The organism is Streptococcus sp. HF-1907, assembly GCF_015594605.1.
Lineage (GTDB): Bacteria > Bacillota > Bacilli > Lactobacillales > Streptococcaceae > Streptococcus.
In genome coordinates this window covers 114,484-172,154 of the sequence record NZ_JADNQT010000002.1, presented here as the reverse complement: position 1 = coordinate 172,154, position 57,671 = coordinate 114,484, and the positions used below count along the sequence as shown (strand labels likewise).

The 57,671-nt window shown below is 41.9% G+C and carries 52 protein-coding genes, 3 tRNA genes, 5 pseudogenes and 1 other annotated feature (2 of these 61 only partly in view); of the genes and pseudogenes, 53 read left to right on the top strand and 7 right to left on the bottom strand.

From position 1 onward, the window contains the following. The 32 genes and pseudogenes from IYQ92_RS02705 to IYQ92_RS10180 all read left to right on the top strand — a co-directional run. Positions 1-721, top strand: the 3' portion of a protein-coding gene (locus IYQ92_RS02705; RefSeq protein ID WP_195675218.1) for a CapA family protein. The gene continues 458 nt to the left of window position 1, outside the view; only the last 721 of its 1,179 coding nucleotides appear in the window; its start codon lies off the left edge, out of view; its stop codon occupies positions 719-721. A 67-nt stretch (positions 722-788) separates the two neighbouring features. Then, positions 789-863: a sequence feature (ribosomal protein L21 leader region), on the top strand. A 35-nt stretch (positions 864-898) separates the two neighbouring features. Then, positions 899-1,213 carry a 50S ribosomal protein L21 gene (gene rplU / locus IYQ92_RS02700; protein WP_000109135.1) on the top strand — a complete coding sequence of 105 codons (315 nt, stop codon included), beginning with the start codon at positions 899-901 and terminating at the stop codon, positions 1,211-1,213. A 12-nt stretch (positions 1,214-1,225) separates the two neighbouring features. After that, positions 1,226-1,564, top strand: a complete 339-nt coding sequence (locus IYQ92_RS02695) for a ribosomal-processing cysteine protease Prp (protein ID WP_195675217.1) — start codon at positions 1,226-1,228, stop codon at positions 1,562-1,564. 21 nt (positions 1,565-1,585) lie between these two features. After that, the gene (gene rpmA, locus IYQ92_RS02690) at positions 1,586-1,879 is read left to right on the top strand and encodes a 50S ribosomal protein L27 (RefSeq protein WP_003065365.1); all 294 of its coding nucleotides are present in this window, start codon (positions 1,586-1,588) and stop codon (positions 1,877-1,879) included. A 143-nt stretch (positions 1,880-2,022) separates the two neighbouring features. Beyond that, positions 2,023-2,572 (top strand): annotated as a pseudogene (locus tag IYQ92_RS02685) (MptD family putative ECF transporter S component). A gap of 104 nt (positions 2,573-2,676) precedes the next feature. After that, entirely contained in the window at positions 2,677-3,594 is a 918-nt protein-coding gene (locus IYQ92_RS02680; protein ID WP_195675216.1) for a LysR family transcriptional regulator, read from the top strand. After that, on the top strand, positions 3,591-4,037 hold the full coding sequence (gene lspA / locus IYQ92_RS02675) for a signal peptidase II (RefSeq protein WP_195675215.1): 447 nt from the start codon (positions 3,591-3,593) through the stop codon (positions 4,035-4,037). The genes IYQ92_RS02680 and lspA overlap by 4 nt, the downstream gene beginning before the upstream one ends. Position 4,038: 1 nt before the next feature. Beyond that, positions 4,039-4,935 (top strand): RluA family pseudouridine synthase, encoded by an 897-nt coding sequence (locus tag IYQ92_RS02670; RefSeq protein WP_195675214.1) that lies wholly within the window; start codon positions 4,039-4,041, stop codon positions 4,933-4,935. Positions 4,936-5,591: 656 nt separating this feature from the next. Then, positions 5,592-6,113 carry a bifunctional pyr operon transcriptional regulator/uracil phosphoribosyltransferase PyrR gene (gene pyrR, locus IYQ92_RS02665; protein WP_195675213.1) on the top strand — a complete coding sequence of 174 codons (522 nt, stop codon included), beginning with the start codon at positions 5,592-5,594 and terminating at the stop codon, positions 6,111-6,113. Between the two features lie 54 nt (positions 6,114-6,167). After that, positions 6,168-7,400 carry a solute carrier family 23 protein gene (locus tag IYQ92_RS02660; RefSeq protein WP_195675235.1) on the top strand — a complete coding sequence of 411 codons (1,233 nt, stop codon included), beginning with the start codon at positions 6,168-6,170 and terminating at the stop codon, positions 7,398-7,400. A 3-nt stretch (positions 7,401-7,403) separates the two neighbouring features. Continuing rightward, on the top strand, positions 7,404-8,330 hold the full coding sequence (locus IYQ92_RS02655; protein WP_195675212.1) for an aspartate carbamoyltransferase catalytic subunit: 927 nt from the start codon (positions 7,404-7,406) through the stop codon (positions 8,328-8,330). 63 nt (positions 8,331-8,393) lie between these two features. Then, the gene (locus IYQ92_RS02650) at positions 8,394-9,473 is read left to right on the top strand and encodes a carbamoyl phosphate synthase small subunit (RefSeq protein ID WP_195675211.1); all 1,080 of its coding nucleotides are present in this window, start codon (positions 8,394-8,396) and stop codon (positions 9,471-9,473) included. 68 nt (positions 9,474-9,541) lie between these two features. Then, a complete protein-coding gene (carB, locus tag IYQ92_RS02645) occupies positions 9,542-12,721 on the top strand; it encodes a carbamoyl-phosphate synthase large subunit (protein WP_195675210.1) in 3,180 nt (1,059 codons plus the stop codon). Between the two features lie 190 nt (positions 12,722-12,911). After that, entirely contained in the window at positions 12,912-14,102 is a 1,191-nt protein-coding gene (locus IYQ92_RS02640) for an efflux RND transporter periplasmic adaptor subunit (RefSeq protein ID WP_195675209.1), read from the top strand. A gap of 12 nt (positions 14,103-14,114) precedes the next feature. Beyond that, positions 14,115-14,825 (top strand): ABC transporter ATP-binding protein, encoded by a 711-nt coding sequence (locus IYQ92_RS02635; RefSeq protein WP_195675208.1) that lies wholly within the window; start codon positions 14,115-14,117, stop codon positions 14,823-14,825. Between the two features lie 10 nt (positions 14,826-14,835). Then, positions 14,836-16,080 carry an ABC transporter permease gene (locus IYQ92_RS02630; RefSeq protein ID WP_195675207.1) on the top strand — a complete coding sequence of 415 codons (1,245 nt, stop codon included), beginning with the start codon at positions 14,836-14,838 and terminating at the stop codon, positions 16,078-16,080. A 131-nt stretch (positions 16,081-16,211) separates the two neighbouring features. Then, complete coding sequence (gene rpsP, locus IYQ92_RS02625) at positions 16,212-16,484, top strand: 30S ribosomal protein S16 (protein ID WP_195675206.1); 273 nt, start codon at positions 16,212-16,214, stop codon at positions 16,482-16,484. 9 nt (positions 16,485-16,493) lie between these two features. Beyond that, a complete protein-coding gene (locus IYQ92_RS02620; protein WP_195675205.1) occupies positions 16,494-16,736 on the top strand; it encodes a KH domain-containing protein in 243 nt (80 codons plus the stop codon). A 228-nt stretch (positions 16,737-16,964) separates the two neighbouring features. Further along, on the top strand, positions 16,965-19,571 hold the full coding sequence (locus IYQ92_RS02615; protein WP_195675204.1) for a cation-translocating P-type ATPase: 2,607 nt from the start codon (positions 16,965-16,967) through the stop codon (positions 19,569-19,571). Between the two features lie 193 nt (positions 19,572-19,764). Beyond that, positions 19,765-19,836, top strand: a tRNA-Gln gene (locus IYQ92_RS02610). 26 nt (positions 19,837-19,862) lie between these two features. After that, positions 19,863-19,934, top strand: a tRNA-Glu gene (locus tag IYQ92_RS02605). Between the two features lie 39 nt (positions 19,935-19,973). Continuing rightward, positions 19,974-20,045 (top strand) — tRNA-Glu (locus tag IYQ92_RS02600). Between the two features lie 58 nt (positions 20,046-20,103). Further along, positions 20,104-20,622: a ribosome maturation factor RimM gene (gene rimM, locus IYQ92_RS02595; protein ID WP_195675203.1), complete on the top strand. Its 519-nt coding sequence runs from the start codon at positions 20,104-20,106 to the stop codon at positions 20,620-20,622. Continuing rightward, positions 20,612-21,343 (top strand): tRNA (guanosine(37)-N1)-methyltransferase TrmD, encoded by a 732-nt coding sequence (gene trmD, locus IYQ92_RS02590; protein ID WP_195675202.1) that lies wholly within the window; start codon positions 20,612-20,614, stop codon positions 21,341-21,343. The genes rimM and trmD overlap by 11 nt, the downstream gene beginning before the upstream one ends. Then, a complete protein-coding gene (locus tag IYQ92_RS02585; RefSeq protein WP_195675201.1) occupies positions 21,336-22,334 on the top strand; it encodes an NAD(P)/FAD-dependent oxidoreductase in 999 nt (332 codons plus the stop codon). Before trmD ends, IYQ92_RS02585 begins: the two co-directional genes overlap by 8 nt. A gap of 11 nt (positions 22,335-22,345) precedes the next feature. After that, positions 22,346-23,047 (top strand): GNAT family N-acetyltransferase, encoded by a 702-nt coding sequence (locus IYQ92_RS02580; RefSeq protein WP_195675200.1) that lies wholly within the window; start codon positions 22,346-22,348, stop codon positions 23,045-23,047. Positions 23,048-23,208: 161 nt separating this feature from the next. After that, positions 23,209-23,952 (top strand): DeoR/GlpR family DNA-binding transcription regulator, encoded by a 744-nt coding sequence (locus IYQ92_RS02575; RefSeq protein WP_195675199.1) that lies wholly within the window; start codon positions 23,209-23,211, stop codon positions 23,950-23,952. Beyond that, on the top strand, positions 23,949-24,860 hold the full coding sequence (gene pfkB / locus IYQ92_RS02570) for a 1-phosphofructokinase (RefSeq protein WP_195675198.1): 912 nt from the start codon (positions 23,949-23,951) through the stop codon (positions 24,858-24,860). Before IYQ92_RS02575 ends, pfkB begins: the two co-directional genes overlap by 4 nt. Further along, positions 24,857-26,830 carry a PTS fructose transporter subunit IIABC gene (locus IYQ92_RS02565; RefSeq protein WP_195675197.1) on the top strand — a complete coding sequence of 658 codons (1,974 nt, stop codon included), beginning with the start codon at positions 24,857-24,859 and terminating at the stop codon, positions 26,828-26,830. The genes pfkB and IYQ92_RS02565 overlap by 4 nt, the downstream gene beginning before the upstream one ends. Before the next feature lie 106 nt (positions 26,831-26,936). Then, positions 26,937-27,858, top strand: a pseudogene (locus tag IYQ92_RS02560) (amidohydrolase family protein). Beyond that, a complete protein-coding gene (locus IYQ92_RS10185; protein WP_229311272.1) occupies positions 27,858-28,142 on the top strand; it encodes a putative quinol monooxygenase in 285 nt (94 codons plus the stop codon). Before IYQ92_RS02560 ends, IYQ92_RS10185 begins: the two are co-directional and overlap by 1 nt. Continuing rightward, on the top strand, positions 28,143-28,535 hold the full coding sequence (locus tag IYQ92_RS10180; protein ID WP_324253044.1) for a putative quinol monooxygenase: 393 nt from the start codon (positions 28,143-28,145) through the stop codon (positions 28,533-28,535). Positions 28,536-28,743: 208 nt separating this feature from the next. Here the strand turns inward: IYQ92_RS10180 and IYQ92_RS02550 are convergent. Beyond that, a pseudogene (locus tag IYQ92_RS02550) lies at positions 28,744-29,127 on the bottom strand (transposase); the annotation flags it as partial. 174 nt (positions 29,128-29,301) lie between these two features. On the opposite strand from IYQ92_RS02550, the pseudogene IYQ92_RS02545 reads away from it, so the two are divergent. The 9 genes and pseudogenes from IYQ92_RS02545 to IYQ92_RS02505 form a co-directional block, all read left to right on the top strand. Further along, positions 29,302-30,504 (top strand): annotated as a pseudogene (locus IYQ92_RS02545) (transketolase C-terminal domain-containing protein); the annotation flags it as partial. A gap of 148 nt (positions 30,505-30,652) precedes the next feature. After that, a pseudogene (locus IYQ92_RS02540) lies at positions 30,653-31,184 on the top strand (hypothetical protein). Between the two features lie 69 nt (positions 31,185-31,253). Next, positions 31,254-31,634: a DUF1149 family protein gene (locus IYQ92_RS02535; protein WP_195675196.1), complete on the top strand. Its 381-nt coding sequence runs from the start codon at positions 31,254-31,256 to the stop codon at positions 31,632-31,634. Beyond that, entirely contained in the window at positions 31,634-32,485 is an 852-nt protein-coding gene (locus IYQ92_RS02530) for a DegV family protein (RefSeq protein ID WP_195675195.1), read from the top strand. The genes IYQ92_RS02535 and IYQ92_RS02530 overlap by 1 nt, the downstream gene beginning before the upstream one ends. Before the next feature lie 22 nt (positions 32,486-32,507). Beyond that, a complete protein-coding gene (dapB, locus tag IYQ92_RS02525; RefSeq protein ID WP_195675194.1) occupies positions 32,508-33,275 on the top strand; it encodes a 4-hydroxy-tetrahydrodipicolinate reductase in 768 nt (255 codons plus the stop codon). Beyond that, positions 33,272-34,492 (top strand): CCA tRNA nucleotidyltransferase, encoded by a 1,221-nt coding sequence (locus tag IYQ92_RS02520; RefSeq protein ID WP_195675193.1) that lies wholly within the window; start codon positions 33,272-33,274, stop codon positions 34,490-34,492. Before dapB ends, IYQ92_RS02520 begins: the two co-directional genes overlap by 4 nt. Before the next feature lies 1 nt (position 34,493). Continuing rightward, positions 34,494-36,362: an ABC-F family ATP-binding cassette domain-containing protein gene (locus IYQ92_RS02515; RefSeq protein WP_195675192.1), complete on the top strand. Its 1,869-nt coding sequence runs from the start codon at positions 34,494-34,496 to the stop codon at positions 36,360-36,362. Between the two features lie 470 nt (positions 36,363-36,832). Beyond that, complete coding sequence (locus IYQ92_RS02510; protein ID WP_195675191.1) at positions 36,833-38,572, top strand: ABC transporter ATP-binding protein; 1,740 nt, start codon at positions 36,833-36,835, stop codon at positions 38,570-38,572. Continuing rightward, positions 38,573-40,342 (top strand): ABC transporter ATP-binding protein, encoded by a 1,770-nt coding sequence (locus IYQ92_RS02505; protein WP_195675190.1) that lies wholly within the window; start codon positions 38,573-38,575, stop codon positions 40,340-40,342. Between the two features lie 29 nt (positions 40,343-40,371). On the opposite strand, the gene IYQ92_RS02500 is transcribed toward IYQ92_RS02505, so the two are convergent. Further along, a complete protein-coding gene (locus IYQ92_RS02500; protein WP_195675189.1) occupies positions 40,372-40,881 on the bottom strand; it encodes an HdeD family acid-resistance protein in 510 nt (169 codons plus the stop codon). Between the two features lie 203 nt (positions 40,882-41,084). Between IYQ92_RS02500 and IYQ92_RS02495 the strand changes: the two genes are divergently transcribed. From IYQ92_RS02495 to IYQ92_RS02455, 9 genes are all read left to right on the top strand, one after another. Beyond that, positions 41,085-42,932 (top strand): APC family permease, encoded by a 1,848-nt coding sequence (locus IYQ92_RS02495; RefSeq protein WP_195675188.1) that lies wholly within the window; start codon positions 41,085-41,087, stop codon positions 42,930-42,932. 193 nt (positions 42,933-43,125) lie between these two features. Beyond that, entirely contained in the window at positions 43,126-44,478 is a 1,353-nt protein-coding gene (gdhA, locus tag IYQ92_RS02490; RefSeq protein WP_195675187.1) for an NADP-specific glutamate dehydrogenase, read from the top strand. A 129-nt stretch (positions 44,479-44,607) separates the two neighbouring features. Beyond that, positions 44,608-45,018 (top strand): GNAT family N-acetyltransferase, encoded by a 411-nt coding sequence (locus tag IYQ92_RS02485; RefSeq protein WP_324253042.1) that lies wholly within the window; start codon positions 44,608-44,610, stop codon positions 45,016-45,018. A gap of 6 nt (positions 45,019-45,024) precedes the next feature. Next, positions 45,025-45,435, top strand: coding sequence for a peptide deformylase (locus IYQ92_RS02480; protein ID WP_195675186.1), 411 nt, complete (start codon positions 45,025-45,027; stop codon positions 45,433-45,435). Between the two features lie 218 nt (positions 45,436-45,653). Then, the gene (locus IYQ92_RS02475; protein ID WP_195675185.1) at positions 45,654-46,127 is read left to right on the top strand and encodes a MarR family winged helix-turn-helix transcriptional regulator; all 474 of its coding nucleotides are present in this window, start codon (positions 45,654-45,656) and stop codon (positions 46,125-46,127) included. Positions 46,128-46,130: 3 nt separating this feature from the next. After that, positions 46,131-47,963: an ABC transporter ATP-binding protein gene (locus tag IYQ92_RS02470; RefSeq protein ID WP_195675184.1), complete on the top strand. Its 1,833-nt coding sequence runs from the start codon at positions 46,131-46,133 to the stop codon at positions 47,961-47,963. Continuing rightward, positions 47,953-49,722: an ABC transporter ATP-binding protein gene (locus IYQ92_RS02465; RefSeq protein WP_195675183.1), complete on the top strand. Its 1,770-nt coding sequence runs from the start codon at positions 47,953-47,955 to the stop codon at positions 49,720-49,722. Before IYQ92_RS02470 ends, IYQ92_RS02465 begins: the two co-directional genes overlap by 11 nt. Before the next feature lie 415 nt (positions 49,723-50,137). Beyond that, positions 50,138-51,460 (top strand): FAD-containing oxidoreductase, encoded by a 1,323-nt coding sequence (locus IYQ92_RS02460; RefSeq protein ID WP_195675182.1) that lies wholly within the window; start codon positions 50,138-50,140, stop codon positions 51,458-51,460. A gap of 75 nt (positions 51,461-51,535) precedes the next feature. After that, on the top strand, positions 51,536-51,853 hold the full coding sequence (locus tag IYQ92_RS02455) for a DUF3784 domain-containing protein (RefSeq protein ID WP_195675181.1): 318 nt from the start codon (positions 51,536-51,538) through the stop codon (positions 51,851-51,853). Positions 51,854-52,171: 318 nt separating this feature from the next. Here the strand turns inward: IYQ92_RS02455 and IYQ92_RS02450 are convergent, their stop codons facing one another. From IYQ92_RS02450 to IYQ92_RS02435, 4 genes are all read right to left on the bottom strand, one after another. Continuing rightward, complete coding sequence (locus IYQ92_RS02450) at positions 52,172-52,387, bottom strand: KTSC domain-containing protein (RefSeq protein ID WP_195675180.1); 216 nt, start codon at positions 52,385-52,387, stop codon at positions 52,172-52,174. Positions 52,388-52,743: 356 nt separating this feature from the next. Further along, positions 52,744-53,199: a hypothetical protein gene (locus IYQ92_RS02445; RefSeq protein WP_195675179.1), complete on the bottom strand. Its 456-nt coding sequence runs from the start codon at positions 53,197-53,199 to the stop codon at positions 52,744-52,746. Further along, entirely contained in the window at positions 53,186-53,758 is a 573-nt protein-coding gene (locus IYQ92_RS02440) for an IS982 family transposase (RefSeq protein WP_195675178.1), read from the bottom strand. Before IYQ92_RS02440 ends, IYQ92_RS02445 begins: the two co-directional genes overlap by 14 nt. A 98-nt stretch (positions 53,759-53,856) precedes the next feature. After that, complete coding sequence (locus IYQ92_RS02435) at positions 53,857-54,375, bottom strand: Mbeg1-like protein (protein ID WP_195675177.1); 519 nt, start codon at positions 54,373-54,375, stop codon at positions 53,857-53,859. Positions 54,376-54,581: 206 nt separating this feature from the next. Here IYQ92_RS02435 and IYQ92_RS02430 point away from each other — a divergent pair, with 206 nt between their 5' ends. Genes IYQ92_RS02430 through IYQ92_RS02420 form a run of 3 tightly spaced genes read left to right on the top strand, consistent with a single transcriptional unit; the run spans position 54,582 to position 57,126 of the window. After that, positions 54,582-55,214, top strand: a complete 633-nt coding sequence (locus IYQ92_RS02430; RefSeq protein ID WP_195675176.1) for a GTP pyrophosphokinase — start codon at positions 54,582-54,584, stop codon at positions 55,212-55,214. Continuing rightward, entirely contained in the window at positions 55,211-55,900 is a 690-nt protein-coding gene (locus IYQ92_RS02425) for a response regulator transcription factor (protein ID WP_195675175.1), read from the top strand. Before IYQ92_RS02430 ends, IYQ92_RS02425 begins: the two co-directional genes overlap by 4 nt. Next, on the top strand, positions 55,900-57,126 hold the full coding sequence (locus tag IYQ92_RS02420; RefSeq protein WP_195675174.1) for a sensor histidine kinase: 1,227 nt from the start codon (positions 55,900-55,902) through the stop codon (positions 57,124-57,126). Before IYQ92_RS02425 ends, IYQ92_RS02420 begins: the two co-directional genes overlap by 1 nt. Before the next feature lie 51 nt (positions 57,127-57,177). Here IYQ92_RS02420 and IYQ92_RS02415 read toward each other — a convergent pair whose 3' ends face one another. Beyond that, positions 57,178-57,671, bottom strand: the 3' portion of a protein-coding gene (locus IYQ92_RS02415; protein ID WP_195675173.1) for a LysR family transcriptional regulator. Its footprint extends 406 nt past the window's final position; the window shows 494 of its 900 coding nt (coding positions 407-900); its start codon lies beyond the right edge, outside the window; its stop codon occupies positions 57,178-57,180.

The window sequence follows — 57,671 nt, the reverse complement described above, 5'->3', positions numbered from 1 at the left end:
AGGGATTGACACTATAGGTATTTACACCGATAAACGGTCAACGAACAAGATTTTAGTTAAAAATATAAACGGTATTAAAATTGCGATTTTAGGCTATTCTTATGGCTATAACGGCATGGAAGCTAACTTGAGCAAAGAAGATTATGCCAATCATATGTCTGATTTGAATGAAACCAAAATTAAAGCTGACCTTAAGAAAGCAGAACAAGTCGCTGATGTCACAATTGTTATGCCACAAATGGGAGTTGAGTACCAAAAAGAACCTACAGCGGAACAAAAAACGCTTTACCATAAGATGATTAAATGGGGAGCAGATGTTGTCTTTGGAGGACACCCCCATGTTATCGAACCAGCAGAAGTTGTCAAAAAAGATGGCGAAAAGAAATTTATCATCTATTCAATGGGTAACTTCATTTCTAATCAACGCTTGGAGACAGTTGATGATATTTGGACTGAACGTGGTCTCTTGATGGAAGTCAATTTTGAAAAGACAGGTAGCAAGACCAAAATTAAGACGGTCAAAGCGCATCCAACTATGGTTTGGGCACAGGATGCAGGTCGTCTAGTTTCAGAAGGCTATGAGGCTTACAATTATAAAACATTAGTTTTGGAAGATTTCATTAAAGGTGGTCGTTATCGTGATCGTATTGACCAAACCATGCAAGAAAAAGTTGACACTGCCTACAAAGAAACTAATGATTTGGTTAATTTGAAATGGTAAAAAATTAAAAGTTATCTCTTGCATTCAAAAAGAGACTGTGGTAAAATCATGACGTTGACTAAATGCACGTCCTGTGCAACCGCACGACCATCGTTACTAAGTAGTTTCGTACTCACGATGCAAGGCGAGTCTTCACAGAGGGAAACCTCAGAACAAAAAATAAATAGGAGGTGCATCATGAGCACATACGCAATCATCAAAACTGGTGGTAAACAAGTTAAAGTTGAAGTAGGACAAGCAATCTACGTTGAAAAACTTGACGTTGAAGCAGGAGCAGAAGTAACTTTTAACGAAGTTGTTCTTGTTGGTGGTGAAACAACTAAAGTTGGTACTCCAGTTGTTGAAGGGGCTACTGTTGTTGGTACTGTTGAAAAACAAGGAAAACAAAAGAAAGTTGTATCATACAAATACAAACCTAAAAAAGGTAGCCACCGTAAACAAGGTCATCGTCAACCTTATACAAAAGTTGTTATCAACGCAATCAACGCTTAATTTTAAGATTGCATGATTAAAGCAGTTTTTACTCGCAACCAATCAGGCTATCTTGATAGTGCTGAAATCAGCGGTCATGCTGGTAGTGGCGAGTATGGCTTTGATGTGATTTGTGCAGCGGTTAGCACACTTTCCATTAATTTTGTTAATTCTTTGGAAGCACTAGCTGATTGCCAAGCGCAGTTGATTATCAATGACGTTGAAGGTGGATATATGAAGATTGATTTATCTTCATTGCCACAACATGAAGAAGATAACGTTCAATTATTATTTGAATCCTATCTTCTTGGCTTAACTAATCTTGCGACAGATTCATCTGAATTTGTTGAAACGATAGTTAAGACCCATTAATTTAAGAGAGGACACATCATTATGTTAAAAATGAATCTTGCTAACTTGCAACTTTTCGCCCACAAAAAAGGTGGAGGTTCTACATCAAACGGACGTGATTCACAAGCTAAACGTCTTGGAGCTAAAGCAGCTGATGGACAAACTGTTTCAGGTGGATCAATTCTTTACCGTCAACGTGGTACACACATCTACCCAGGTGTAAACGTAGGTCGTGGTGGAGATGATACACTTTTCGCTAAAGTTGAAGGTGTTGTACGTTTCGAACGTAAAGGACGCGATAAAAAACAAGTTTCTGTTTACCCTATCGCTAAATAATATGGCTCATTATCAACTGTAGTGGGTGACTTATCACTAACATCTAGAGAGAGCCAATAATATCACTGAGAAGCTGAGCGTAAGCCCAGCTTCTTTTTTGGAAAAATCATTTAGGAGTTTTGTGTGAAAAGTCATCAGAAAATATTTGTGAAAAATTGTTGTTACAGGCTTTGGCTTATTTTTTGTGCTTGGGGCTGGGAGTTTTATTAAATGCTTTATTTGATAAGCAAGGAAACATGTTTTATGCGCCAGCTTTTTCAGCTATCTTTTCAGGGATAGTCTACTATCGATGGATGCTTAAAGAAAAACGGTTTGGTAGCGATACTAGTTTCACTTTTCTTTTTAGGAAGTCGTCATTTCTGGGGAGCGCCGTTGACCTACATCGTTTGCGGGATTTTAGCAGACAGTGTTGCTCTTTTAGGAAAATACAAGAATTCGCTGCTGAATAGTCTATCATTCTTGATTTTTTCATTGACGACATCGGGACCGATTATTTTTATGTGGTTAACTCCTGTTGCTTATAGAGAAGCTCTGTTAGCGCGTGGGAAATCATTAGCCTATGTCAATAAGGTCATGCTAGCAAGTGATTGGAAAACGGTGTTCAACTTCTTTTCTTTGCTTTTGGGATCTGCTTTGATCGGTATCCTTTTAGGACATTGCTTTTCTAAAAAAGCAGAGTCTATTGAAAAATAGTCATTAAGAGGGATAGAATCAGAGATGGCTCTTGCTGTTTTCTTTCCCTCTTCTTTTTTGTTATAATGTAATAACGAGTCGAGGAAAGAGGTTGAGAGTAGAAGATGAACATTCAACAATTACGCTATGTTGTAGCCATTGCCAATAGCGGTACTTTTCGTGAAGCAGCTGCTAAATTATTTGTTAGTCAACCTAGTCTTTCGGTAGCTGTTCGTGATTTGGAGGCTGAATTAGGTTTTCAAGTTTTTACAAGAACGACAACGGGAGCTGTTTTGACCAGTCACGGACTGACCTTTTATGAAAAAGCTTTGGAGGTTGTTAAAAGTTTTGATTCCTTTGAAAAGCAATTCTCCCAAAGCAATGGTGACGAGACGGAATTTTCAATCGCAAGCCAGCACTATGATTTTCTTCCTCCCTTGGTGACGCAGTTTGTAAATACTCACAGTGAATATCGTGATATCAGAGTCTTTGAATCAACGACTATCCAAATTTTGGACGAGGTTGCCCAGGGTGATAGTGAGATTGGTATCATTTACATCAACAATCAGAATCGTAAGGGGCTCTTGCAACGGATGGACAAACTTGGTTTGGAGTTCGTTGAGTTAATTCCCTTCCAGACACACATTTATCTTGGTAAGCAGCATCCTTTGGCAGATAAGGAGAGTCTTGTGGCTGAAGATATTCTTGCGCTTCCGACCGTACGTTTTACCCAGGAAAAGGATGAGTACCTCTATTACTCTGAGAATTTCATGGACACGACAGATAGTGCAGCAACCTTTAATGTGACTGACCGCGCAACCTTGAACGGTATTTTAGAGCGAACCAATGCCTACGCAACGGGGTCAGGTTTCTTAGATAGCCGAAGCGTTAATGGCATCACAGTCATTCCGCTAGAAGATAATTTAGATAATAAAATGATTTATGTCAAACGACGTGACCGTAATTTATCAGCTTGCGCTCTGAAATTCGTAGCCGTCATGAAGGATTACTTTGCAAAATTCAGTCCTAAGGAGATCAAATGAGAAAAGTACTAATTCCAATCATCACCTTGGGCTTGATTGTTCTGGACCAACTATCCAAACACTGGATTGTGTCTCATATCACCTTGGGTGAGGTGAAATCAGTCATCCCTGGCATAGTTAGTCTGACCTACCTTCAAAATAATGGCGCAGCTTTTTCAAGTCTCCAAAACCAGCAGTGGCTATTTGCCATCATTACGGTGGTTGTCGTTGGGGCTGCTATCTATTATATGGTGAAGAACATCAAGGGGAGTTTCTGGCTCGTGAGTGGCTTGACTTTGATTATTGCTGGCGGACTCGGAAACTTCATTGACCGTATGATGCAAGGTTATGTTGTCGATATGGTTCATCTAGATTTTGTGAATTTTGCCATTTTTAACGTGGCAGATTCTTATTTAACAGTCGGAGTGGTCCTCTTGATGACTGCTCTATGGCGAGAGGAGTAAAATGGAAGTTATTGTAAATGAGGCTGGCGCGCGCCTTGACAAGGCTATGGCAGATTTGACCGAGCTGTCGCGTAGCCAAGCCAATGAGGAAATCAAAAAAGGTGCTGTCCTAGTCAATGGACAAGCAAAGAAAGCTAAATACACCGTTCAGGAAGGGGATGTCATCACTTATGAAGTCCCCCAAGAAGAAATCCTAGATTATCAAGCAGAAGATATCCCTTTGGAGATTGTCTATGAAGATGATGTTGTTGCGGTGGTCAATAAACCCCAAGGCATGGTCGTCCATCCATCTGCAGGTCACGCTTCTGGAACCTTGGTTAATGCACTTATGTACCATGTCAAGAACTTGTCGTCTATCAACGGAGTTGTGCGTCCCGGAATTGTACACCGTATCGACAAGGATACATCTGGACTTTTGATGGTTGCCAAAAATGACCAAGCCCACCAGGCTTTGGCAGAAGAATTAAAAGATAAAAAATCGCTTCGCAAGTATATTGCCATTGTTCATGGCAATCTGCCAAATGACCGTGGCATGATTGAAGCGCCGATTGGTCGTTCTGAAAAGGACCGTAAAAAGCAAGCGGTCACTGCCAAGGGCAAACCTGCTGTAACACGATTCCAAGTTTTGGAACGTCTTGGAGATTACAGCTTGGTTGAATTGACTTTGGAGACAGGGCGCACCCATCAGATTCGTGTTCATATGGCCTACATCGGACATCCTGTTGCTGGCGATCCTCTCTATGGACCTCGTAAGACCTTAAAAGGCCATGGTCAATTTCTCCATGCCCAAACCCTTGGTTTTACCCATCCTAAAACAGGTGAGACAATGATCTTTACAGCTGAAGCGCCAGCTATTTTCCAAGAGACACTGGAAAAACTAAGACAAAAACAGCAATAAAGCAAGTAGAGGGGGTGGGTTCTCCCTTTTCTCATGTCCAGCTGGAGTTAAGTCTTTTCGCAGCTTGCGAAGAAGCTCCTTATAGTTGAAATCCCCCTTCGCAGCTTGCGAGAGACTTGGTTAACTTTGAAATCAGCATTGGCGGTTTGCGAGGGAGTCTATCCGATCGGAAAAATCCTTTCGCAGCGTGCGAGAAACTTCATCGAGGGTGAAAATCTTTTTCGCAGCTTGCGAAAGAGATTGTCTGTGCTGGGGTAATTTTTCTCAGCATGCGAGGGATTTTATCAGAGTTGAGTCTATCATTTGCAGTCTGCGAAGGGAGTTATCAGATGAGAAACTATCCGTTGCACGGTGGGGGTGACTTTATTGGTGGGAAATTGATTTCTCATCGCTGTTTTGTCCATTGACCACAGCCTTGGTTTAAGGACCTTCTTCATCAAATCTTTGAGGATGAGATAGATTTAAAAAAATACTGCGGGTGCTTGAAAATTCACGGCGGTATGTTATAATAAGTGAAGTAGATATATCCTTTAACACTGTCCCGTGAGGCAGGCAAGGAGAGACCGATGAAAGAGTGCAGTTGTCGGACTGTACCCATATTTTGTGCAATCTCCTTGTAAACAAGGAGATTTTTTGTATTTTAGAAAGGTTCTTTTATGAAAACAAAAGAAATCGTTGATGATGTTACGATGAAACGTGCCATCACGCGTATCACTTATGAAATTATCGAGCGTAATAAAAATCTTGATAACCTTGTTTTAGCAGGGATTAAAACACGCGGTGTTTATATTGCTAAACGTATTCAAGAACGTTTGAAACAGCTAGAAGGACTTGATATTCCAGTTGGCGCTTTGGATACAAAACCTTTCCGTGACGATGTTAAGGTTGAAGAAGATACGACAGACATGCCAGTTGATATCAATGGACGTGATATTATTCTGGTTGATGATGTGCTTTATACAGGACGTACTATTCGCGCTGCTATTGATAATTTGGTCAGCCTTGGTCGTCCAGGTCGTGTCAGTCTTGCGGTTCTCGTTGACCGTGGTCACCGTGAACTTCCTATTCGTGCAGATTATGTTGGTAAAAATATTCCAACAAGTAGCGTTGAAGAAATCGTTGTTGAAGTTGCTGAACATGATGGACAAGACCGTGTCATCATTGTGGACCCAAGTTAGGATAGGAGAAAGACAAACGTCGTGGATAATAATGTAAAATATGATGTTAATGATATGCCAAAACCAGGCATGCTGTTTGGTCTATCATTCCAGCACCTTTTTGCTATGTTCGGGTCAACAGTCCTTGTTCCCATCCTAGTTGGGATAAACCCAGCCATCGCTCTCTTCTCATCGGGTTTAGGAACCTTGGCTCACTTGACAGTGACCAAATACAAGATTCCAGCCTATATGGGTTCTAGCTTTGCTTATATTGCAACTATGCAGATGCTCATGAAGTCAGATGGAATCGCAGCAGTTGCTCAAGGGGCGATTGCTGGAGGGCTGGTTTACTTAATCGTTGCTTTGATTGTTAAGTTTGCAGGGAATACTTGGATTGATAAGGTCTTACCTCCTGTGGTTGTTGGTCCGATTATTATTGTTATCGGTCTCAGCCTTGCAACGACAGCTGTTAACGATGTCATGTTGAAAAATGGGACTTACAATTTTACCTACCTCTTGATTGGTTTGGTCACGCTCTTTGCGGTTGTCCTTTTCAATATGTACGGTAAAGGTATGGTTGCGGTAATTCCAATTCTTCTTGGCTTGATTGTTGGTTATATTTTTGCAGTTGTGACTGGTCTAGTGACTGGACAAGAAATTGTTAACTTTTCTACTCTTGCTAAGAGTCATTGGTTCCAAGTTCCAGACTTTGATATTCTCTTTGTTGATTATAAATTTAAACTTTATCCAAGTGCTATTTTGACAATGGCTCCTATTGCCTTTGTTACCATGACTGAACACTTCGGACACATCATGGTGCTTAATAGTTTGACTAACCGTGATTACTTTAAGGACCCAGGACTTGATCGCACCTTGACTGGTGATGGTCTTGCTCAAATTATCGCAGGGTTCTTCGGAGCTCCTCCGGTAACCTCATACGGTGAAAACATCGGTGTGATGGCTCTTAATAAAATCTATTCTGTTTATGTGATTGCTGGCGCAGCGGTGATTGCAGTGGTCATGAGTTTCATCGGAAAAGTCTCAGCCTTGCTACAATCCATTCCAACACCAGTTATCGGTGGGATTTCAATTGCCCTCTTCGGTGTTATCGCCTCTAGCGGTTTGAAAATTTTGATTGAAAATAAAATCGACTTTGACAATAAGAAAAATCTTTTGATTGCCAGTGTCATTTTGGTTTCAGGAATCGGCGGCTTGATGCTTCAAATCGGTGGTCTACAAATTACTAGCGTTGCCTTCTCAACATTGCTAGGAATTATTCTTTATCAAATTCTTCCAGAAAAGGATTAAGTTATGACAGTTACAGATGGTGTCGTGTCACTAAAACATCTAGTGACAATGGAAACTCTTACGAATGAAGATGTCCTTGGTATAATCAAACGCGGGATTGCTTTCAAAAATGGCGCAGCTGATTTTCAACTGAGTCGTCAATACTTTGCAGCCAATCTCTTTTTTGAATCGTCAACGCGGACACACAAGTCATTTGAGGTAGCAGAGAAAAAATTGGGCTTAGATGTCATTGAATTTGATGCTAAAACAAGTTCTGTCAATAAAGGCGAGACGCTCTATGATACCATTTTAACCATGAGTGCTCTAGGAGTTGATATTTGTGTTATTCGCCATTCAGAAGATGAGTACTATCAGGAATTGATTGATAGCCGTACTATTCAGACCTCCATTGTTAATGGGGGCGATGGTTCTGGTCAACACCCTAGCCAGTCCTTGCTGGATTTGATGACCATTTATCAAGAATTTGGTCGCTTTGATGGCTTGAAGATTGCCATTTCTGGTGACATCACCCATTCACGTGTGGCAAAATCCAATATGCAAATTTTAAAACGATTGGGAGCGGAGCTGTATTTCACCGGACCTGAAGAATGGTATGACTCAGCTTTCGATGTCTATGGTCATCATGTTGCCATTGATGACATCATTGATCAGGTTGATGTTTTGATGCTCTTGCGCGTGCAACATGAGCGTCATCACAGTGAAAAGAGTTTTTCAAAAGAAGCTTATCATGAGCAGTTTGGTCTCGACCAAGAGCGCTACAATAAGCTGAAAAGCTCTGCGATTATCATGCACCCCGCACCGGTCAATCGTGATGTGGAAATTGCCGACCAATTAGTAGAAGCACCCAAGTCACGAATTGTTGCCCAAATGCAAAATGGTGTTTTTGTCCGAATGGCTATTCTAGAGGCTATTCTAAATGGAAAAGCTTAGTTGAATCACGAACAAACATGTTCACGTTAAAGAACTCCAGAGAGGGTTTACGAAAGGATTACAATGACAAAACGTTTATTAATTTTAGAAGATGGTACGATTTTTGAAGGTCAGGCCTTTGGTGCTGACATTGATGTAACTGGTGAAATCGTCTTTAATACAGGGATGACTGGTTACCAAGAATCAATCACTGACCAATCTTATAATGGTCAAATCTTAACTTTTACCTATCCTTTGGTTGGAAACTACGGGATTAACCGTGATGACTATGAATCAATCACGCCAACTTGTAAGGGAGTAGTTGTTGCTGAAAATGCGCGTCGCGCTAGTAACTGGCGTAATCAAATGTCACTAGATGAATTTTTAAAGGCTAAAAACATCCCAGGTATTTCTGGCGTTGATACACGTGCCTTGACTAAAATCATTCGTCAGCACGGCACCATGAAAGCGACAATGGCTGACGCTGGTGATGAATTGAAGCATCTCCAAGACCAGCTTCGTGCAACAGTGCTTCCAACAAATAATATCGAACAAGTTTCGACAAAAACAGCCTACCCAGCACCTGGTATTGGTAAGAATATTGTTTTAGTCGATTTTGGACTTAAACATTCTATTCTCCGTGAATTTTCAAAGCGTGAGTGTAATGTGACTGTCGTTCCTTACAACACAACAGCGGAAGAGATTTTGAATTTGAATCCTGACGGTGTTATGTTATCAAATGGTCCAGGGAACCCAGAAGATGTGCCTGAAGCACTTGATATGATTCGTGGTGTTCAAGGAAAAATTCCAATTTTCGGAATCTGTATGGGACACCAATTATTTAGCCTTGCCAATGGTGCAACAACTTACAAAATGAAATTTGGTCACCGTGGCTTTAACCATGCTGTTCGTGAAATAGCGACTGGACGCATTGACTTTACCAGTCAGAACCATGGTTACGCTGTTGACCGAGAAACTTTGCCAAATAGCTTGATTGTCACTCATGAAGAAATCAATGATAAATCAGTTGAAGGTGTTCGTCACCGTCATTATCCAGCTTTCTCAGTTCAATTTCACCCAGATGCAGCACCTGGTCCACATGATGCTTCATACCTATTTGATGAGTTCCTTGAAATGATTGATGCCTTTCAATTGAATTTGTAATTGTACCTTGTAGTAAAAAGTTGAATAGTATTTAAAGCTGTTCTGAGAGACAGCAAATAGGAGAAAATATGCCAAAACGTACTGATATTAAAAAAATTATGGTTATTGGGTCTGGTCCGATTATTATTGGGCAGGCTGCTGAATTTGACTATGCGGGGACACAGGCCTGTCTTGCTTTGAAAGAAGAGGGGTACAGTGTTGTTCTTGTCAATTCAAACCCAGCGACTATCATGACGGATAAAGAAATTGCTGACAAGGTTTACATCGAGCCAATTACGATTGAGTTTGTGGAACGTATCTTGCGTAAGGAGCGTCCAGATGCTCTTCTACCGACTCTTGGTGGACAAACTGGTCTCAATATGGCCATGGAATTGTCAAAGGCAGGTATTCTTGATGAACTTGGGGTTGAACTTTTAGGGACAAAATTGTCAGCCATTGACCAAGCCGAAGACCGTGACCTTTTCAAACAATTGATGGAAGAGCTTAATCAACCCATTCCTGAATCTGAAATTGTCAATACAGTTGAAGAAGCGGTTGCTTTTGCTAAAACAATCGGTTATCCTGTCATCGTCCGCCCTGCCTTTACCCTCGGAGGAACTGGTGGTGGTATGTGTGCCAACGAAGAGGAGCTACGCGAAATTGCTGAAAATGGACTTAAGCTGTCGCCAGTTACTCAATGTTTGATTGAACGCTCAATCGCTGGTTTCAAGGAAATTGAATACGAAGTTATGCGTGATGCAGCTGACAATGCCCTTGTCGTTTGTAACATGGAAAACTTTGACCCAGTTGGTATCCACACGGGAGATTCAATCGTATTTGCACCAACGCAAACTCTCTCAGATATTGAGAACCAAATGTTGCGTGATGCCAGTCTTAAAATTATCCGCGCACTAAAAATCGAAGGTGGTTGTAACGTTCAACTTGCCCTTGACCCACACAGCTTCAAATACTATGTTATCGAAGTAAACCCACGTGTGTCTCGTTCATCAGCCCTTGCTTCAAAAGCTACAGGTTATCCAATTGCTAAATTAGCTGCCAAAATCGCTGTTGGCTTGACGCTTGACGAGATGATTAACCCAGTTACTGGCACAACTTACGCTATGTTCGAGCCAGCCCTTGACTATGTGGTTGCTAAAATCCCACGTTTCCCATTTGATAAATTTGAGAATGGTGAACGTCGTCTTGGTACGCAGATGAAGGCTACTGGTGAAGTCATGGCTATCGGTCGAAACATCGAGGAAAGTCTTCTTAAGGCCTGTCGTTCTCTTGAAATTGGTGTTCACCACAATGAAATGCCTGAATTGGCTGAAGCGACTGACGACGCCCTTGTTGAAAAGATTGTCAAAGCGCAAGATGACCGTCTCTTCTACCTTTCAGAAGCTATCCGTCGCGGTTATACCATTGAAGAATTGGCAGAGCTGACTAAGATTGATATCTTCTTCTTGGATAAATTGCTTCACATTTTTGAAATTGAGCAAGCTCTCGCTACAAATATTAAAGACACTGCTGTTTTGAAAGAGGCTAAACGAAATGGATTCGCGGACCGTAAAATCGCAGAGCTGTGGAATATGACAAGCGATGAGGTGCGTGCCTTTCGTCTAGAAAATAAGATTGTTCCAGTCTATAAGATGGTCGATACCTGCGCAGCCGAATTTGACTCAGCAACACCATACTTCTACTCTACCTACGAATGGGAGAATGAGTCTATCAAGTCAGACAAAGAATCTGTAATGGTACTTGGCTCTGGCCCAATCCGTATCGGACAAGGGGTAGAGTTTGATTATGCAACGGTTCACTCAGTTAAAGCTATCCAAGCAGCAGGCTATGAAGCTATCATCATGAACTCAAATCCTGAGACAGTATCAACAGACTTCTCAGTGTCAGACAAACTTTACTTCGAGCCACTAACTTTTGAAGACGTTATGAACGTCATTGAATTGGAACAACCAAAAGGTGTGGTGGTGCAATTTGGAGGTCAAACAGCTATCAACTTGGCTGAAAGTCTGTCAAATGCAGGTGTTCAAATCTTGGGAACTCAGGTTGCTGACCTTGACCGTGCCGAAGACCGTGACCTCTTTGAACAAGCTCTTAAAGCATTGAATATTCCACAACCGCCAGGACACACAGCAACTAACGAAGAAGAAGCCGTTGAAGCTGCGCGTAAGGTTGGCTTCCCAGTGCTTGTCCGTCCGTCTTATGTCTTAGGTGGTCGTGCCATGGAAATCGTTGAGAATGAAGAAGACCTCCGTTCTTACATGCGCACAGCGGTTAAGGCTAGCCCAGACCATCCAGTCTTGGTTGACTCTTACATCGTTGGGCGTGAGTGTGAAGTTGACGCTATTTCAGATGGTAAAGATGTCCTCATTCCTGGTATTATGGAACATATTGAACGTGCAGGGGTTCACTCAGGTGACTCTATGGCTGTTTACCCACCGCAAGGGATGTCGCAAAAAGTTCAAGATACAATTGCTGACTATACCAAACGTTTAGCCCTTGGGCTCAACTGTATCGGTATGATGAACATCCAATTTGTCATCAAAGATGAAACAGTTTACGTTATCGAGGTTAACCCGCGTGCCAGCCGTACGGTACCATTCTTGTCTAAAGTAACTAATATCCCAATGGCACAAGTAGCAACGAAATTGATTTTGGGCGAAAGCTTGGCAGAACAAGGTTACGAAGACGGCTTGTATCCTGAAAGTCCAAATGTCCATGTCAAAGCGCCAGTCTTCTCATTCACTAAATTGGCTAAAGTCGATAGTCTCTTGGGTCCTGAAATGAAGTCAACTGGTGAAGTTATGGGAACGGATACGACGCTTGAAAAAGCACTCTATAAAGCTTTTGAAGCAACTTACTTCCATTTGCCAGCCTTCGGTAATGTTATTTTCACCATTGCTGATGAAACCAAGGAAGAAGCTCTTGGCTTGGCTAAACGCTTTGCTAATATTGGTTACAGCATTCTAGCGACAGAAGGAACCGCCAAATTCTTTAAAGAACACGGTTTGAATCCAATTTTGGTTGATAAGTTGGGAGACAATGATGACAATGATATTCCAGCTCTAGTTCGCCAAGGTAAGGTTCAGGCGATTATCAATACTGTCGGTACCAAACGTACCTTTGATGAGGACGGTGCAACCATTCGTAGCTCAGCTATTGAACACGGTGTGCCTCTATTCACTGCCCTTGATACAGCGGATGCTATGGTTCGCGTTCTTGAAAGCAGAAGCTTTTTGACACAATCTATTTAATCTAATTAGGCAGCTATCTTTTGATAGCTGTTTTTTTATGTGGGCTCATATAATTCTTTTCTTACATCATTGTAAGAGTGGGGACTGAGAAATGGGGTATACTAGAGATAGATTAAGAAGTTTCTTGACAAATATAAATGAAAGCGTTACACTTGTTCTAGATAAACAATACAAAAAAGGAGATGGATTTATGGCAAAAAGAAAAAAAGGAAAATTGACTAACAAAAGAAAATGGCTCATTGGTAGTTTATCTGCCCTTGCTCTTGTAGCTATAGCTGGTGGTTTATGGTTGCAACAAAAGAACAGTTCAAAAAATGAAGTCACTAGTTACAAGTCAGTCAATGTCATTGAAGGGAATGTCGCGTCTTCCATAATCTTGTCTGGGCGCTTAAAGGCTAATCAGGAGCAGTATGTCTATTTTGATGCCAGCAAGGGGACTGATGCCAAGGTGACGGTTAACGTAGGAGACCAGGTGACAGCTGGACAACAATTAGTGCAGTACGATACAACGACAGCTCAAGCAAGTTATGATACAGCTGTCCGTAATTTAAACAAGATTGGACGTCAAATTACTTATCTGAAAACTTATGGCAACTTACCGACAACGACTACAAGTACCGATGAGGAGACTGGTCAGGAGACAAGTGTAACAACCCCTCCGACAGCGCAAGCCAATGCTTCCTACAACCAACAACTCCAAGATTTAAATGACACCTATGCTAATGCTCAGACGGAGGTCGATAAAGCGCAACAAGCTCTCAATGCAACTGTTATTGTTAGTGATGTCTCAGGAACTGTGGTAGAAACTAATACATCAATTGACCCATCATCAAAAACGAGTCAGACTTTGGTTCATGTTGCGACGGAAGGACAACTTCAAGTTCAAGGAACCTTGGGTGAATACGATTTGGCTAATGTTAAGGTAGGGCAAGAAGTTAAAATAAAATCCAAGGTTTACCCTGATCAAGAGTGGACTGGCAAGATTGCCTATATCTCCAACTATCCAGAGACAAATACCTCAGGGTCAAGCGAAAGTTCAAGTAGCAGTCCGACCTACAAGTACAAAATTGATTTTACAAGTCCTTTGAATGATTTAAAACAAGGTTTCACTGTTTCAGTTGAAGTGCAGGCGACGGAAAAACATGCACTTGTTCCAACAACTGCTGTGCAAAAGAAAAATGGGAAACGATTTGTTTGGGTTTATGACGATTCAACTGGAAAAATCACCAAGACGGAAGTTTCACTTGGTCAAGCAGATGCTAAATCACAAGAAATTTTGACAGGTTTAAATGTGGGTCAAATTGTCATTTCAAACCCAGATAAATCCTTTAAAAACGGTGATAAATTGGATAATGTAAGCTCTGATGATACGACAAAATAAGGGGGACATCGGATGTCTAATGAGAAGAAAGAATTGATGACCCTGCATCATATTATCAAGTCTTATCAGAATGGTGACCAAGAACTCCAAGTTTTGAAGGGGATTGATCTGACTGTTTACGAAGGTGAATTTTTAGCCATCATGGGACCTTCTGGTTCTGGAAAATCAACCTTGATGAACATTATTGGTCTCCTAGATTCGCCGACAGATGGGGATTATCTTTTAAATGGCAATCAAGTGGAAGAATTGGGCGAGAAGGAGCTTGCCAAAGTTAGAAATGAAGAAATTGGTTTTGTTTTTCAACAGTTTTTTCTCTTGTCAAAACTAAATGCCTTGCAAAATGTCGAGTTACCGCTGATTTATGCGGGTATTTCTTCAGGAAAACGTAAGAAATTGGCGGAGCAATTTTTAGAAAAAGTCGAGTTGCATGAGCGAATGCATCACTTGCCTTCAGAACTTTCTGGCGGTCAGAAACAGCGTGTCGCCATAGCGCGAGCCTTGGTCAATAATCCATCCATTATTCTGGCTGATGAGCCAACCGGTGCCTTGGATACCAAGACTGGTGAACAGATTATGGAGCTTTTGACGGAACTTAATCGCGAAGGAAAAACGATTATTATGGTGACGCATGAGCCAGAGATTGCTGACTATGCAACGCGAAAAATTGTTATCCGTGATGGTGAGATTACGGCTGATACGACTGAAAGTGTCCGAATTGATTAGGGAGATGTGAATGGAAAATTGGAAATTTGCCCTAAGCTCAATTATGGGGCATAAAATGCGGGCCTTTTTGACCATGCTAGGAATTATTATTGGTGTGGCTTCGGTTGTTTTAATCATGGCGCTTGGTCGTGGAATGAAAGATTCGGTTGTTGCCGATATTACCAAGTCCCAGAAGAATTTGCAGATTTACTATAAAACAAAGGCGGACCAAAAATTGGAAGATGACCTTGCTGCTGATGGTGGGATGTTCATGTCAACTGGAGATAGTGATAGCTCTGAAGATAAGGTTCAGGAATCTTGGCTAGAGCAAATTAGCCAAGAAGTAGATGGCGTTGATGGCTACTATGTCACCAATCAGACCAGCACTTCAGTGTCTTATCTGAAGAAAAAAGCTAAAACGGTCACTGTGACAGGTATCAACAAAACCTATTTGGGCATAAAAGGGTTTAAAATTCTTGCAGGTCGTCCTTTTGAAACGACCGATTACACAACCTTTTCGAGAGTTATTATGCTAGATAGTAATTTGGCCAATAAATTGTTCGGCTCTCCTGAAGATGCTCTAAATCAAGTGGTCAGTCTCAAAGATAAATCTTATCGTGTCGTTGGTGTTTACAAAGACCCAGATACCAGCGTTTATAATTTACCAACAGATGGTAATGCCATTATGACAAATACGCAATTATCGCTGGAATTTGGTGTCAAGGAAGTTCAAAATATGTACTTCAATATCCATGATGTCACGCAATCCAATCGCCTTGGCAAGGTAATCGGGAAACGCCTGACGCAGATGAGTCATGTCAAAGAAGGTTTCTACGCGAGTTATGATATGACCTCAATCATCAAATCAGTCAATAGCCAAGTTGCTATAATGACTGGAGTGATTGGAGCTATTGCTGCTATTTCACTCCTGGTTGGCGGCATTGGGGTCATGAATATCATGCTGGTATCTGTGACAGAGCGGACGCGTGAAATTGGTCTGCGTAAGGCACTCGGAGCTACCCGGCGAAAGATTTTAGCACAATTTTTGATTGAATCGATGGTTTTGACTATCATTGGTGGTTTAATTGGGATTGTTCTAGCCTATGCTAGTTCAGCCATTATTGCTAAGGTACAAACACAAATCACACCTACGGTGTCTTTGAATGTCGCTATTTCTAGCCTAATTTTTTCAGCGGTCATTGGTATTCTATTTGGCTTATTACCAGCTAATAAAGCAAGTAAATTAAATCCAATTGATGCTTTGCGATATGAATAAAATAATTTTAACGGTGTCAAGTTTTTTTCTTGACACTCTGTTTTTTTATGCTATAATAATTAAGGTAAGGTTACTAGCTCAACTATTGACCACCAAAAAATAATTAAAAAACAGAAAAGAGACTTTACAAAATGGCAGTAAAAATCCGTTTGACTCGTATGGGTTCTAAGAAAAAACCTTTCTACCGTATTAACGTTGCAGATTCACGTGCACCACGTGATGGTCGTTTCATCGAAACAGTTGGAACTTACAATCCACTTGTAGCTGAAAACCAAGTAACACTTAAAGAAGAACGTGTTCTTGAATGGTTGTCTAAAGGTGCACAGCCTTCAGATACAGTTCGTAACATCCTTTCAAAAGCTGGTGTTATGGCTAAATTCCACGACCAAAAATTCTCGAAATAATAAAAGCCTATGGATACCATTGAAAATCTCATTATCGCTATTGTGAAACCTTTGATTTCACAACCTGATCACTTAACGATTAAAATTAAAGATGGTTCTGAATTTTTGGAGTATCATCTTAATTTGGATGCTCAAGACATCGGTCGTGTAATCGGAAAAAAAGGTCGCACAATCACAGCCATAAGATCGATTGTCTATTCGGTACCAACGCAAGGTAAAAAGGTTCGACTCGTTATTGATGAGGAAAACTAGAGAGACTGAACTTCGGTTCGGTCTTTTTACATTTTTCTAAAACGTTCTCATTTGAATTTTTCCCCATTTATGCTATAATAGTGGTAATTCGAGGGAGTAGCTAGCGAACTAGGTTCGTGATATTGTCGTCAATACGAAAGAAATTTCCGGCAATATATGAAATAGCGAGACTTGTTTTAGTAAAACAGGTCTCTTTTTTGTTGCAAAAGAGACCAGAAGGAGGATGCTATGTCTTTTTATCGAAAGTCTTCTGATGAGACAATGGAAGAGTTGAATACTTCCTTGAACGGATTGTCGTCGCAAGAAGCAGCTAAACGCAAAGAGCGCTACGGGGCTAATGAGCTCAAGGAAGCTGATCGACCTAGTGCATTGCAAATTTTTATTGACCAATTCAAGGATTTGATTGTCATTATTTTGATTATTGCAGCCTTGATTTCTGGTGCGACTGGTGATTTAGAGTCAACGATTGTTATTATTGCGGTATTGATTTTGAATGCGATTTTGGGTACCACTCAGACGCTCAATGCACAAAAATCAGTTGATTCTTTGAAGTCTTTGTCTGTCCCTAAGGTCAAGGTTATTCGTGACGGTCAGAAGCAAGAAATTGATTCTACGGATGTGACTATTGGTGACTTGGTTGTCTTTGAAGCAGGTGATATGATTGTCGCTGACGCTCGTATTGTTGATGCGCGTTCGCTTCAGGTTAACGAATCAGCTCTGACAGGTGAAAGCCATGCGGTTGATAAGACGGTTGACCCGATTGCAGGAGAAGTGGTTATCGGTGACCAGACCAATATGGTCTTCACTAGTTCTCAAGTTACTTATGGTAATGGCTCTGCTATTGTCACAGACATCGGTGAAAATACTGAAATCGGTAAGATTTCATCACTAATCAAGGGAGCTACTAGCTGTAAATCACCCCTTCAACGTTCTATTGACGAATTTTCAAAACATTTGTCAATGGGAATCATGATTATCTGTGTGATTGTCTTCGGTTTGGTTTATTGGAATTCTGGGAATTTCATGTCAGCGGCCATGTTTGCAATTGCCCTTGCAGTAGCAGCGGTTCCAGAAGCGCTAGCTTCTATTATTACGATCGTGGAATCTCTCGGTTCTCAAAAATTGGCTAAAGAAAATGCCATTATGAAGAGTCTTAATTCTGTTGAAACTTTGGGTTCAGTCTCAGTGATTGCCTCAGATAAGACAGGAACGTTGACTCAAAATAAGATGACGGTCAATGACATTTACCTCAACGAAACATTGGTAAAACCTGACCAGCTTGATTTGACTGACAAAGCAGCTCAATTCTTGATGAACACTATGGTTTTGACTAATGATTCGTTTATCAATGGTGATCAAAAAGTTGGTGACCCAACGGAGCTTGCGTTGATTGAACTAGGTCGTAAGTACGATATTACCGAACAAAATCATCGTGAAAAATACCCACGTGTTGCCGAATTACCATTCGACTCTGTCCGTAAATACATGTCAACTCTTCATGATATTGATGGACACCGTGTCCTCCTTGTCAAAGGTGCAACGGATGAATTGCTTCGCCAGACAACTCACATCTTGATTAATGGTGAGGTTCGCGAAATCACATCTGATGACCAGGTTAATATCCTTAATCAAAATAATAAGTTTGCTGAAGAAGGACTTCGCGTACTTGGCTACGCCTTCCGTTATTTTGACGATGATGAACTTGATTTTAAACATGAGGATCATTTGACTTTCGTTGGGTTGACGTCGATGATTGACCCACCGCGTGAAGAATCAAAAGAAGCAGTTGCTAAGGCTATCCGTGCCGGTATCAAACCGATTATGATTACAGGTGACCATGTCGTGACTGGTCGTTCTATCGCCCGTAAGATTGGTATTTTCCAAGAAGGTGATATGGTTCTTGACGGGGCTACTCTTGAAAAAATGTCCGACGAAGAATTGGCACGCGATCTTGAGAAGATTTCAGTTTATGCGCGTGTTGCGCCTGAGCATAAAATTCGTATTGTCAACGCTTGGCAAGCCAAAGGTAAGGTCGTTGGGATGTCCGGTGATGGTGTCAACGATGCGCCAGCCCTTAAACAAGCTGATATCGGTATCGCTATGGGGATTACTGGTTCAGAGGTTTCAAAAGACGCTTCAGACATGATTTTGACGGATGACAACTTTGCAACTATCATTAAAGCAGTTACTGTTGGACGTAACCTATTTGCTAACATTAAGAATGCCATCAAGTATCTTTTGACTGGTAATAGCTCAGCTATTATCGTAGTTATTCTAACAACCTTTATGGCTTTCTTTGATAGTAAGTTTGTCGTGCCTTTCTTAGCGATTCAGTTGCTCTTCATCAACTTGGTGACGGATTCACTTCCAGCCATTGCCATCGGTATGGAGGAAGGAACGGAAGCTGTTCTTGATGATGCGCCACGTGATCCAAATGAATCTATTCTCACAGCCAAGACCTTCAAAGAAGTTATTAGCGAAGCAATTCTTATTGCCATCGCCGTTATGGTTGCTTATCTCATCGGTGTTAATACTGGTAAGGGCTACGCAACAACCTATGCATTCTTGGTGCTCTGTCTTGGACGTCTTTTCCATGGATTCAGTTGTCGTAGTGACCTTCCATTAAGTAAAATTGGTGTTTTCTCTAATAAGAATACTGTCTATGCATTCTTGGTTGGTCTTGCTCTTGTTGCTCTTATTGTCTTTGTTCCAGCCATCGGTGGCATGTTCGGTGTTGTAAGTCTATCACTAAGTCAAATTTTGACAATTTTAGGCCTAGCGTTTGCTCCTACATTGGTTGTTCAAGCCATTAAAATGATTCGTTACAGCAAATAATAAGACAAAGTTGCGAATGTTATTTAGTTGAAGGATTGAGCTCTGCTGTATAATGCGGAGCTCAATCCTTTTAGTTTGTTTTAGTTAGTTTTGTCAAATAATTAGCCCAAAATTATGGGAATATTTCTTTCTAATTTTTTCAGAAAATAGGTTGACAGTGACTCCTATTTTCGATATACTAGTAGTTGTCTTTTGGGGTATAGCCAAGCGGTAAGGCAAGGGACTTTGACTCCCTCATGCGTTGGTTCGAATCCAGCTACCCCAGTCAAAGTTAGATAAATTTTGTGTCATGGTCCGTTGGTCAAGGGGTTAAGACACCGCCTTTTCACGGCGGTAACACGGGTTCGAATCCCGTACGGACTATTGAGAAGTTAGTCTTCTCATCAATTTTATATTTCACATGGTCCGTTGGTCAAGGGGTTAAGACACCGCCTTTTCACGGCGGTAACACGGGTTCGAATCCCGTACGGACTATCGTGGCCAGTTGCAGTGAGCGGCTGGTTTTTTTATTATTTTGAATGATGGGGGCGTTATGGAATACTTTAACGTTGGTAAAATTGTAAATACGCAAGGGTTGCAAGGGGAAATGCGCGTGCTTTCTGTCAGTGACTTTACAGAAGATCGATTCAAAAAAGGAAAGACTCTTGCCTTGTTTGATGATAAAGACCGATTTGTGATGGATGTTGAGATTGCAAGCCATCGTAAGCAGAAGAATTTTGATATTATCAAATTTAAGGGTATGTATCATATCAACGATATTGAAAAATACAAAGGTTTTTCTCTGAAAGTAGCGGAAGAAAATCTAACTGATCTTGAAGATGGCGAATTTTATTACCATGAAATCATCGGTCTTGATGTTTATGAGGGAGATGAGCTGATTGGTCAGGTCAAAGAAATCCTACAACCTGGTGCTAATGATGTTTGGGTTGTCAAACGAAAAGGGAAGCGTGACCTCTTGCTCCCTTATATTCCACCAGTTGTTTTAGATGTTGATGTGGAAAATGGGCGTATTCAAGTGGAGTTGATGGAAGGTCTTGACGATGAAGATTGATATCTTAACGCTCTTTCCAGAAATGTTTGCGCCACTTGAGCACTCAATTGTCGGGAAGGCACAAGAAAAAGGCTTGCTCGAAATCAATTACCATAACTTTCGAGAAAATGCTGAAAAAGCGCGTCATGTAGATGATGAACCTTACGGCGGGGGGCAGGGTATGCTGCTTCGTGCACAGCCGATTTTTGACACCATTGATAAAATTGATGCTAAAAACCCACGTGTGATTTTGTTGGATCCAGCTGGTCGTACTTTTGACCAAAGCTTTGCTGAAGAATTGGCTCAGGAGGATGAATTGATTTTCATTTGCGGTCACTATGAAGGATATGATGAGCGGATCAAGACTTTGGTGACAGACGAAGTCTCTCTCGGGGATTTTGTATTGACGGGGGGGGAACTTGCTGCCATGACTATGGTGGATGCGACGGTGCGCCTGATTCCAGAAGTGCTAGGCAAGGAAGCTAGTCATCAAGATGACTCTTTCTCATCTGGGCTTCTAGAATATCCCCAATATACGCGTCCTTACGACTATCGTGGCATGAAGGTGCCTGATGTGCTCATGAGTGGGCATCATGAAAATATTCGCAAGTGGCGGTTGGAGCAAAGCTTGCGCAAGACCTTGGAGCGTCGTCCTGACCTGTTCAATGACTACGACTTATCGGACGAAGAGGCTGAGATGCTCCGAACAATAAAAGTTGAAAAGGAAGAAAATAATGACTGAAACTAATATTGTCGATATTACTATTGTTGGTGGTGGGCCTGTTGGACTTTGGGCTGCCTTTTATGCTGGTTTGCGTGGTGCAACTGTTAAGGTAATTGAAAGTTTGTCGGAACTTGGCGGTCAACCGACCGTTTTATATCCGGAAAAGAAGATTTATGATATTCCGGCTTTCCCAGTAATTACGGGTGCTGAATTGGTTGAGCAACAACTTGAACAATTGAAGCGTTTTGAGGATACTACAGAAATTTGTTTGAAAGAAGAAGTGCTCTCTTTTGAAAAGGTGAACGGTATCTTCCATATCAAGACAACTAAGGGTGAACATTTGTCACGCTCAATCGTGATTGCTTGCGGAAATGGTGCCTTTGCTCCGCGTCCACTTGGCTTGGACAATGAAGCTGAATTTGCAGATAAGAATCTTTTCTATAATGTTCATAAATTAGACCAATTTGCTGGCAAGGATGTGGTTATCTGTGGTGGTGGTGATTCCGCTGTGGATTGGGCCAATGCCTTGGATGGCTTGGCTAAATCAGTAACGCTGGTTCACCGCCGCGATGCTTTTCGTGCTCACGAACATAGCGTTGAAGTTTTGAAGGCTTCTGGGGTTAATATTTTGACGCCTTATGTGCCTCTTGAACTTAAGGGCGAAAATGGTTTGGCAACAAGTTTGACCATTCAAAAGGTTAAGGAGGAAGAAACGATTAAATTGCCTTTGGATGCCCTAATTGTCAGCTTTGGTTTCTCTACTAATAATAAAAATCTCAAAAACTGGAATATTGACTACAAACGTTCAAGCATCAATGTTTCTCCTAAATTCGAAACAAGTCTTGAAGGAGTTTATGCTATCGGTGATGCAGCTGAATATGATGGCAAGGTTGATTTGATTGCGACTGGTTTTGGTGAAGCACCGATTGCTGTCGCGCAAGCTATGCACTATGCTTATCCAGACCGCGATAATCGCTTTGTTCATTCAACATCTCTTATTACTGAATAAGGAGAATTGCCATGCCTACTAATCTATTTGGACAAATTATCGGAGAACCAGTTGACGATTTTCTTGGAGATAAACCTAGCATTGACTTGCTAGAAGGCGTTTATTGCCAAGTTGAAAAATTGGATGTTGCTAAACATTTTGAAGACCTTTTTGACTTTTTCGGTGACGGTCCTAATGCTCTTCCTGAGGATTGGACTTATCTTTCTTTAGAGGGGAATATGAGTCGTGAGGAGCTTTCAACCTTGTTAAGAGCATGGGAGGTTTCGGAGGACCCCTATTACCTTGTCATTAAGGATAAGGTCAGCCAAAGGGCGCTTGGAATCTTTTCTCTCATGCGAATCAACCAATCCGCTCGTTCGATTGAAATGGGCTGGGTTATCTATTCTTGCTTATTGCAGAAAAGTCGTATCGCTACGGAAGCACAATATCTAGTCATGAAGTACGTCTTTGAAGTTCTTAATTATCGACGTTATGAATGGAAATGCGACCATCTCAACACGCGTTCTCATAATGCAGCCCTAAGACTGGGGTTCACCTTTGAAGGAACTTTCCGACAAGCAACAATTTATAAAGGTCGTACTCGTGATACAGATTGGCATTCGATTTTAGATAAAGAATGGCCGGCTAACAAGCTTGCCTTGGAGTCTTGGTTATCCGCAGATAATTTTACCGCAGAAGGTAGGCAATTGAAATCTTTATCAGATTTTAGATAAGAAAATTAATGATAAGAGGCTTTCGTTGAAAAACGGAGGTCTTTTAGCTTGCAAAAATACTAAAAAGATAGATTTTGAAAGTTTTTGATAGATTATGCTTGACAATGATAGAAAATGGGCTATAATAGATTGCGTAAACGTTTGCAGAAAAGGAGGTAGCCATGCTAAAATCAGAGCGAAAACAAGTGATTATGTCAAAACTTGACGAAAGTCAATTTGTTACTTTGGACAGTTTGGTGACTGAGCTAGAGATTTCTGAATCAACGGTTAGACGAGATTTGGATGAGCTAGAAGAAGAAGGAAAACTTCGCCGTGTTCATGGTGGGGCAGAACTAACTCACTCTTTGCAGGAGGAATTGAGCAATCAAGAAAAAGCTATCAAAAACATTCAAGAAAAGTCAGCGATAGCACAAGTTGCTGCCGACTTGATTGGGTCAAATGAAGTTATTTTCATTGATGCGGGGACAACGACAGAATTATTGCTGGAGCATCTGAATCAGAGTAATTTGACTGTTGTGACTAATTCTATTCACCATGCTACCAAGTTGGTTGATCGTAATATTAAGACGATTGTTATCGGTGGTTTTGTTAAGCACTCGACGGATGCAAGTATCGGTCAGATTGCTTTAAATCAGATTAAGCAGATGACAGTTGATAAGGCTTTTATCGGGATGAATGGAATTGATGAAGCTTATTTGACCACTCCAGATTTGGAGGAGGCGGCCATCAAAAAAGCTATCATTGATAACAGCAGGCAGACGATTGTCTTGGCAGATTCTTCCAAAATCGGTCAGGTTGCATTTGCAAAGGTGGTGCCAATTGAAAGGGCTACCTTAGTGACCACTCGATCTAGCGCCAGCCTATTGCAAAAAATAAAAAGAAAAACGAAGGTGATTGAGGTATGATTTATACGGTAACGCTGAATCCATCCATCGACTTCATCGTTCGCTTGGACCATTTGGCACTTGGTAGTGTCAATCGTATGGATAGCGACGATAAGTTTGCTGGTGGTAAAGGGATTAATGTTAGTCGTGTGCTAAAACGTCTTGACATTGATAACACAGCAACTGGTTTTATTGGTGGCTTTACAGGACGTTTTGTGGAAGAGGGGCTTGTTGAGGAAGGTATTACTACCAACTTTGTGTCAGTTAACGAAGATACACGTATCAACGTTAAAATCAAGGCTGGTGAAGAAACTGAAATTAATGGTGCAGGTCCAACGATTACAGATGAACAGTTGGCTGAACTTGAGACTATTCTCGCTAGCTTGACAGCAGATGATACTGTTGTTTTCGCAGGGTCTGCTCCGGCTAATCTTGGAAACAAGGTTTACAATACGTTGATTCCTTTGGCAAAAAAAGCTGGCGCTGAAGTCATTTGCGACTTTGAAGGTCAAACCCTCCTAGACAGCTTGGACCATCAACCACTTTTGGTTAAACCAAATAATCATGAGTTGGCAGCTATCTTCGGTGTTGAGTTGAATGGACTAGCTGATATTGAAAAATATGCGCGTGAGATTCTTGCTAAAGGTGCTAAAAACGTTATCATCTCAATGGCTGGTGACGGTGCTTTACTTGTCACTCCAGAAGCTGCATACTTTGCTAAACCAATCAAAGGAACTGTTAAAAATTCTGTGGGCGCAGGCGATTCAATGGTAGCCGGTTTCACTGGTGAATACGTGAAATCTGGTGACCCAGTTGAAGCTCTCAAATGGGGAGTGGCATGTGGCACAGCTACAACCTTCTCTGATGACTTGGCGACAGCTGATTTTATTAAAGAAACTTATAAAAAAGTAGAGGTAGAAAAACTATGAAAATTCAGGACTTGCTTAAAAAAGAAGTCATGATTATGGATTTGAAGGCAACTTCTAAAGAAGCTGCTATCGATGAAATGATCACAAATCTTGTGGACAAGGGGATTGTAACTGATTTCGACACTTTCAAAGCAGGAATCATGAACCGTGAAGCGCAAACATCAACAGGTCTTGGCGAAGGTATCGCGATGCCACACAGCAAAAATGCTGCGGTTAAAGATGCTACTGTATTGTTTGCTAAATCAGCTAACGGTCTTGATTATGAAGCACTTGATGGTCAACCTACCAACTTGTTCTTTATGATTGCTGCGCCAGACGGCGCCAACGATACTCACTTGGCTGCGCTAGCAGAATTGTCTAAATACCTCTTGAAACCAGGTTTTGCTGAACAATTGCGTCAAGCAACATCACCTGACCAAGTGATTGCAGCTTTTGACGCTGTCTCTGATGAAGCAGCTGCAGAAGAAGCTAAGAAACAAGAAGCTGTTAAAGCTGCGGCGTCATCTGACAAACCACTTATCGTTGCTGTAACAGCATGTACAACAGGTATTGCCCACACTTACATGGCAGAAGAAGCTCTCATCAAACAAGGTGAAGAAATGGGTGTCAACGTTCGTGTTGAAACCAACGGAGCTTCTGGTGTCGGTAATCGCTTGACTGCTGAAGAAATCTCAAAAGCAGTTGGTGTTATCGTTGCCGCTGACAAGGCTGTTGAAACAGACCGTTTTGATGGTAAAAAATTGATTTCTAAACCAGTTGCAGCTGGTATTCGTCAACCAAAAGAATTGATTCAAAATATTCTTGATGGTAAGGCTGAAGTCTTCCACGCAGCTAACGCTGGTAATGCAGCTACTACCTCATCTGAAAAATCAGGTCTTGGTGCTGCCTTCTACAAACACTTGATGAGCGGTGTTTCTCAAATGCTTCCATTCGTTATCGGTGGCGGTATTATGATTGCCCTTGCCTTCTTGATTGATAATGCTATGGGTGTGCCCAAAGATCAATTGTCTAACCTTGGTACTTACCACGAAATTGCATCACTTTTCAAAAATATCGGTGGTGTTGCCTTTAACTTCATGCTTCCAGTGCTTGCTGGTTACATCGCTTATTCAATCGCTGAAAAACCAGGTTTGGTAGCAGGTTTCGTTGCTGGTTCTATCGCATCAAGTGGTCTTGCTTGGGGTAAAGTTCCATTTGCAGCTGGTGGTAAAGCATCTCTTGCCCTTGCTGGTATCCCTTCAGGTTTCCTTGGAGCTCTTGTAGGTGGTTTCCTTGCTGGTGGTGTGATTCTTGTGATTAAGAAAGTCCTTAATGGTCTTCCTCGTTCACTTGAAGGTATCAAATCTATCCTTCTTTACCCATTACTTGGTGTATTGGTGACAGGATTTTTGATGCTCTTTGTCAACATTCCAATGGCTGCTATCAATACTGGTTTAAATAACTTCCTTGAAGGATTGTCAGGTAGCTCTGCTGTTCTTATGGGACTTATCCTCGGTGGTATGATGGCTATCGATATGGGTGGACCTTTCAACAAAGCAGCTTATGTTTTTGGTACAGGTACTCTTGCTGCAACCGTAGCTGATGGTGGTTCAGTTGTTATGGCTGCTGTTATGGCTGGTGGTATGGTTCCACCACTTGCAATCTTCGTTGCAACACTCTTGTTCAAGAATAAATTCTCTGAAGAAGAACGTAACTCAGGTTTGACAAATATTATCATGGGTCTCTCATTCATCACTGAAGGTGCGATTCCATTTGCCGCTGCTGACCCAGCGCGCGCTATTCCAAGCTTCGTGGCAGGTTCTGCTCTTGCAGGTGCTCTCGTTGGTTTGGCGGGCATTAAATTGATGGCTCCTCACGGTGGTATCTTCGTTATCGCCCTTACAAGTAACCCACTTCTATACATCGTTTTCGTTCTTATCGGAGCAATTGTATCAGGTATCTTGTACGGTGCCCTTCGTAAAGCTAAATAAGCTAATAACAGAATTTGAAACCAAGGTCTGCGGACTTTGGCTTTTTTGTCTCTTGCTAATTATGTTATAATAAATGTAAATTTTTAATGACTGATGGAGGTCGCTCATGACTAAAATAGATGTATTTGCCCACGTCTTACTACCCGAATTAAAAAAAACACATGCTCATGTTGGATGAGAAACTTCCTGAGAAGATGCCCTTTATTCAGCATCCGCATTTGACTGACATGGATGAGCGTTGTAAGCATCACATTGCTACTACCAAGCAAGTCATTTCCTACGTCAATACCAACCCTGAGGATTATATGGCAGGGAAAATGGCTGTGCTCTTGGTTCGCAAGGCAAACCAAGAATTGATTGAAGCCGTGCGTGCGCATTCAGACTTATTTGCTGGTGGTGTTGCCATGCTGGCACTGAATAATATTGAAGAGAGCCTAGCTATCCTTGATGATACGATTCTAGCCAATGATGAGAGCTTCGGTGTGCAACTGTTTAGTCGTCATCTTGGCAAGTCTTGGGCTGACTCAGACTTTAAACCAATCTTTGAAGCTTGTGCTGAGAAAAATATTCCCATCTGGTTGCATCCAGTCTTTGATGACCGTAAGCCTGATAACAATATTATTTTCTCTTGGGAGTATGAGCAGACGCAAGCTATATTGGACTTAGTGCAGGCTGGTTATTTTCAAGAAATGCCCAATTTGAAAATTATTGTTCATCATGCAGGAGCTATGGTTCCTTATTTTGTAGGGCGGATTGAGCATATTCTTCCTACGCATTTAGCAGCTGACTTTAAGAAGTTTTATGTTGATACAGCGCTTCTTGGAAACAGTAAAGCTTTAGAGCTTGCTGTCGATTATTTTGGTGTGGACCATGTCCTCTTCGGAACAGATGCTCCACTCGGGATTGCGCCAGCTGGGGCTACGCAAGAAATTATTGATGCTATTGAAGCCATACCTTTGTCAGAAAAAGACAGCGCAGCGATTTTCCAAAAGAATTTTGAGCAATTAGTGGGAAGAGAGTTTGATTGATGTTAGTGATGCGATTGTTTGAATTGACGGCTTTGCCTGAAAAATTAGAGAAATTCTCAGCGGTGGGAGTGCACAATCTTATGTCTTCCTTGGAGAAAGAAGCGGGAACGTTTTTCATGGCCTCGACTTACGAAGCTGGACAACCAAGCAAAAAAGTTGTTTTTGAGATTTATCAAGACGATGAGGCTTATCAAGTCCACATGGCGTCAGAGCATTTTGGGCAATTTGCAGCTTTTGCCAAGGACAGTTTTTCAGAACGTTTGGTGCATACCTTGGTTCCATAAGTGACGGTTGAAAAGGCAGAGCAAAAGGCGTTCTCAGATGCCAGTGGCTTGCATTTACGCTTGGCGCGAGTACGTGTTGCCCAAGAAAATGCAGCGGCTTTTAAAGCGATTATTGCTGAAGAAATGGCAACATCAGTTGAAGTGGAGGCTGGGGTCTTGGCCTTACTTGCGGGACGAGATAGCGAGGATTTGTCGCAGTGGTATTTCTTTGAAGTCTATGCGGACGAGTCAGCTTACGAGAAGCACTGTCAGTCGCCACATTTTAAGAAATATATTAAACAGTCAGCTGACCTTGTTTTGGAGAAAACCTTACAAGTCTTAACTGGCGAAACTTGGTTTCTACGAAGGAGCAGCTTCAACTCTCCTCCAACTCTATTTAGCCCTCAAAGGTGACTTCAAGGTGTCACGCATTATCGACGACCTATGCCCATCTACTTACTAAGAAAATACCAAGTTAAGAAAAAACAAGCAAAGTCTAGTGGTAAAAAGTCAAGAGAAAGCTGATTAACTTTTAACTGATTTTTGAGAAAACAGAGCGCACTAAAAACACCTAGTGAAAATCGCTTTTTTCACTAGCTCATCCAAGGATTTGTGCAGATAATCACTTATCTTCCATAAACCTCCTTGGTGGCGTATAGAGTTGGCGGTTGCATAGTAGCACATCCACCAGACGCACGAATTTTCTAACGGTTAAGACGATGCTCGTTTGTGTTGATCTTGATACTTCTTCTTGTAAAAGTCTTGATACTCGCTATCATAGCGTCTCACCGAGTTGGCGGCTTCAACTAAGTAATAACAGAGATAGCGATTGCCTCGTTTGACAAGGTCAGTATTTTGAGAATTAGTGTTCCCAGATTGCTTCTGTTTTCCAATTCAAGCCCGTATATTTAGCGACTTGAGGATGGTCTTTAAAGCGTTCAGTCTGTCCGATTTCAGCGATAATCCCTGCAGCGTAAACTTTACCAACGCCAGGTACTGAAGTTAATCTTGATAAGATTGAGCATGCTGTAATTTTTGTGAACTTCTACAACGCAGATAGATAATATGCAATTAGGATTAGCATATCTTATCGAAAACGACTTAATAAAAGTTTTGTCCGTAAAGCTTAAGGCGGGGAATTGGCGAGGACGAGTACTAGAAAAGGCATTGTAGCAAGCTTTTATTTATTGTTAATGATAACGACCAATCCATTGCTGTAAACCCTCACGGCGGTATTTATACAGCTCTTCGCAGTCTCCGAAACAGCAAAGGTCAAGCTACTGACAATGTGTTCAAGGCGCTTGGTTTTGATTACCATTATCTGAAGCAAGGAAATGATCTGGAGACCTTGATTGCACTCTTCCAGGAAGTCAAAGATGCTGACCATCCTGTTCTTTTGCACATTCATACACAAAAAGGTCACGGCATTCCTTTTATGGAAGAAAATCGCGAAGCTTTCCATGCGGGTGGCCCTTACGATGCCCAGACAGGTCAATACTTGGGTAGCAATGCTGGAGCAAGTTACAATTCTGTCGCAGCTGATTTGTTGTTAGAAAAAATGGCTAAAGACCCAACCGTTATCGTTGTAAACGCTGAAACGCCAATGTTCCTCTTCAATCAGGAACAGCGCAAACAAGCTGGTAAACAATTTGTCGATGTTGGTATTGCTGAAGAACAGGCAGCCACCATGTCAACAGGACTTGCCAAAAACGGTGTCAAACCCGTTTGGTCTGTTGCCTCAACCTTTATGCAACGGACTTACGACCAATGGTCTCACGACATTGCGCTTAACAATCAACTTGTGACAGTTCTCGTTCACTCTGCCTCGGTCAATGCCATGAACGATGAAAGTCACCTTGGTTTCTTCGATATTCCATTTCTCAGTCACATTCCAAATGTTGTCTATCTTGCACCGACCAACAAAGAAGAGCTAGCTATGTTGGATTGGGCAATTGAACAAAAAGACCACCCAGTAGCTATTCGCGTTCCTGTTGGTCCATTGAAGGAAACAGGCATCCCAGACACAACAGATTATTCTCAACTCAATAAAAATCAAGTCTTTCAAAAAGGTTCGGAAGTGGTCCTCTTTGGGCTTGGTAATTTCTTCAGTCTTACTGAAGCAGTAGCCAAAGAATTGCAAGAAAAATACAATATCACAGCAACGCTAGTCAATCCAAAATTCATTACTGGTCTTGATACTGAATTGCTCGATTCACTGAAAGCCAACCACAAACTTGTTGTAACCCTTGAAGACGGATTGCTTGAAGGTGGCTATGGTCAAACCATTGCTAGCTATCTTGGTGATTCAAACCTCAAAGTGAAAAACTACGGCATCGACAAAGCTTTCCACGACCGATATGACCACCAAGAACTGATGGCATAAAACGGTTTAACCGTGGATAATATTGTGACTAATATTTTTAAAATTATTTATAAATAAGATTAGATCTAGGTTTCGTGCACAGCACAGCCTAGTTTTTTTATTGAGCCTCAAACTTTTTCGATGCTCCCATTTTTGTTAAAATAGAACCATGAAAACAATTCAAGAACTTTACGCAGATTATCCTAAAATACCCTGCATTTCACCCGGATGTGACTTGGCTGAGACTAACTTTACCAAGCCTGTTCCTAAGCGCAATATGGTGCGGACAGCCGAAGGGCTTTTACCTGGTCACATCATCCTCTTGTGGCGTATCAATTTTGGGACTTTTACGACTGAGACGACTTTTTCAAAGTATTTTGAGTACACCTACGGTGTCAATGGCAGAGCTGCACTTAACGACTTGATTGCAGGTGGTCGTGCTGTGATTGAGAGAGCTTTTGAAATCCCTTGACCATTTGTCAGCGCAGCTTTTAAAGGTGTTCTTGAAAGAAAAGGGTGTCAAAGGTCTATCAAAAATGAAGCGAGCAGATGTTGACGAAGCCCTAGCGCAGCATTTTTCAGAGGAAAAATTAGGAACTTACTTCAGCTTACGAGGTATCAAACTCACAGACAAAGGACGGCTAGCTCTAGCCAATAATCAAGCAGTTATTGACAAACATCCCAAGAAAAAATTGGGCTAGCCAGGTTCTTTAATAATGCTTAAAATTGTGGTATAATAGCCCTAAAATGTCTATCAAGGAGAAATGAAAATGGAAGTCCTACGCGAACAAGAATTCGTCAACCAATATCATTACAACGCTCGTAATCTAGAGTGGGAAAAAGAAAACGGAACGCCGGAAACAAATTTTGAAGTGACTTTCCAATTATCAAATAAGGATACGGTTAATAAAGTAACCAGTATCGTTGCAGTACTTCAATTTATCGTTGTGCGTGACGAGTTTGTGATCAGTGGTGTGGTGTCGCAATTGGTTCACGTTCAAGATCGTCTCATTAACGAACCAAGCGAATTTAGCCAAGAAGAAATCGAAAATTTGGCAGCACCCTTGCTTCAGATTGTCAAACGCTTGACTTTTGAAGTAACAGAAATTGCTTTGGATCGTCCAGGAATTACATTGGAGTTTAATAGTTAATGAAGTTAGCAGTTATTACGGACACCTCGGCAGCTTTATCAGATGAGCTGATTGCTAGGGATGATTTATATATTTTAGATATTCCTATCGCTATCGATGGTCAAACTTATGTGGAAGGTCAAAACCTGACTATTGATGAGTTTTACGATAAAATGGCAGCCTCAGCAGAGCTTCCAAAAACTAGCCAACCGATCTTAGCGGCTTTGGATGATCTCTTGATAAGACTAAAATCAGAAGGTTATAGCCATGTTATTGGTCTGTTCTTGTCGTCAGGTATCTCAGGCTTTTGGTCAAATATTCAATTTTTAGTTGACGAACATCAAGATTTGACCATTGCTTTCCCAGATACAAAAATCACCTCTGCACCCCAAGGAAATCTTGTTCGCAATGCCTTGATATGGTCAGAAGCTGGCATGGATTTTGAAACTATTGTTACAAAACTTCAAGAGCAGATTGATAAAATTACAGCTTTCATCATGGTTGACGATCTTAATCACTTGGTTAAGGGCGGGCGTCTTTCAAATGGCTCTGCCTTGCTTGGCAATCTGCTGAGCATCAAGCCAATTCTTCGTTTTGATGAAGAAGGAAAAATCGTTGTTTACGAGAAAATTCGTACAGAGAAGAAGGCTATCAAGCGTTTGATTACCATTTTGGAAGAAGTGACTTCAGATGGTCGTTATGAGATTGCTGTCATTCATTCGCGCGCTCAGGAAAAAGCAGACCAGTTTTACAATTTACTTGTAGAGTCAGGCTATCCTGAGGAAGATTTGACCATCGTGCCATTTGGTGGTGTCATCGCTACTCACCTGGGAGCAGGAGCGGTTGCCTTTGGCATTACCCCACGAGACTAGTTAGGAATCAAAGGAGTATAGGATGAGTATTAAGGTTATTATTGCAGGATTTAAAGGACGTATGGGCTCAACAGCCCTTGATATGGTAAAGGGTGATAGCGACCTTGAAGTTGCTGCGCTTCTTGATCCATTTGCTACTGAAAAAGATGTGGACGGCGTGCCTGTCTTCAATCAAAAAGAAGATTTGGTTGGCTTTGATGCTGATGTTTGGGTTGATTTCACCATGCCAGCAGTAGCTTATGAAAATACTCGTTTTGCTTTGGAAAATGGCTTCGCTCCTGTGGTTGGAACGACTGGTTTTACAGAAGAACAAATCATAGAATTGATTGCTTTATCTGATGAAAAGAGTTTGGGTGGCTTGATTGCTCCTAACTTCGCCATCGGAGCCATTCTGTTGATGGAATTTGCAGCTAAGGCTTCAAAATACTTCCCGGATTTAGAAATCATCGAATTGCACCATGACAAGAAAAAAGATGCACCGAGTGGTACAGCTATTAAAACCGCTGAATTGATTCGTGAGGTGCGTGAGCATAAGGTTCAGGGCGCAGCAGATGAGAAAGAACTTATTAACGGAGCTCGCGGGGCTGAATTTGACGGTTTCCGCATCCATAGCGTTCGCTTACCGGGATTGGTTGCCCACCAAGAAGTTATCTTTGGAGCACAGGGTGAAGGGTTGACGCTCCGCCATGATTCATACGACCGCGTGTCATTCATGCGTGGTGTCAATCTAGGAATTAAAGAAGTTGTCAAACGAGACCAGCTCGTTTATGGTTTGGAAAAATTACTATGAGATTAAACAATCTGCCTTCTGAATTTCAGAAGGCTTTGCCAATATTAAAGAAGATTAGAGAAGCAGGTTATGAGGCATACTTTGTGGGAGGGAGCGTCCGCGATGTTTTGTTGGGACACCCTATCCACGATGTTGACATTGCCACGTCATCCTATCCAGAAGAAACCAAGCAGATTTTTAACCGCACCATTGATATCGGTATTGAGCATGGTACGGTGCTGGTTTTAGAAAATAATGAAGAGTATGAAATCACGACTTTCCGTACAGAAGACGTTTACGTTGACTACCGTCGTCCTAGCCAAGTGAATTTTGTGCGCTCTCTTGAAGAAGATTTGAAGCGCCGTGATTTTACGGTCAATGCTTTCGCTTTGAATGAAGAAGGGGAAATCGTTGACCTTTTTCATGGCTTGGAGGACCTAGATAATCATCTTCTTCGTGCAGTTGGTGTAGCCGGTGAGCGTTTCAATGAGGATGCTCTGCGCATCATGCGAGGCCTGCGTTTTGCTGCCAGCCTTGATTTTGAGATTGAGGAGGCGACTTTTGAAGCCATGAAGGCGCACGCCCCTCTCTTGGAGAAAATTTCTGTGGAGCGCTCTTTCATTGAATTTGACAAGCTGCTAATGGCCCCTTTTTGGCGCAAGGGGATGGAGGCTTTTATTGCTTCACAAGCCTATAACTATTTGCCTTGTTTGACTGATTCTCAGGAAAAATTGCAGAGCTTGCTAGATGATTTTGCAGCTGACTTTTGTTTCACGAGTTCTGAGCAAGCATGGGCTGCGCTGATACTGACCTTGGAAGAGTCAAATGTTAAATCATTCCTAAAAAAATGGAAAACCTCAACCCATTTTCAAAAGGATGTGGAACATATTGTGACTATCTTCAAGAACCGCCTCACAGCTGAATTGAACAAAGAACAGGTCTATCAATTTGGAAAAAACTTGATTTATAGGGCTGAAGAACTCCGTCAGGCTATGGGAATGTCGGTCGATTTTGAACGCATTGATGTTCTTGATAAGAGCTTGACCATCCATGACAAACATGAAATCGTGGTCAATGGAGGTATGCTCATCAAAGAACTGGGGCTTAAACCAGGTCCACAGATGGGACAAGTCTTGTCACAGGTTGAGCGAGCTATTGTCTATGGAGACTTGGCTAACGAGAAAGAGGCGATTTTTGACTTTGTCAAGGATTGCTTAGAAGATATAGAGAAAGGCTAGTATGAGCGATTTTTTAGTTGAAGGATTAACCAAATCCGTCGGTGACAAAACTGTTTTTCGCGATATTTCATTTATCATCCATGACCTAGATAGAATTGGGATTATTGGGGTCAATGGAACTGGGAAGACAACCTTGCTGGACGTGATTTCTGGTCGTCTTGGGTTTGATGGTGATGTGTCGCCATTTTCAGCAGCCAATGGTTACAAGATTGCCTATTTGACACAGGAACCTGATTTTGATGATAGTAAGTCTATTTTGGACACGGTCTTGTCATCTGACCTCCGAGAAATGGCTTTAATCAAGGAATACGAGCTTATCATGGCTGATTATTCCGATGCCAAGCAAGCCCGTCTGGAGCAGGTCATGGCTGAAATGGATGCTCTGGATGCTTGGACCATTGAGAGTGAAGTCAAGACGGTCTTGTCAAAATTGGGGATTTCAGACTTGCAGCAGACCGTTGGTAATCTATCGGGTGGGCTCCGCCGTCGTGTACAGCTGGCGCAAGTTCTCTTGAACAATGCGGACCTCTTACTATTGGACGAACCGACCAACCACTTGGACATTGACACCATCGCTTGGCTGACCAATTTCCTGAAAAATAGTAAAAAGACTGTTCTCTTCATCACCCACGACCGTTATTTCTTGGATAATATTGCAACGCGCATCTTTGAATTGGACAATGCTAAGCTTGTTGAGTACCAAGGGAATTATCAAGATTATGTTCGTCTGCGTGCCGAGCAGGATGAGCGCGATGCGGCAACGCTTCATAAGAAAAAGCAACTCTACAAACAAGAGTTGGCTTGGATGCGGACACAACCACAAGCGCGTGCTACCAAACAACAAGCTCGTATCAATCGTTTCCAAGATTTGAAATCAGACTTGCAAAACACAACAAGTTCTGACAACCTTGAAATGACCTTTGAAACCAGCCGTATCGGTAAGAAAGTCATCAATTTTGAAAACGTGGACTTTGCTTATCCTAACAAGCAGATTTTGACTGATTTCAATCTACTCATCCAGAACAAGGACCGCATCGGGATTGTTGGTGACAACGGTGTTGGGAAGTCAACTCTCCTTAACTTGATTGTTGGGGACTTGGAACCCACGGCTGGGAAGGTTGATGTCGGAGAAACCGTTCGTGTCGGTTATTTTTCACAACAACTCAAGGACATGGACGAGTCCAAACGCGTCATCAACTACCTTCAAGAAGTGGCTGATGAGGTCAAAACTAGTGTCGGCACAACCAGCGTCACTGACCTTTTGGAGCAATTTCTCTTCCCACGTTCAACCCACGGGACGCTTATTTCAAAATTGTCTGGTGGTGAGAAGAAGCGCCTTTATCTCTTGAAGATTCTGATTAAAAAGCCTAATGTACTGCTCCTTGACGAGCCGACCAATGACTTGGATATTACGACTTTGACAGTTCTTGAGAATTTCTTGCAGGGATTTGGTGGGCCGGTTATCACGGTTAGCCACGACCGCTATTTCTTGGACAAGGTAGCCAACAAAATCCTGGCTTTTGAGAATGGCGGGGTGCGAGAGTTCTTTGGCAACTACACGGATTACCTGGATGAGAAGGCCTTTTTGGAAAATAGCTCTGCTATGACCGCGAAAGCGGAAGCGCCAAAGGCTACTAAAGAAAAAACCGAGAAAAAGCGCATGTCCTACTTTGAAAAACAGGAGTGGGCGACCATCGAGGATGACATTGCTGCGCTGGAGGAAGCTATCTCGACCATTGAGGCAGACATGGCAGCCAATGCCAGCGACTACGGTCAGCTAGCCGCTTTGCAGCAAGACCTAGATACCAAAAACGAGGACTTACTTGAAAAATACAAGCGTTATGAGTATTTGAGTGAGCTGGAGAGTTAATAAAAATAGGCGGAAACAAGTCCCTTTAATCAAGAGTGTCAGCTGAAAGGCTGGCGTTTTTAGGGTTAGGAGACAAGAGGAAATCAATAGAAAACTGTCGGTCGCCCCCTCGTCTGGGTCCTGCGCCAAAAATCAAAAAGCTGACCGCCCCCCTCTACTGGCCTCTCCGTAAAAAAAGGAACCGCCAACCGCCCCTCAGTCGGTCTCTTCGTAAAAAAGGAACTGCCAATCGAGCCCTCAATTGGTCTCTTCGTAAAAAAGGAACTGCCAATCGCCCCCTCTACTGGCCTCTCCGTAAGAAAGGAACCGCCAATCGAGCCCTCAGTCGGTCTCTCCGAGAAAAAGGAACTGCCAGCTGCCCCCTCGACTAGCCTCTCGGAAAAAAAGAACCGCCCCCTGCCCGCTCAGCTGACGTTTTCTAAACTAATCAATGAATAAAGTAACTATCGAAAAAAGAAAAGGAGAAAAGGATGGCCTATATTTGGTCTTATTTGAAACGGTATCCCAAGTGGTTACTGTTAGATTTAATTGGAGGTTTGCTCTTTGTTGTCGTCAACTTAGGGATGCCAACAGCGCTAGCCCGCATGATTGACCAGGGGGTAACTGCCAACTATCAATCTGCCATTTACTTCTGGGCTGGGGTTATGTTTGTGACCGTACTACTTGGTATTGTCGGACGGGTGACCTTGTCTTATGGGGCTAGTCGCCTGACAACGACTATGATTCGTGACATGCGAAATGACATGTATGACAAACTTCAGGAATATTCCCATCATGAGTATGAGCAGATTGGTGTGTCATCTCTGGTGACACGGATGACCAACGATGCTTTCGTCTTGATGCAATTTGCCGAGCAGTCTTTGAAGATGGGCTTGATTACGCCTTTGATGATGGTGTCAAGTATTGTCATGATTTTCGTGACCAGCCCATCCCTAGCTTGGGTAGTAGCGGTAGCTATTCCTTTCTTGGTCTGGGCGGTAGCATATGTAGCCATCAAGACCCGACCACTGTCTGAAAAACAACAGAAAACTTTGGATAAGCTCAATCAGTTCGTCCGTGAAAATTTAACGGGCTTGCGCGTCATTCGTGCCTTCGCCCGTGAAGACTTCCAGGAGGAACGCTTTGATTCTGCCAACCGCACTTACTCTGAAACCTCAAATCGTCTCTTTAAATTGACTGGTTTGACGGAACCATTGTTTGTGCAGATTATCCTTGCCATGATTGTGGCGATTGTCTGGTTTGCCTTGAAACCGTTGGGTTCTGGGGCTATCAAGATTGGTGACTTGGTTGCCTTTATCGAGTATAGCTTCCATGCTCTCTTCTCATTCTTGATGTTTGCCAATCTCTTTACTATGTATCCTCGGATGGCGGTGTCTAGTCGTCGGATTCAGGAAGTCATGGAGATGCCGATTTCCATTGACCAAAATGAAGATGGCGTGACTGAGACTGAGCAGAAAGGCTATTTGACCTTTGACCATGTGACTTTTGCCTATCCAGGTGAGACGGAAAGTCCAGTCTTGCATGACATTTCTTTCACTGCTGAGCCTGGTCAGACGGTGGCCTTCATTGGTTCAACGGGTTCTGGGAAATCTTCTCTGGTCAACCTTATTCCGCGTTTCTACGATGTGACTTTAGGGAAAATTCTGGTGGACGGCGTTGATGTCAGGGATTATAATCTTAAGGCACTTCGTCAGAAAATCGGTTTTATTCCGCAAAAAGCTCTGCTATTTACCGGAACTATCGAAGAAAATCTAAAATATGGTAAGCAGGACGCGACCTTGGAAGAACTACAAGAGGCTGCTGAGATTGCGCAAGCCAAGGACTTTATCGAGAGTCGTGAGGAGCAGTTTGATACCCACTTGGCCGAGGGCGGAAGCAATTTGTCTGGTGGTCAGAAGCAGCGTCTGTCTATTGCGCGTGCGGTGGTCAAAAATCCAGATATTTACATTTTTGACGATTCCTTCTCTGCCTTGGATTACAAGACGGATGCTCAGTTGCGCGCCCGTTTGAAAGAAGTCACTGGGGACAGCACCGTGCTCATCGTCGCCCAACGTGTCGGAACCATTATGGATGCTGACCAGATTATCGTGCTTGACGAAGGTGAGATTGTCGGACGTGGTACCCATGACCAATTGATGGCAAACAATGCCATTTATCGTGAAATTGCGGAATCGCAGTTGAAAAATCAATCATTGACGGAGGAGAATTAAATGAAGCAAAAAAATGTCTTTCTACGCCTCTGGACTTATCTGAAAAACTACCAAGGCGCCCTTTACCTAGCTATTTTCCTCAAGGTCTTGAGTGCTGTCATGAGCGTATTAGAGCCCTTCATATTGGGATTGGCTATTACTCGTTTAACGGCTAATCTGCTGGATATGGCTAAGGGGGTGGCTGGTGCTCATATTGATGTTCATTACATCGTCATCGTTTTGGTCGTTTATTTCTTGCGTGGTTTCTTGTACGAAGTGGGTTCCTACGGGTCAAACTATTTCATGACTAATGTGGTGCAAAGTAGCATTCGCGATTTACGTCAGGACTTGAGCCAGAAAATCAACAATATTCCAGTCTCTTACTTTGACAAGCACCAATTCGGTGATATGCTGGGGCGTTTCACATCCGATGTTGAAACTGTTTCCAACGCTCTCCAACAAAGTTTTCTGCAAATCATCAATGCTTTCTTGAGTATCATTTTAGTTGTGGCCATGATTCTTTATATCAATGTGCCTATGGCTATGATTCTGATTGCCTGTATGCCACTGATTTATTTCAGCGCTCAATTTATCATGAAACGGTCACAGCCTTACTTCAAGCGTCAAGCCAATATTCTTGGAAATTTGAATGGCTTCGTTCAGGAAAATTTGACTGGATTTAATATCATCAAACTTTACGGTCGTGAGGAAGAGTCAAGCAAGGACTTCCGACAAATCACCGAAGAACTCCGTGATGTCGGCTTCAAGGCCAGCTTCACCTCAGGAATCATGATGCCAGTCCTAAATGCCATTTCAGATATGGCTTACTTGCTTGTCGCTCTTGCCGGCGGTCTCATGGTCTTGGCTGGAAAATTGACTGTTGGTAACATGCAGGCCTTCGTTCAATACGTTTGGCAGATTAGTCAACCCATTCAGACCATTACCCAGCTAGCTGGTATTCTGCAAAGCGCCCGCTCTTCACTAGAACGTATTTTTGAAGTTTTGGATGAAGAAAATGAAGTTAACGATGTCACAGAAACACTCAGCCAAGATTTGACAGGACGCGTCAGCTTCCAGCATGTTGATTTCCAATACGTTGAAGATAAGCCCTTGATTCGTGATTTTAACTTGGAGGTTGAGCCAGGTGAAATGGTCGCTATCGTTGGACCAACGGGAGCTGGTAAGACAACTCTAATCAACCTCTTGATGCGTTTTTATGATGTCACGAGTGGATCTATCAAGGTGGATGGTCATGACATTCGTCATCTGTCACGACAAGAATACCGCCGACAATTTGGTATGGTCTTGCAGGACGCTTGGCTTTACGAAGGTAGTATTAAGGAAAATCTTCGTTTTGGTTATTTGGAGGCTACTGATGAAGAAATCGTTGAGGCTGCCAAGGCTGCTAACGTTGACCATTTTATCCGAACACTTCCAGGTGGCTACAAGATGGAAATGAATCAGGAATCAAGCAACATTTCACTCGGTCAGAAACAACTCTTGACCATTGCGCGTGCCTTGTTGGCAGACCCTAAAATTCTGATTTTGGATGAAGCAACATCATCTGTTGATACTCGCCTTGAATTGCTTATTCAAAAAGCTATGAAAAAATTGATGGAAGGACGAACAAGTTTTGTCATCGCCCACCGTTTGTCAACCATTCAGGAAGCTGATAAGATTCTAGTCCTCAAAGACGGACAAATTATTGAACAAGGTAACCACGACAGCTTGCTGGCAGATAAGGGATTCTACTATGACCTCTATAATAGCCAGTTTGCCAAAAGTAAATAAAAAAAGCAAGTCTTGATGGCTTGCTTTTCTTAATAGTTAATTCTGATAAAAGTGTAAATGGCTGACGCACCGATAGCGATGAACAGAAGTGCCACAAAGCGTCCGATAATGGCAGCAGTAAGCAGAGGTTGCCCCAGCAAAATTAAGCCAATGATGATGGCAATTACCGCAGACCCGATGTAGCGACTTGCTCCGGGAAAAGCAATCTTTTGCATTTGAATCCCACCAACTAAGCGAATGATGCCACTAACAAGAACCCAGTAAGCCAAGATGGTAATAACAGCGCTTGAGAGTGACAGAGCATTACTTGTCAAAAGAATCAAGCCAAAAATGACAGAGACGATACTTTGAACCAAGAACCAGACACTACGATGGTAGGCATCTGCTAAGAAATACCCCGTCAGGCTAGAAATACCTGAAATAAATACGAATAAGGCAAGAAACCAACCCACAGTTGCCACTGTCACTAGCGGATTAACAAGGAGGAAAATCCCAGCCAGTAGGGCAACAATGCCACCCACTAAAGGAAACCATTTCATAATAAATACTCCATTTCAATATCATCCACTTCATTATAGAATGAATCAGCACAAATGTCAAAATCAGGTAATGTAGTAGGTTTTCTGTAAATGTTTTGGAAATTTACAAGAAAATAACATTATGATTTCGAATTGAAAAAGCACTTGCTAAAGCAGTTGGATAAGACTATAATAAATCGTTATTTCATTTAAGGAGTATCATCGTGTTTGAAAAAGTTAAGAATTTTTTCATTGGCTCTCCTCTAGCATCTGTTGGAGAATCTGAGGAAGGTCATTTGTTGACTAAGACGCAAGCCTTAGCTATGTTGTCTAGTGACGCCCTGTCATCTATCGCTTACGGTCCAGAGCAAGTTATTCTGGTACTTACGGCTGTATCAGCATCTGCTATTTGGTGGTCTTTACCCATTGGTCTCCTAGTTTTAGTTTTATTAGCTAGTCTGACGATTTCCTATAAGCAGGTCATTTATGCTTATCCGCAAGGTGGCGGTGCCTATGTGGTTTCTACTGAAAATTTATCACCGACAATGGGCTTGATTTCAGGAGGCAGTCTCTTGGTGGACTACATGTTAACCGTTGCGGTATCTGTATCATCAGGGGCGGATGCCCTGGTCTCAGCCTTCCCATTTATGAAGGAACATACCCTGCTGATTGCCATTGTACTGGTGCTCTTGTTGATGTTCATGAATTTGCGTGGGCTACGTGAATCAGCAGCTTCTTTGATGATTCCAGTCTATCTCTTCATCGTTAGCACCTTGTTTTTACTTGGTTTTGGTGCCTTCCAAATTCTGACTGGGCACTTAGCTTATCATGCGACAGCCCATGTCGGCAAGGTGGTTTCTAATGTGACGATTTTCCTTTTGTTGCGTGCCTTTACCAGCGGTTCGGCATCATTGACAGGGGTGGAAGCTATCTCTAACGCTGTGCCATTTTTCAAAAAGCCTAAAGAAGTCAATGCAGCTAAGACTTTAGGAATTATGGCAATAATTTTGGGAATCATGTTTGCGGGAATTACAGGCCTCAACTATTGGTTGGGCATTGTTCCTGATGGTCACGTGACTGTTTTGGCACAAATTGCGCAGCGCGTTTTTGGAGATTCAGTTGTGGGAAATACACTATTCTATATTTTCCAACTCTCAACTGCCCTCATCTTGGCAGTCGCAGCTAACACCGGATTTTCAGCCTTTCCAATGCTTTCCTTCAACATGGCTAAAAACAAATATATGCCACACATGTTTATGGAAAAAGGTGCCCGACTTGGTTATTCAAACGGAATTATCACGCTTGCGATTGGTGCCATTGCCCTCCTCTTCATTTTTGAAGGGTCAACAGAACGCTTGATTCCACTTTATACCATCGGTGTTTTCATTCCATTTGCCCTCTCTCAGACGGGGATGGTCGTTCATTGGAAGAAAATTTATGGCAATCATTTTCTCAAACACTCGGTGGCTAATATCATTGGTGCCTTCATTTGTTATATGATTATTGGCATTCTGCTTGTTTTCCGCTTGGGTGACATTTGGCCATTCTTCCCCATTATTATTGCCCTCTTAGCCCTCTTTTACTCCATTCGCAGTCATTATCAAAATGTCGCTATGCAGCTGCGTTTGACGGATGATGTGAAAAATATTCATTATGATGGTAATACCGTTTTGATTTTGGTGGGAAATATGACGCAGGCAAGCATCCGTGCGGTTAATTATGCACGTAGTATTGGACAAACCGTTGTTGCAATGCACGTTTCGACCAAGGAAACGGAAGCAAAAGACAAGGAAATTCAAACAGAATTTAAGGACTATTTCCCAGATGTTCAGTTTGTGAATATCGAATCAGACTATCGTGATATTATTAATCCAACTGCGAAATTTGTAGAACGCATGACCAAAGAAGCCAGTCAAAAAGGCCACACCATGACAGTCATCATTCCAAAATTCATTCCTAAACACCCTTGGCAAAATACGCTTCACAACCAAATGAGTCTGCGCCTACGAGCAAAATTACGCTGGCACGAAGATATTGTAATTGCTACCTATACCTATCACTTGAAAAAATAAATGAGGAAATTCTTTAGATTTTTGGTCTGAAGAATTTTTTATTTGGTAAATAGCAGTGATTATGTTACATTTTCTGACATTAAAAGCAATATTTTTTCAAAAATTTGCAAAAAATACTTGACAGAAATATTCAGAAAATTTATAATATTCTTTGTAATTCGATTTACGACTATTATTTTCGGAGGATATATATATGACAACAGGTAAAGAATACGTAGCAAGCGTTTTTGAAAAAGTAAAGGCTCAAAATAGCCACGAAGCAGAATTCCTTCAAGCGGTTGAAGAAGTTTTCGCATCACTTGTGCCAGTATTTGATAAATATCCAAAATACATCGAAGAAAATCTTTTGGAACGTTTGGTAGAACCAGAACGCATCGTTTCATTCCGTGTTCCATGGGTTGATGACAAAGGTCAAGTCCAAGTTAACCGCGGTTTCCGTGTTCAATTCTCATCAGCTATCGGACCTTACAAAGGCGGACTTCGTTTCCACCCATCAGTAAACCAATCAATCATTAAATTCCTTGGTTTCGAACAAATCTTTAAAAACTCATTGACTGGTCAACCAATCGGTGGTGGTAAAGGTGGATCAAACTTCGATCCTAAAGGTAAATCAGATAACGAAATCATGCGTTTCTGCCAAAGCTTCATGACTGAGTTGAGCAAACACATTGGTGCAGATACAGACGTACCTGCAGGTGATATCGGTGTTGGTGGACGTGAAATTGGTTACCTCTATGGTCAATACAAACGTCTTCGTAACGAATACACAGGTGTTCTTACTGGTAAAGGTTTGAACTGGGGTGGATCACTTGCTCGTACAGAAGCAACTGGTTACGGTGCTGTTTACTTTGCAGAACAAATGCTTAATGCACGTGGTGAAAACTTTAACGGTAAAACAGCAGTTGTTTCAGGTGCAGGTAACGTTGCGATTTACGCTATTGAAAAATTACAAAGTCTAGGTGCTAAAGCTGTGACATGTTCTGATTCATCTGGTTTTGTTTATGATCCAGACGGAATTGACGTTGACTTGTTGAAAGAAATCAAAGAAGTTAAACGTGAACGTATCGTGAAATATGCAGAAGCTCGTCCAAATGCAACTTTCACACCTGCTGGTGGTGAAAAGACAGTTTGGTCTATCAAAGCTGACTTGGCTTTCCCATGTGCAACACAAAACGAATTGGATGAAACAGATGCAGAAACACTTGTAGCAAATGGCGTTCTTGCTGTTTCAGAAGGTGCTAACATGCCTTCAACTTTGGGAGCTATTGATGTCTTTCTTAAAGCTGGTGTATCATTTGGTCCTGCCAAAGCTGCTAACGCTGGTGGTGTTGCTGTATCAGCTCTTGAAATGGCACAAAATAGCGGACGTACATCATGGACATTCGAAGAAGTTGATGCTAAACTCTACGATATCATGAAAGGTATCTACGAAAATGCTGCATCAGCCGCAAAAGAATTCGGTCATGAAGGTAACCTTGTTGTAGGTGCCAACATTGCTGGATTCCTTAAAGTTGCAGATGCAATGTCAGCACAAGGGATTGTTTAAAAAGCCGTTAGGTATTTACAGATATCAAGGCGCAGATTTCTTTAGCCAATAATAACTTCCAATAAAGTATAAAAGGGATCCAAAGTAGGGTTCCTTTTATGTTATAATCAAGAAAGTAAGGAGATTAGTGTGATTACTTATAATAATTTTTCATTGAAGACTACTATAAAAGTTAGGAAGCTTTATCAATCTGTTGGTTGGTCGACTTATCTCAGTGATGACGCCAAATTATTGCGTGCATTTGCCAATTCCTTATGGGTTTTAGGTGCCTTTGAGGATGATCGTTTGATTGGTTTTATCAGATGCGTGGGCGACGGTGAGCATATTGTTTATGTTCAAGATTTACTTGTCGCACCGCCTTATCAAAAGCAAAGGATTGGAAGTCTCCTGTTTCAAGAAACCTTAGATAAATTTCAAAATGTAAGATTGTTCGAGGTGGTTACAGATTTAACGGATGAGGTCGACAATCATTTTTACCAGTCTTTTGGCATGAAACCACTAGCTGATGGTCACATGATTTCCTATTATAGATCGGAGTAAGATAGAATGATTAAACCAATTATACGAGATACTTTTTTCTTGCAACAGAAGTCACTTGAGGCGACTAAATCGGATTTATCACTGGCAAAAGATTTACAAGATGCGCTGGCAGCAAACCGCGAGGTCTGTGTTGGGATGGCGGCTAATATGATTGGCAGTCTCAAGCGCGTGATTATTATCAATATAGGATTTACTGATTTGGTCATGTTCAATCCTATTTTGGTTGATAAAGCACAACCTTATGATACCGAAGAACTTTGCCTGTCACTGGTCGGAGTCCGACCAACCAAGCGCTATCGGACGATTAAAGTCTCCTATCGTGATATCAACTGGCAGGAAAAGACAATTACATTGACTGATTTTCCAGCCCAAGTTTGCCAGCATGAATTGGACCACTTGGAAGGCATTTTGATTTGATAGGATTAAATAGAAGATGAAATAGAGTCCTCATTAGGTTGAAAGTCTAGTGAGGGCTTTGTGCTGGGTATGGCATTTTTTTGAAAATATCAGTGAAAATCGTAAGTGTTTCAGAAATTTTTTGAAAAAAATAGTTCTTATGAGAACTTTTTTTCTTGACTTTAACTTTTAAAATTAGTAAAATAGTTTTCATGATAACTAATCAATGGAGGTGAGTCATGGATAGTCCGATTCAACACATGCGCAGTTTTATCAATCACTTGGAGCAATTTCTTGATCGGAATGCTAAGGAATATGGGATGGAGCACTTGGCAGGGCCGCAAGGTCATCTGGTTATGTACCTTTACAAACATCCTAGCGATAGCTTTTCCATCAAAGATGTTGAGACTGTTTTGAGAATTTCAAAATCAGTGGCTTCTAACTTGGTGAAGCGCATGGAAAAAAATGGTTTCATCTCTATTCAACCATCAGAAAAAGATAAGCGTGTTAAGCATATTTTTCTGACGGAGTTAGGGAATGAAAAGGCGAAAGTGTTTGAGGAGTTTTTAGAACATACTCACAAGATAATGATGGCTGATATTAGTGATGACGACATTAAGACGGCTGTTCGTGTTATCAAAACACTAGCCAAAAACATTCATTTTGATTTACTGGAAGATAGTCACAAGCTTCCAAAAACTAAAAAGGAGTAACTCATGTTTAAAATCTTTAAACGACTAAATGCCAAAGAGTGGGGCATGATTATCCTCAGTACCGTATTTATCTGTTTTGCTGTTTGGATGGACTTGAAGAGTCCTGAATACATGTCAGATATTACGACTCTTCTTCAGAAGAAAGGTACTGAAGCCAGCGATATCATTGACCCCGGTTCAAAAATGCTCTTGTTCTCATTAGGGTCCTTCCTAATGGCAGTCTGTGTTGGATTTTTAGCTTCACGCACAGCAGCAAGTTTCACGACACGATTGCGTTCTGATATTTTCAATCAAGTCATGGATTACTCAGACGCTGAAATTAAGAAATTTTCAATTCCATCATTGTTGACACGTACAACCAATGACTTGACCCAGTTGCAAATGATGATTACTATGGGGATGCAAGTTATTACCCGCGGACCAATTATGGCTATCTGGGCATTGACCAAAATTTGGGGTAAAAGTGACCGATGGACAGGTGCAGTAGCGGTAGCTGTTCTTGTTGTCTTGATTCTATTAACAATTTTGTTAGTCTTTGCCTTCCCTAAACAGAGTAAGGTTCAAACATTGACAGATGATTTGAATGCTACTACCCGCGAATCACTAACAGGTATTCGTGTCGTCCGTGCCTACAATGCCGAAGAATATCAAACCAATAAATTTAACAAGGAAAACGAAAATCTTACCCGCTTAAACCTATTTGTTTATCGTTTGATGGCTTTGATGAACCCCGTTATGACGGCTGTTTCATCTGGTTTGACACTTGCCATTTATTGGATTGGTGCTTACCTCATCGATGACATTAAGATGCCTAAACTATCTGGGACAACGCCAGAAGCTATCAAAGCGTCAGCTCTTGCCCTTAAAGCCGCAGCGTCAAGCCGCGTTGATGTCTTCTCAGACATGGTTGTCTTCTCATCTTATGCCATGCAGGTCGTTATAGGATTCATGATGATGGCTGCCATTTTCTTGGTTCTCCCACGTGCGCTTGTATCTGCAAAACGTATCAATGAAGTCTTGGCACTTGACCCGTCTATTGCTTTCAAAGAAAAATCTAAAGAAGCTGACGGGCAAAAAGGTGAAATCGAATTTCACGATGTATCCTTCCGTTACACTAAAAATTCACGTGACGTTATCGAACATGTTTCCTTCAAGGCAACAGCTGGTCAAACCGTTGCCCTCATCGGGTCAACAGGTTCTGGTAAATCAACCCTTGTTAACTTGATTCCTCGATTCTATGATGCAACCGAAGGTTGGATTAAGGTTGATGGTGTCAATGTTAACGACTATTCACACGATGACCTCAATAACAAGGTCGGCTACATTCCACAAAAGGCAGTGCTTTTCAGCGGAACCATCCGTTCGAATATGGAATTCGGTCTTAGCAATCAAGCACCGCTTGATGATACCAAAATCTGGGAAGCTCTTGAATTGGCACAAGCTAAGGACTTCGTTGAAGGAAAAGAAAAAGGATTGGACGAAGAAGTTGCCCAAGGTGGTACCAACTTCTCCGGTGGTCAAAAACAACGTTTGGCTATCGCTCGCGCTCTTGCTCGTAAACCAGAAATCCTTATCTTTGACGATTCCTTCTCAGCCCTTGACTACAAGACGGACCGTATCTTGCGTACTGAATTGAAAGAAAAAACAGCTGAAATGACTAAACTGATTGTCGCACAACGTATTTCAACCATCATGGATGCTGACCTTATCTTGGTTCTTGACGAAGGTAAGGTTGTGGGACAAGGTACTCACAAAGAACTCTTGGCAAGCAACGCAGTTTACCAAGAAATTGCTTACTCACAATTATCTAAGGAGGAGTTAGAAAATGGAAAATAAGAAAGAAAAGACATCATTATTAACCAACTTGGCTCCTTACCTCAAAGGCTATAAAGCTATCTTTGGTCTTGCCGTTATCTTTACAGCAATTTCAAGTATCATTACCGTTATCGGACCTGACCGTTTGAAAGAATTGACCAATACTATGGTTAAAGGCTTGTCTGGCAATATCAATTTAGATAAAATCGGCGAGATTGCCCTTCAACTAGCCATCCTTTATGCTATTGGTGCCATTGTTGCTTACTTGGCAAACTTTATCGTCACATCAATCATTCAAAAATTTGCGCAACGTATGCGTGATGCCATCGCAGATAAAATCAATAAAATCCCGTTTCGTTACTTTGATGGCCATTCTCAAGGTGACACCCTTTCACGTGTCACTAATGACGTGGACTTGATGACCCAATCCTTCAACCAAAGTTTGACAACCATGGTGTCATCAATCGTCTTGCTTGTTGGTTCCATCGTTATGATGTTTAAGACAGACTGGCATCTAGCTATCACAGCTATCGTGTCTGTCTTTGCAGGCTTTGCCTTGTCTTCAATTATCATGGTCAAAAGTCAGCCATTGTTTAAAAAGCAACAAACTAACTTGGCCAATATTTCTGGTTATGTTGAAGAAGTCTACTCTGGTCACAATGTCGTAACCAGCTACAACGCCCGTCAACAAGCTAAAGGGGACTTCAAAGTTCTCAATGATAACTTGTATTCATCAATGTGGAAATCACAATTCTTCTCAGGAATCATGATGCCACTCATGCAATTCATTGGTAACTTCGGTTATGTCATGGTCTGTGTGGTCGGTGCAGTACTTGCTATCGATGGTACGATTTCAATGGGGACAATCGTTGCATTCATGGCTTACGTTCGTATCTTCACACAGCCTATCTCTCAAATGGCTCAAGGGATTACGCAGTTGCAATCAGCTAGCGCAGCTATGGGCCGTATCTTTGAATTCCTTAACGAAGAGGAAATGGAAGAAGAAAGTGGTAAAACTAAACAATTGGACAAAGTGGAAGGTCATGTTACTTTCGACCATGTTCACTTTGGTTACACCCCTGAAAAGACTATCATCCATGACTTCACTTCTGAAGCCAAACCTGGTCAAAAGGTTGCCATCGTCGGTCCGACAGGTGCTGGTAAGACGACTATCGTCAACTTGCTCATGCGCTTCTACGAAATCAACTTTGGTAAGATTGCAATCGACGGTGTTAATGTTCACGATATGAAACGTAGCGAGGTTCACGATGCCTTCTCTATGGTACTTCAAGACACTTGGCTCTTTGAGGGAACTGTCAAGGAAAACCTCATCTACAACCAAGACCACATCACTGATGAGCAGGTGGAAGCGGCAACGCGTGCTGTTGGCGTTCACCACTTCATCAAGACTCTCCCTCAAGGCTACGACACTGTCCTCGACGATTCTGTCACCTTGTCAGTTGGTCAAAAGCAATTGTTAACAATTGCTCGCGCTTTGTTAAAAGATTCGCCATTGCTCATTCTCGATGAAGCAACGTCATCAGTCGATACCCGTACCGAAGAATTGGTTCAGAAAGCCATGGATAAATTGATGGAAGGGCGTACGTCATTTGTTATCGCTCACCGCTTGTCAACTATCCGCAACGCTGATTTAATCCTTGTCATGAAAGATGGTAACATCATCGAACAAGGTAACCACGATGACTTAATGAGTCAAAACGGCTTCTACGCAGACCTCTACAATTCACAATTTGAAGAAGCTGCCGAAGAACCAGCCTAATAGAAAAAGAGTCTGAAACCAATGCGTTTCAGACTCTTTTTTCATCCAGTTTAGTCAGCTCCCTAGAAAGCGGGTCCAATCACCTATAAATAGACCCAAGTAGTCATAGAAAATCAATTTTCATCTCTTGTCACCTACCAGTGCACCGTGTAACTAGGTAGAATGACATGTCGGACAAGCTAATGCACCGTGTATCTGAACAGAACGGCATGACGGACAAGCTGGTGCATCGTGTATCTGGGTTAAACAGGTCGGTGTATGCAAATTAGCAATGAGATGCCGAAGGGAGTTGCTTGCGCCCGCACCATCTAAGAAAGTATCAAAAGTAGAGATTACTTTCCGTAGCAGAAATTTGAAAAGTTTTTTAAAACTTTGTAGAATACTATTATTAAATCATTAGTTAGGAGAATCTCTTATGTTATCATATGATGTCTTAGTTATCGGTTTTGGAAAAGCTGGGAAGACACTGGCTGCCAAATTTGCTACTCAAGGAAAATCTGTTGCTGTTATTGAAAAAGACCCTGAGATGTATGGTGGGACTTGTATCAATATCGGATGTATTCCCACAAAAGTGTTGATTCATGCGGTTGAGACTGGTCATGATTTTGAGCAGGCTATGGCTGAAAAGGAAGCTGTTGTTAGTCGTTTGCGTGCTAAGAACTTTAACATGCTAGACCAAAAAGAAACTCTTGATGTTTATAATGCTAGCGCCAGCTTTATTTCCAATAAAGTCGTGAAAATCACTTTCGAGAATGGTGACAGTCAGGAAGTAACGGCGGAAATCATCATCATCAACACGGGTGCTGTGCCAGTTCAGCTTCCAATCAAGGGACTTGCCACTGCTAAAAATGTTTTTGACTCGACTGGTATTCAAAAATTGGCATCACAACCAAAACGCCTTGGTATTATTGGTGCAGGGAATATCGGGCTTGAGTTTGCCAGTCTATACGGTCAAATGGGGACTGATGTGCAGGTCTTTGACCCTCAATCACGCATCCTAGGTCGCGAAGAAGAAATGGTTGCGGACGCTGTTCGTGGCTACATGGAAGAAAAAGGCGTGACTTTCAACATGGCAGCCTTTATTTCTGAAGTGTCGAATAAGGGTGAGAAGGTTGTCATTTCAACGGACAAAGGTGATTTTGAAGTTGATGCTGTGCTTTATGCAACAGGGCGCAAACCAAATACTGATAAACTAGGGCTTGAAAATACAGACATCCAAGTCACTGAACGTGGTGCTGTTGTGGTTGACGAATTCTTGCAAACAGCTGTGCCAAATGTCTTTGCGGTTGGTGATGTTAACGGTGGTCTTCAATTCACTTACGTGTCTTTGGACGATTCTCGTATTGTCTTTAATTACCTTAACGGTGTGACGGATTATTCAACCAAGACGCGCCACCATGTACCCAATACTGTCTTTGTCAATCCACCACTTTCTCGTGTTGGACTTGATGAAGCAGCAGCTAAAACAGCTGGGCTAGCCTACAAAGCCAATACCCTCATGGTTGCTGGTATGCCTCGTGGTCATGTCAACGCAGATTTAAGAGGATTCTTCAAAGTGGTTGTTGATACTAAGACTAATCTCATCTTGGGTGCTACCTTACTCAGTGCTGAGTCCCCAGAATTGATTAACCAAATCACCATGGCTATGGATAATAAGATTCCATACACTTACTTCAAGAATCAGATTTTCACCCATCCAACCATGGCTGAGAATTTCAATGATGTCTTTAATTTTTAATCTATAAGCCACTCCATTTACGGGGGTGGTTTTTTTGGTGAATAGTGTTATAATGAAAAAAAGGGGGGAGAAATCATGGCATTGACACTATACTTTTTAGTTTTTGGTCTTATCTTCTTAGGTTTCGGTCTTACAATTTGGCGCAATCAAAAGATAGAGCTACTACATCATTATCACTATAAGCATGTGCTAGAAAAGGACAAGCCAGCTTATTGCGCGATGGTTGGTAAGGCTATGGTTGCTTTTAGCCTTTATATGCTTCTTGGTGCGTTGGTAGATATTTTATTTCAAAAGCAACTAGTCTGGCTATTCTTTTTGCTAGGCTTTGCCCATTTCTTCCTAGTCTTTGCCTGGGCACAGAGAAAGTACAATGACGGTAAGTGGTTTCGATAGGAGTAGAAGGAGGTTCTCGGTGATGAGGACCTCCATTTTTGCCCAACAAAAAAGATAAGAACTAAGTCAGTCCTTATCTTTAGACTAAGTTAACTCTAAACTGTCCTCAATTTCTAGATAGAAACAGTTATCACAGATAGGAGCGAACGAAGTGAGCCAGATAAAATATTTTCGCAATAGTGGGATTATCAGTGACACTGTAAGTGTTACTGATAACGGGATTTTCGAGACTCTAGGATCGAAAATTAGCAATGAAACTCCGAAGGAGGTTGCTTGCGTCCGCACTACTTAAGAAAATATCAAAACCATTTTTGAATGTCATTGGTGATTAGACGATTTCACTTTCGTAAAGGCGTGGGACTCGCCAATCAGTCTCACTTTTTTGTCGATATTACCGATTGAGGCTCTAATGTAGTCATTTTCATTAACCTCATGATACTGGTAGATAGCGCCTGACAGGTACTCGACCTCCATGGTTTGGTTTTCCCAGCCCATGTTTTTGATCATGCGAGCGCTGACGGGTTTGCGTTCCATTGTTTGCCTTCTTATTTGTATTGTAAATGGTAATGGCAGAGCTGTCAAATGGGATAGACTTGTCAGTCTTCGTCTATCTCAGCCTCATCATTGTCGTCATCGTCTCCACTCTTCCAAAGTGAACCAATGAGCATGTCGATAAGCATCCCAATAGGAGCCCCAAATCCAATATTATGCGTTATGATACCTATGGCAGCACCGAAAGATAGACCAAGTGGACATTCCGATTGCCATGTTGTCTTCAGAATTTTTATCTTTATCCTTCTTTTCCTTTTTCATCGTCTTTTCTCCTCCCCTTGAGAACATGATGTTTTGATAACAACTGCTTGTTAAGGCTATTTTATCATATAGCTCTGCTATTGGTACAAATCTTCAATCTTAATTTTTATGATGCGGTCCATGTGGAGGATGTTTGGCACCTTGCGGTACTTGTGGGAAGCTGATTCAAAGAGCAGGTAAACCTTGTCGTTACGACCGATAATCTGTTCCAGATAGGGTGGAAGGGTCATGCTGGCGATGGCATCGCCTTTATCAAGGTCGAAATTGTCATCGTCTAGGTTATTGTCAAAGATAAAGAGCTTGGAATCCTTTGCTCCGTAAGATTGTGACAAGAGAATCTTTTCTTCGTAGAAGCTCATCCCTTGCACTTGGTTATAAGTTTGGATGGTTCTTGCAGGTGAAGCGGTGTTAGTCAGCTTGGGGTCAAGAATGAGTTTGCCTGAATCGTCTAGATGATAAATAGCTAACTTACCATTCTTGGTCTGATTGAAATAACCGATATAAAGTTTACCCGTGGTGCTAGTTAATTTCAAAATATCTCAGATTATAGGGTAGTACGATTTGCTCTATCCTCAATTGCACTCCTGTTTCTCCTCTAGCCAATGTATGCTCTACATCAAAAAGAGCGCAAAGCTCTGAAAATCGTGTCTCAATGGTTCGTCTCATAGCCATCAGTTTCCAATGATTATGTTGGTTAGCTCCTGTCATGTTTTGACGTAAAGGAGTCCATAGATGATAGCCTTTTTGAACCAAATGATCTTTAAGATCCCTACTAAGATAGCCTAAGTCTGCCAAAATATAAGGTTGTTGGCAATTTTCTAGTAAGTCCTCAACGGCTCTAATATCGTGAACAGATGCTGGTGTCACAACGTAGTTCAGAATATAGCCTGATAGAGTGACTAGCATATGAACTTTGAACCCATAGAACCATAGATTCAGAGATTGGTCTGAAACCTTAGATAGGTTAACATTTCGACGATGTTTGAAAGATTCAGGACAGTAATTCCTATACAGCTGATGGCATATTTTTGATAATTGTTTGATATTCCATTGTAAGTGATGGGATTTAGCGGTATATTGTAAGTGGCTCATTGGGACGTCCTCTCTGTTTGTTTAGTCACTTACAGTATAGTCCCTTTTGGGCTTTTTATGGTATTCTGAAATTAACTAGCACCACGGGTAAAGCTCTGCTATTTTCTCTGGGAATGCCGACTGGCTAGCTGCGTAAAGGGCAAGTTACCACCTTTTGAATGTCCGCTCAAAATAAGGGGAAGGTTGTAGCTTTGTTCCATGTCTTGCAAATAAGCTGCCGCAAGTTTTTGAGAAGGATTGGCCTCTAAGTAAGAGAGGTTGAAGTCCTCCTTCCAGCCTATGAGGCTACTGTCTGTCCCACGAAAGACAATGGCGATAGTGTCAGCAATAGAGAAGCTGGTCACCGCAAATTGTGTCTCGCTCTCCTCGTCAAAAACATCCTCATGACCAAAGGCGATGACTTTTTCATAACGGCTACTTCTTGAAAGTAGCTTGAGTAAGTCAAGTCGGGTATCGTGGAAGAAGAAAAGCTCGTGAATTTTTGGTGTCTTGCTTTCTTGATAAGCCTGATAGAGTTGATTGAAGGTCAGGTCAGCTTTGCTATCCTTGCCAGAGGGGGATAATGCCCTTAAAAACAAGGTAATTGATTTCATTCCAAATGGCCAAATCAATAGCATTGACCTTTTTCTCCTCAAAGGTCACCGACTGATTGAGCCTTGCGTAGTCTAATAAATCCATAACCAATCCTTTCAGTTTAATTATATCGATTTGACTGTGGAAATTAAAGACCACTAGGTCTTAATGGCAGATTAAATGTGGTCAATTTTAGTTTCCCTTAGGTTTCTATGCTATAATGGAAGTAATTCATCAAAAAGGAAACGTTATGACAAGAGATATATATGGAAAATACGGCGACTATCTGCCTCGGATTTTGGAGGACTTTAGTCAGAAGATTCAGGAGGAAAATAGCAGATCTAAGACCGAGACGGGTTACAAGCTCTATGAGCATTTCATCGCACGAGTCAAGGCACCTGAGAGCATGGAAGAAAAATGCCAGCGAAAGGGTTTGCCAGTCACGACTGAGTCAGCTTTGAAATCCATTCGAGACAGTATTGGTGTTCGCATTATCTGTGGCTTCGTGGATGACATCTACAATCTGGTCGATTTCATCAAGGGACTGGATGGTATTTCAGTCTATAATGAAAAGGACTATATCCAGAATGCAAAACCAAATGGCTACCGCTCTTATCACCTCATTTTAGAAGTTGAGACGCCTTTTGAAGATTGTCTTGGAAATGTGCCTGGGGCTTATTTCATCGAAGTGCAGTTGCGGACTATCGCGCAAGATTCTTGGGCCAGTCTGGAGCATCAGATGAAGTACAAGCACGATATTAAAAACCCTGAATTGATTGTTAAAGAATTAAAACGTTGTGCGGATGAGATGGCTTCAGTTGATTTGTCCATGCAGACCATCCGAAATCTCATCCAAACAAGCACAGAAGAGGAGACTAAATGAAGATTTTAATCGCAGAAGATGAAGAGCAGATGTTGCGCGTGCTCAGCACCGCTTTGACCCGAGAAGGCTACGATGTTGACCTGGCTCATAATGGTCAGGAGGCGGTTGATTTGGCTATGAAAAATCCTTACGATGTCATGGTCATGGACATCATGATGCCCGTCAAGACGGGGCTTGAGGCTGTTGCAGAGATTCGTCAGTCGGGCAACCAGTCTCACATCATCATGCTGACGGCTATGTCCGAGGTTGACGACCGCGTGACTGGACTTGATGCAGGGGCGGACGATTATTTGACCAAGCCTTTTTCTTTGAAAGAATTGCTGGCGCGCTTGCGTTCAATGGCCCGCCGAGTGGACACAACTTTCACTTCTAACGTCCTAACCGTTGGCACGGTCACCTTGAATGTCGGCGAACAAGAACTAGCCAGCAAAAATACCATTCGCCTAGCGGGTAAAGAATCCAAAATGCTGGAATTTTTCATGCTCAACATGGGCAAAAAATTGTCAACAGAGCAGCTTTTCAATCATGTCTGGTCAGCAGAAAAAAACGATGGGGACACAGATAGCGGTTATGTCTTTATCTACGTTTCCTATCTGCGCCAAAAATTGAAAGCCGTCGGAGCTAATCTCAGCATTATTGGTGACCAAAATGGCGACTTTGAATTGGTGGAAGCGAGTGATAACTGATGTTTCGAAAATTAAGACTGCGTTTTATTGGAATTTCATCATCTGCCATCCTAGTCGTTCTCTTTTCAGTCGTTGGGGTCATCAACTCCGCCCGCTTCATCCAGACCCAGGGGGAAATCAATAAAATTTTGACCGTTATTGCGGACAACAATGGGAATTTTCCTTCTATCAGTGAAGCTGCCAAAGAATTGGGGGCTGTCATTTCAGTGGATACCCTGTCCCAATACCGCCATTTTAGTGCCATTTTGGATAAGAAAGGCAATGTCAAATCTTATGATTCCACCAATATTTCCGATTTGACAGATGAAGAAATTCAAAATTATGCTAGGTTGCTTGGCAAGCGTCCTAGTAGTGGTAATTTTGTCTATCAACGACATACCTACTCTTATCTGGTCAGGAAAAAATCGAATAATGAGCGCTTGTTGGTCGTTCTGGATAGTACCAACCAGTTCCAAGATAGTCGGTCCTTGCTTCACATCTCGATTCTGATGTCAGTTGCTAGTTTTATCTTTTTCGTGTCGGTTGTCAGCATTTTCTCTGGCAGGATGATTAAGCCCTTTGTCCGCAACTATGAAAAACAGCGCCGCTTCATTACCAATGCTGGTCATGAACTGAAAACGCCGCTGGCTATTATTTCTGCCAATAATGAGTTGGTTGAATTGATGAACGGTGAGTCAGAATGGACCAAGAGCACGGGCGACCAAGTGACTCGCATGACAGGACTCATCAATGGTTTGGTGACCTTGGCAAGACTAGAAGAACAGCCTGAAATCATTTTGACAGATTTGGATTTTTCAGCCATTACTGAAGATGCCGCTGAGGATTTCAAGGGACCCGTCATCAAGGATGGCAAAACTTTTGTCATGGATATTCAGCCTGGTATTCATGTCAAGGCTGAAGAAAAATCCTTGTTTGAATTGGTGACACTGCTAGTTGATAATGCCAACAAATATTGTGACCCTAATGGTCAGGTTACAGTTAAATTGAGCCGAAGCAACCGCAGACGCAAACCCAAACTACAAATTTCCAATACCTATGCTCAAGGAAAAAATGTTGATTACAGCAAATTCTTTGAACGTTTTTACCGCGAAGATGAATCTCACCACCATGAAAAATCAGGCTACGGCATCGGGCTTTCCATGGCAGAAAGTCTGGTCAAACTCTTCCGAGGTAGCATCAATGTGACCTATAAGGAAGACACCATTACCATTACGGTGATGATATAAGAGAAAAACGAAGCTAGATTTTTTCACTAGCTTCGCTTTTTAGCTGATTTCCTAACAATGCTCTGCCAAACTTTCCTTGACAAATTGGATGAAAGTCTCCGTAATTTCTGTTTTTTTTTTTTTCTTCTGACTAGTCACAATTCCCAAAGTATGACTAGGGCTGTCTTCCAGCGGGATAAGGACGATTTGGTCCTTGATAAAACTATTAACGATACCTAGACCAGAGGCGTAGGCGTCGCTGGCACAGAGGATATTCATCATGGTGCCACGGTCGTTGGTGTAGATGACATTCTGCCCGTCCTTAACCTCCAGTGGGTCCTCGTCAAAGTTGAGCCCAGTCTTTTCCTGACGGAAGCGGGCTTGAGGGTAGCCTTTGAGGTCTTTGGGAGAAATAGCAGAGCGATTAGCCAGCGGGTGATTTCGACGGAGAAAGATGCGCGTTGGAAAGTCACCCAGACTGGTAAAGGTCAATTCTTGTTGCGCTAGAGACCGCTCTAAAATATGTCTGTTGTCATCGTCGAGATAAATAATACCCAAATCACTCT

What these genes read in the sequence shown, in the direction of transcription:
- IYQ92_RS02680 (WP_195675216.1), top strand. Translation starts at nt 2,677, where the DNA reads ATGAACATTCAACAATTACGCTATGTTGTAGCCATTGCCAATAGCGGT.
- IYQ92_RS10185 (WP_229311272.1), top strand. Translation starts at nt 27,858, where the DNA reads ATGTTAGTGATGCGATTGTTTGAATTGACGGCTTTGCCTGAAAAATTA.
- IYQ92_RS02450 (WP_195675180.1), bottom strand. Translation starts at nt 52,387, where the DNA reads ATGGAACGCAAACCCGTCAGCGCTCGCATGATCAAAAACATGGGCTGG.
- IYQ92_RS02630 (WP_195675207.1), top strand. Translation starts at nt 14,836, where the DNA reads ATGGAAAATTGGAAATTTGCCCTAAGCTCAATTATGGGGCATAAAATG.
- IYQ92_RS02455 (WP_195675181.1), top strand. Translation starts at nt 51,536, where the DNA reads ATGGCATTGACACTATACTTTTTAGTTTTTGGTCTTATCTTCTTAGGT.
- rimM (WP_195675203.1), top strand. Translation starts at nt 20,104, where the DNA reads ATGGAATACTTTAACGTTGGTAAAATTGTAAATACGCAAGGGTTGCAA.
- IYQ92_RS02505 (WP_195675190.1), top strand. Translation starts at nt 38,573, where the DNA reads ATGAAGCAAAAAAATGTCTTTCTACGCCTCTGGACTTATCTGAAAAAC.
- IYQ92_RS02615 (WP_195675204.1), top strand. Translation starts at nt 16,965, where the DNA reads ATGTCTTTTTATCGAAAGTCTTCTGATGAGACAATGGAAGAGTTGAAT.
- IYQ92_RS02460 (WP_195675182.1), top strand. Translation starts at nt 50,138, where the DNA reads ATGTTATCATATGATGTCTTAGTTATCGGTTTTGGAAAAGCTGGGAAG.
- IYQ92_RS02535 (WP_195675196.1), top strand. Translation starts at nt 31,254, where the DNA reads ATGGAAGTCCTACGCGAACAAGAATTCGTCAACCAATATCATTACAAC.
- IYQ92_RS02670 (WP_195675214.1), top strand. Translation starts at nt 4,039, where the DNA reads ATGGAAGTTATTGTAAATGAGGCTGGCGCGCGCCTTGACAAGGCTATG.
- IYQ92_RS02475 (WP_195675185.1), top strand. Translation starts at nt 45,654, where the DNA reads ATGGATAGTCCGATTCAACACATGCGCAGTTTTATCAATCACTTGGAG.
- IYQ92_RS02480 (WP_195675186.1), top strand. Translation starts at nt 45,025, where the DNA reads ATGATTAAACCAATTATACGAGATACTTTTTTCTTGCAACAGAAGTCA.
- rpmA (WP_003065365.1), top strand. Translation starts at nt 1,586, where the DNA reads ATGTTAAAAATGAATCTTGCTAACTTGCAACTTTTCGCCCACAAAAAA.
- rpsP (WP_195675206.1), top strand. Translation starts at nt 16,212, where the DNA reads ATGGCAGTAAAAATCCGTTTGACTCGTATGGGTTCTAAGAAAAAACCT.
- IYQ92_RS02510 (WP_195675191.1), top strand. Translation starts at nt 36,833, where the DNA reads ATGGCCTATATTTGGTCTTATTTGAAACGGTATCCCAAGTGGTTACTG.
- IYQ92_RS02620 (WP_195675205.1), top strand. Translation starts at nt 16,494, where the DNA reads ATGGATACCATTGAAAATCTCATTATCGCTATTGTGAAACCTTTGATT.
- IYQ92_RS02515 (WP_195675192.1), top strand. Translation starts at nt 34,494, where the DNA reads ATGAGCGATTTTTTAGTTGAAGGATTAACCAAATCCGTCGGTGACAAA.
- IYQ92_RS02520 (WP_195675193.1), top strand. Translation starts at nt 33,272, where the DNA reads ATGAGATTAAACAATCTGCCTTCTGAATTTCAGAAGGCTTTGCCAATA.
- carB (WP_195675210.1), top strand. Translation starts at nt 9,542, where the DNA reads ATGCCAAAACGTACTGATATTAAAAAAATTATGGTTATTGGGTCTGGT.
- IYQ92_RS02655 (WP_195675212.1), top strand. Translation starts at nt 7,404, where the DNA reads ATGACAGTTACAGATGGTGTCGTGTCACTAAAACATCTAGTGACAATG.
- IYQ92_RS02420 (WP_195675174.1), top strand. Translation starts at nt 55,900, where the DNA reads ATGTTTCGAAAATTAAGACTGCGTTTTATTGGAATTTCATCATCTGCC.
- IYQ92_RS02585 (WP_195675201.1), top strand. Translation starts at nt 21,336, where the DNA reads ATGACTGAAACTAATATTGTCGATATTACTATTGTTGGTGGTGGGCCT.
- rplU (WP_000109135.1), top strand. Translation starts at nt 899, where the DNA reads ATGAGCACATACGCAATCATCAAAACTGGTGGTAAACAAGTTAAAGTT.
- IYQ92_RS02440 (WP_195675178.1), bottom strand. Translation starts at nt 53,758, where the DNA reads ATGAGCCACTTACAATATACCGCTAAATCCCATCACTTACAATGGAAT.
- lspA (WP_195675215.1), top strand. Translation starts at nt 3,591, where the DNA reads ATGAGAAAAGTACTAATTCCAATCATCACCTTGGGCTTGATTGTTCTG.
- pyrR (WP_195675213.1), top strand. Translation starts at nt 5,592, where the DNA reads ATGAAAACAAAAGAAATCGTTGATGATGTTACGATGAAACGTGCCATC.
- IYQ92_RS02565 (WP_195675197.1), top strand. Translation starts at nt 24,857, where the DNA reads ATGAAAATTCAGGACTTGCTTAAAAAAGAAGTCATGATTATGGATTTG.
- IYQ92_RS02470 (WP_195675184.1), top strand. Translation starts at nt 46,131, where the DNA reads ATGTTTAAAATCTTTAAACGACTAAATGCCAAAGAGTGGGGCATGATT.
- IYQ92_RS02695 (WP_195675217.1), top strand. Translation starts at nt 1,226, where the DNA reads ATGATTAAAGCAGTTTTTACTCGCAACCAATCAGGCTATCTTGATAGT.
- IYQ92_RS02640 (WP_195675209.1), top strand. Translation starts at nt 12,912, where the DNA reads ATGGCAAAAAGAAAAAAAGGAAAATTGACTAACAAAAGAAAATGGCTC.
- IYQ92_RS02530 (WP_195675195.1), top strand. Translation starts at nt 31,634, where the DNA reads ATGAAGTTAGCAGTTATTACGGACACCTCGGCAGCTTTATCAGATGAG.
- IYQ92_RS02660 (WP_195675235.1), top strand. Translation starts at nt 6,168, where the DNA reads ATGCCAAAACCAGGCATGCTGTTTGGTCTATCATTCCAGCACCTTTTT.
- dapB (WP_195675194.1), top strand. Translation starts at nt 32,508, where the DNA reads ATGAGTATTAAGGTTATTATTGCAGGATTTAAAGGACGTATGGGCTCA.
- IYQ92_RS02425 (WP_195675175.1), top strand. Translation starts at nt 55,211, where the DNA reads ATGAAGATTTTAATCGCAGAAGATGAAGAGCAGATGTTGCGCGTGCTC.
- gdhA (WP_195675187.1), top strand. Translation starts at nt 43,126, where the DNA reads ATGACAACAGGTAAAGAATACGTAGCAAGCGTTTTTGAAAAAGTAAAG.
- IYQ92_RS02435 (WP_195675177.1), bottom strand. Translation starts at nt 54,375, where the DNA reads ATGCTATTGATTTGGCCATTTGGAATGAAATCAATTACCTTGTTTTTA.
- trmD (WP_195675202.1), top strand. Translation starts at nt 20,612, where the DNA reads ATGAAGATTGATATCTTAACGCTCTTTCCAGAAATGTTTGCGCCACTT.
- IYQ92_RS02575 (WP_195675199.1), top strand. Translation starts at nt 23,209, where the DNA reads ATGCTAAAATCAGAGCGAAAACAAGTGATTATGTCAAAACTTGACGAA.
- pfkB (WP_195675198.1), top strand. Translation starts at nt 23,949, where the DNA reads ATGATTTATACGGTAACGCTGAATCCATCCATCGACTTCATCGTTCGC.
- IYQ92_RS02465 (WP_195675183.1), top strand. Translation starts at nt 47,953, where the DNA reads ATGGAAAATAAGAAAGAAAAGACATCATTATTAACCAACTTGGCTCCT.
- IYQ92_RS02500 (WP_195675189.1), bottom strand. Translation starts at nt 40,881, where the DNA reads ATGAAATGGTTTCCTTTAGTGGGTGGCATTGTTGCCCTACTGGCTGGG.
- IYQ92_RS02430 (WP_195675176.1), top strand. Translation starts at nt 54,582, where the DNA reads ATGACAAGAGATATATATGGAAAATACGGCGACTATCTGCCTCGGATT.
- IYQ92_RS02650 (WP_195675211.1), top strand. Translation starts at nt 8,394, where the DNA reads ATGACAAAACGTTTATTAATTTTAGAAGATGGTACGATTTTTGAAGGT.
- IYQ92_RS02635 (WP_195675208.1), top strand. Translation starts at nt 14,115, where the DNA reads ATGTCTAATGAGAAGAAAGAATTGATGACCCTGCATCATATTATCAAG.
- IYQ92_RS02580 (WP_195675200.1), top strand. Translation starts at nt 22,346, where the DNA reads ATGCCTACTAATCTATTTGGACAAATTATCGGAGAACCAGTTGACGAT.